Origin of the sequence: Oceanispirochaeta sp. M1, assembly GCF_003346715.1 — a bacterium.
Classification (GTDB): Bacteria; Spirochaetota; Spirochaetia; order DSM-2461; family DSM-2461; genus Oceanispirochaeta.
The window spans coordinates 1-47,015 of record NZ_QQPQ01000038.1 but is presented as its reverse complement, the minus strand read 5'-3'; the positions used below and the strand labels follow the sequence as shown (position 1 = coordinate 47,015).

At 43.3% G+C, this 47,015-nt stretch carries 47 protein-coding genes; 20 read left to right on the top strand and 27 right to left on the bottom strand.

All coding sequences use genetic code 11. From position 1 onward, the window contains the following. Positions 1 to 216 precede the first annotated feature (216 nt). On the top strand, positions 217 to 1,527 hold the full coding sequence (locus tag DV872_RS20785) for an IS1380 family transposase (RefSeq protein ID WP_230391623.1): 1,311 nt from the start codon (positions 217 to 219) through the stop codon (positions 1,525 to 1,527). A 403-nt stretch (positions 1,528 to 1,930) separates the two neighbouring features. Here the strand turns inward: DV872_RS20785 and DV872_RS20780 are convergent, their stop codons facing one another. Continuing rightward, complete coding sequence (locus tag DV872_RS20780) at positions 1,931 to 2,173, bottom strand: type II toxin-antitoxin system Phd/YefM family antitoxin (protein ID WP_114631891.1); 243 nt, start codon at positions 2,171 to 2,173, stop codon at positions 1,931 to 1,933. A gap of 510 nt (positions 2,174 to 2,683) precedes the next feature. Between DV872_RS20780 and DV872_RS20770 the strand changes: the two genes are divergently transcribed. Beyond that, the gene (locus DV872_RS20770) at positions 2,684 to 3,127 is read left to right on the top strand and encodes a hypothetical protein (protein ID WP_147283230.1); all 444 of its coding nucleotides are present in this window, start codon (positions 2,684 to 2,686) and stop codon (positions 3,125 to 3,127) included. Continuing rightward, positions 3,088 to 3,393 (top strand): transposase, encoded by a 306-nt coding sequence (locus tag DV872_RS27310; protein ID WP_158547090.1) that lies wholly within the window; start codon positions 3,088 to 3,090, stop codon positions 3,391 to 3,393. The genes DV872_RS20770 and DV872_RS27310 overlap by 40 nt, the downstream gene beginning before the upstream one ends. Positions 3,394 to 4,104: 711 nt before the next feature. Here the strand turns inward: DV872_RS27310 and DV872_RS20760 are convergent. The 11 genes from DV872_RS20760 to DV872_RS20710 all read right to left on the bottom strand — a co-directional run bounded on the left by DV872_RS20760 (position 4,105) and on the right by DV872_RS20710 (position 17,632). After that, complete coding sequence (locus DV872_RS20760) at positions 4,105 to 5,055, bottom strand: sugar phosphate isomerase/epimerase (RefSeq protein WP_114631887.1); 951 nt, start codon at positions 5,053 to 5,055, stop codon at positions 4,105 to 4,107. Between the two features lie 17 nt (positions 5,056 to 5,072). Further along, positions 5,073 to 6,281 (bottom strand): hypothetical protein, encoded by a 1,209-nt coding sequence (locus DV872_RS20755; RefSeq protein WP_114631886.1) that lies wholly within the window; start codon positions 6,279 to 6,281, stop codon positions 5,073 to 5,075. A gap of 23 nt (positions 6,282 to 6,304) precedes the next feature. Next, the gene (locus DV872_RS20750) at positions 6,305 to 7,252 is read right to left on the bottom strand and encodes an ABC transporter permease (RefSeq protein ID WP_114631885.1); all 948 of its coding nucleotides are present in this window, start codon (positions 7,250 to 7,252) and stop codon (positions 6,305 to 6,307) included. After that, positions 7,249 to 8,754 (bottom strand): sugar ABC transporter ATP-binding protein, encoded by a 1,506-nt coding sequence (locus DV872_RS20745; RefSeq protein WP_114631884.1) that lies wholly within the window; start codon positions 8,752 to 8,754, stop codon positions 7,249 to 7,251. Before DV872_RS20745 ends, DV872_RS20750 begins: the two co-directional genes overlap by 4 nt. 72 nt (positions 8,755 to 8,826) lie before the next feature. Beyond that, on the bottom strand, positions 8,827 to 9,744 hold the full coding sequence (locus DV872_RS20740; RefSeq protein ID WP_114631883.1) for a substrate-binding domain-containing protein: 918 nt from the start codon (positions 9,742 to 9,744) through the stop codon (positions 8,827 to 8,829). 251 nt (positions 9,745 to 9,995) lie between these two features. Beyond that, the gene (gene aroE / locus DV872_RS20735; protein WP_114631882.1) at positions 9,996 to 10,856 is read right to left on the bottom strand and encodes a shikimate dehydrogenase; all 861 of its coding nucleotides are present in this window, start codon (positions 10,854 to 10,856) and stop codon (positions 9,996 to 9,998) included. Between the two features lie 37 nt (positions 10,857 to 10,893). Next, positions 10,894 to 11,835 carry an NAD(P)-dependent oxidoreductase gene (locus DV872_RS20730; protein WP_158547089.1) on the bottom strand — a complete coding sequence of 314 codons (942 nt, stop codon included), beginning with the start codon at positions 11,833 to 11,835 and terminating at the stop codon, positions 10,894 to 10,896. A 261-nt stretch (positions 11,836 to 12,096) separates the two neighbouring features. After that, on the bottom strand, positions 12,097 to 13,089 hold the full coding sequence (locus DV872_RS20725) for a LacI family DNA-binding transcriptional regulator (RefSeq protein ID WP_114631880.1): 993 nt from the start codon (positions 13,087 to 13,089) through the stop codon (positions 12,097 to 12,099). 486 nt (positions 13,090 to 13,575) lie between these two features. Further along, positions 13,576 to 15,684, bottom strand: coding sequence for an ATP-binding protein (locus DV872_RS20720; protein WP_114631879.1), 2,109 nt, complete (start codon positions 15,682 to 15,684; stop codon positions 13,576 to 13,578). Between the two features lie 4 nt (positions 15,685 to 15,688). Next, on the bottom strand, positions 15,689 to 16,465 hold the full coding sequence (locus DV872_RS20715) for an ABC transporter substrate-binding protein (RefSeq protein WP_114631878.1): 777 nt from the start codon (positions 16,463 to 16,465) through the stop codon (positions 15,689 to 15,691). 93 nt (positions 16,466 to 16,558) lie between these two features. Next, positions 16,559 to 17,632: a serine hydrolase gene (locus DV872_RS20710; protein WP_158547088.1), complete on the bottom strand. Its 1,074-nt coding sequence runs from the start codon at positions 17,630 to 17,632 to the stop codon at positions 16,559 to 16,561. A 269-nt stretch (positions 17,633 to 17,901) separates the two neighbouring features. Here DV872_RS20710 and DV872_RS20705 point away from each other — a divergent pair, with 269 nt between their 5' ends. The 8 genes from DV872_RS20705 (at position 17,902) to DV872_RS20675 (ending at position 23,916) form a co-directional block, all read left to right on the top strand. After that, positions 17,902 to 18,243 (top strand): DUF5684 domain-containing protein, encoded by a 342-nt coding sequence (locus DV872_RS20705; protein ID WP_114631876.1) that lies wholly within the window; start codon positions 17,902 to 17,904, stop codon positions 18,241 to 18,243. Positions 18,244 to 18,258: 15 nt separating this feature from the next. Continuing rightward, positions 18,259 to 18,984 carry a hypothetical protein gene (locus DV872_RS20700; protein WP_114631875.1) on the top strand — a complete coding sequence of 242 codons (726 nt, stop codon included), beginning with the start codon at positions 18,259 to 18,261 and terminating at the stop codon, positions 18,982 to 18,984. A 3-nt stretch (positions 18,985 to 18,987) separates the two neighbouring features. Further along, on the top strand, positions 18,988 to 19,158 hold the full coding sequence (locus DV872_RS27305) for an Rpn family recombination-promoting nuclease/putative transposase (protein ID WP_114631894.1): 171 nt from the start codon (positions 18,988 to 18,990) through the stop codon (positions 19,156 to 19,158). Beyond that, the gene (locus DV872_RS27145) at positions 19,146 to 19,277 is read left to right on the top strand and encodes a hypothetical protein (RefSeq protein ID WP_255526148.1); all 132 of its coding nucleotides are present in this window, start codon (positions 19,146 to 19,148) and stop codon (positions 19,275 to 19,277) included. Before DV872_RS27305 ends, DV872_RS27145 begins: the two co-directional genes overlap by 13 nt. A 267-nt stretch (positions 19,278 to 19,544) precedes the next feature. Continuing rightward, on the top strand, positions 19,545 to 20,072 hold the full coding sequence (locus DV872_RS20690; RefSeq protein WP_114631874.1) for a hypothetical protein: 528 nt from the start codon (positions 19,545 to 19,547) through the stop codon (positions 20,070 to 20,072). A 338-nt stretch (positions 20,073 to 20,410) separates the two neighbouring features. After that, positions 20,411 to 21,793, top strand: coding sequence for a diguanylate cyclase (locus DV872_RS20685; RefSeq protein WP_114631873.1), 1,383 nt, complete (start codon positions 20,411 to 20,413; stop codon positions 21,791 to 21,793). 88 nt (positions 21,794 to 21,881) lie between these two features. Beyond that, positions 21,882 to 23,138, top strand: a complete 1,257-nt coding sequence (locus tag DV872_RS20680) for an MFS transporter (protein ID WP_114631872.1) — start codon at positions 21,882 to 21,884, stop codon at positions 23,136 to 23,138. Next, the gene (locus tag DV872_RS20675; protein WP_158547087.1) at positions 23,128 to 23,916 is read left to right on the top strand and encodes a FadR/GntR family transcriptional regulator; all 789 of its coding nucleotides are present in this window, start codon (positions 23,128 to 23,130) and stop codon (positions 23,914 to 23,916) included. Before DV872_RS20680 ends, DV872_RS20675 begins: the two co-directional genes overlap by 11 nt. Here DV872_RS20675 and DV872_RS20670 read toward each other — a convergent pair. The 10 genes from DV872_RS20670 to DV872_RS20625 all read right to left on the bottom strand — a co-directional run bounded on the left by DV872_RS20670 (position 23,913) and on the right by DV872_RS20625 (position 32,474). Beyond that, positions 23,913 to 24,227, bottom strand: coding sequence for a nucleotidyltransferase family protein (locus tag DV872_RS20670; RefSeq protein WP_114631870.1), 315 nt, complete (start codon positions 24,225 to 24,227; stop codon positions 23,913 to 23,915). The genes DV872_RS20675 and DV872_RS20670 overlap by 4 nt on opposite strands. Continuing rightward, the gene (locus tag DV872_RS20665; protein WP_114631869.1) at positions 24,224 to 24,616 is read right to left on the bottom strand and encodes a nucleotidyltransferase substrate binding protein; all 393 of its coding nucleotides are present in this window, start codon (positions 24,614 to 24,616) and stop codon (positions 24,224 to 24,226) included. The genes DV872_RS20670 and DV872_RS20665 overlap by 4 nt, the downstream gene beginning before the upstream one ends. 139 nt (positions 24,617 to 24,755) lie before the next feature. Next, the gene (locus tag DV872_RS20660; RefSeq protein WP_114631868.1) at positions 24,756 to 25,007 is read right to left on the bottom strand and encodes a YbeD family protein; all 252 of its coding nucleotides are present in this window, start codon (positions 25,005 to 25,007) and stop codon (positions 24,756 to 24,758) included. A 13-nt stretch (positions 25,008 to 25,020) separates the two neighbouring features. Then, positions 25,021 to 26,730 (bottom strand): glycoside hydrolase family 66 protein, encoded by a 1,710-nt coding sequence (locus DV872_RS20655; protein WP_114631867.1) that lies wholly within the window; start codon positions 26,728 to 26,730, stop codon positions 25,021 to 25,023. Then, positions 26,727 to 27,551 (bottom strand): carbohydrate ABC transporter permease, encoded by an 825-nt coding sequence (locus DV872_RS20650; RefSeq protein WP_114631866.1) that lies wholly within the window; start codon positions 27,549 to 27,551, stop codon positions 26,727 to 26,729. Before DV872_RS20650 ends, DV872_RS20655 begins: the two co-directional genes overlap by 4 nt. Beyond that, complete coding sequence (locus DV872_RS20645; protein ID WP_114631865.1) at positions 27,541 to 28,413, bottom strand: carbohydrate ABC transporter permease; 873 nt, start codon at positions 28,411 to 28,413, stop codon at positions 27,541 to 27,543. The genes DV872_RS20650 and DV872_RS20645 overlap by 11 nt, the downstream gene beginning before the upstream one ends. A gap of 72 nt (positions 28,414 to 28,485) precedes the next feature. After that, entirely contained in the window at positions 28,486 to 29,748 is a 1,263-nt protein-coding gene (locus DV872_RS20640; protein ID WP_114631864.1) for an ABC transporter substrate-binding protein, read from the bottom strand. Continuing rightward, complete coding sequence (locus DV872_RS20635) at positions 29,738 to 30,850, bottom strand: glycoside hydrolase family 15 protein (protein ID WP_114631863.1); 1,113 nt, start codon at positions 30,848 to 30,850, stop codon at positions 29,738 to 29,740. Before DV872_RS20635 ends, DV872_RS20640 begins: the two co-directional genes overlap by 11 nt. A 59-nt stretch (positions 30,851 to 30,909) precedes the next feature. After that, on the bottom strand, positions 30,910 to 31,899 hold the full coding sequence (locus DV872_RS20630; RefSeq protein ID WP_114631862.1) for a LacI family DNA-binding transcriptional regulator: 990 nt from the start codon (positions 31,897 to 31,899) through the stop codon (positions 30,910 to 30,912). Positions 31,900 to 31,976: 77 nt separating this feature from the next. Continuing rightward, positions 31,977 to 32,474 carry a hypothetical protein gene (locus DV872_RS20625; protein WP_114631861.1) on the bottom strand — a complete coding sequence of 166 codons (498 nt, stop codon included), beginning with the start codon at positions 32,472 to 32,474 and terminating at the stop codon, positions 31,977 to 31,979. 610 nt (positions 32,475 to 33,084) lie between these two features. On the opposite strand from DV872_RS20625, the gene DV872_RS20615 reads away from it, so the two are divergent. After that, the gene (locus DV872_RS20615; RefSeq protein WP_114631859.1) at positions 33,085 to 33,525 is read left to right on the top strand and encodes a hypothetical protein; all 441 of its coding nucleotides are present in this window, start codon (positions 33,085 to 33,087) and stop codon (positions 33,523 to 33,525) included. 77 nt (positions 33,526 to 33,602) lie between these two features. Here the strand turns inward: DV872_RS20615 and DV872_RS20610 are convergent, their stop codons facing one another. After that, on the bottom strand, positions 33,603 to 34,325 hold the full coding sequence (locus tag DV872_RS20610; protein WP_216664426.1) for a FadR/GntR family transcriptional regulator: 723 nt from the start codon (positions 34,323 to 34,325) through the stop codon (positions 33,603 to 33,605). A 160-nt stretch (positions 34,326 to 34,485) separates the two neighbouring features. Between DV872_RS20610 and DV872_RS20605 the strand changes: the two genes are divergently transcribed. From DV872_RS20605 to DV872_RS20570, 8 genes are all read left to right on the top strand, one after another. Beyond that, entirely contained in the window at positions 34,486 to 35,511 is a 1,026-nt protein-coding gene (locus DV872_RS20605) for a sialic acid TRAP transporter substrate-binding protein SiaP (protein ID WP_114631858.1), read from the top strand. A 66-nt stretch (positions 35,512 to 35,577) separates the two neighbouring features. Beyond that, a complete protein-coding gene (locus DV872_RS20600; RefSeq protein ID WP_114631857.1) occupies positions 35,578 to 36,072 on the top strand; it encodes a TRAP transporter small permease in 495 nt (164 codons plus the stop codon). After that, positions 36,069 to 37,364: a TRAP transporter large permease gene (locus DV872_RS20595; protein WP_114631856.1), complete on the top strand. Its 1,296-nt coding sequence runs from the start codon at positions 36,069 to 36,071 to the stop codon at positions 37,362 to 37,364. Before DV872_RS20600 ends, DV872_RS20595 begins: the two co-directional genes overlap by 4 nt. A 17-nt stretch (positions 37,365 to 37,381) precedes the next feature. Next, positions 37,382 to 38,314: a dihydrodipicolinate synthase family protein gene (locus DV872_RS20590; protein WP_114631855.1), complete on the top strand. Its 933-nt coding sequence runs from the start codon at positions 37,382 to 37,384 to the stop codon at positions 38,312 to 38,314. A 5-nt stretch (positions 38,315 to 38,319) separates the two neighbouring features. Continuing rightward, positions 38,320 to 39,420, top strand: a complete 1,101-nt coding sequence (locus tag DV872_RS20585) for a uroporphyrinogen decarboxylase family protein (protein WP_114631854.1) — start codon at positions 38,320 to 38,322, stop codon at positions 39,418 to 39,420. Between the two features lie 21 nt (positions 39,421 to 39,441). Then, positions 39,442 to 40,185 carry an RraA family protein gene (locus DV872_RS20580; protein ID WP_114631853.1) on the top strand — a complete coding sequence of 248 codons (744 nt, stop codon included), beginning with the start codon at positions 39,442 to 39,444 and terminating at the stop codon, positions 40,183 to 40,185. A 1-nt stretch (position 40,186) separates the two neighbouring features. Further along, positions 40,187 to 41,092, top strand: coding sequence for a dihydrodipicolinate synthase family protein (locus DV872_RS20575; RefSeq protein ID WP_114631852.1), 906 nt, complete (start codon positions 40,187 to 40,189; stop codon positions 41,090 to 41,092). Further along, positions 41,089 to 41,910: an HpcH/HpaI aldolase/citrate lyase family protein gene (locus tag DV872_RS20570; protein ID WP_114631851.1), complete on the top strand. Its 822-nt coding sequence runs from the start codon at positions 41,089 to 41,091 to the stop codon at positions 41,908 to 41,910. Before DV872_RS20575 ends, DV872_RS20570 begins: the two co-directional genes overlap by 4 nt. Before the next feature lie 105 nt (positions 41,911 to 42,015). Here the strand turns inward: DV872_RS20570 and DV872_RS20565 are convergent, their stop codons facing one another. The 4 genes from DV872_RS20565 to DV872_RS20550 are packed head-to-tail and all read right to left on the bottom strand — an operon-like array spanning position 42,016 to position 46,865. After that, positions 42,016 to 43,998: a beta-galactosidase trimerization domain-containing protein gene (locus DV872_RS20565; protein ID WP_114631850.1), complete on the bottom strand. Its 1,983-nt coding sequence runs from the start codon at positions 43,996 to 43,998 to the stop codon at positions 42,016 to 42,018. A gap of 13 nt (positions 43,999 to 44,011) precedes the next feature. Further along, complete coding sequence (locus tag DV872_RS20560; protein WP_114631849.1) at positions 44,012 to 45,160, bottom strand: aminotransferase class I/II-fold pyridoxal phosphate-dependent enzyme; 1,149 nt, start codon at positions 45,158 to 45,160, stop codon at positions 44,012 to 44,014. Next, positions 45,157 to 45,990 carry a carbohydrate ABC transporter permease gene (locus DV872_RS20555; protein WP_114631848.1) on the bottom strand — a complete coding sequence of 278 codons (834 nt, stop codon included), beginning with the start codon at positions 45,988 to 45,990 and terminating at the stop codon, positions 45,157 to 45,159. The genes DV872_RS20560 and DV872_RS20555 overlap by 4 nt, the downstream gene beginning before the upstream one ends. Continuing rightward, a complete protein-coding gene (locus DV872_RS20550) occupies positions 45,987 to 46,865 on the bottom strand; it encodes a carbohydrate ABC transporter permease (RefSeq protein WP_114631847.1) in 879 nt (292 codons plus the stop codon). The genes DV872_RS20555 and DV872_RS20550 overlap by 4 nt, the downstream gene beginning before the upstream one ends. Positions 46,866 to 47,015 lie beyond the last annotated feature (150 nt).

The window sequence follows — 47,015 nt, the reverse complement described above, 5'->3', positions numbered from 1 at the left end:
CTGTCCAAACGTTGTAGTATGATGACTCATAGCCGATTTCCTTTTGTTGTATTGTTTTAGTCGACTTAAGAATAAACGGAGATCGGCTTTTATAAAACCCCTTTCAAATTATCTTGGACAGCTGTGATAAAAAATAAAGAAATCCAAGCCATCCTGTTGGTGTATAATGAATTAACCAAAAAACTTCATGCACCCAGGAGGTGAAGCTTGGATTTCATGATAAATACTACCACAGATAAACTGAGCAGCACAGGCGGTATGGCTTTAGTCGGTAAAATTCTTGAACGAATAAAGTTCGGGAAAAGAGTAAAACCAATAGGATTGAAACATCTTCATGTTTTAAAATCCATTGTCGGACTATACACACAAGGCAGAACCAGCTTTGAAGAAATTGATCTATTCCGTGAGGATTCATTTTTTAGAGACAGCTTTGATCTAAAATATGTCCCTGCTAAAGAAACAGTCCGTTTATATCTGGAAAAGATGATTCCTGAAAAATCGTTAGTAAATATGGAAATTGAAAAATCATCTATTGAACTTTTGAAATCAAGCCAACTAACTACCATCGAAATCGAGAACAGGCAATATCTTCCAGTAGATATAGATACCTCTCCTATGGACAATTCCAAGAGTCACAAAGAAGGTGTCAGTCGCACCTACAAACAGTTTGATGGCTATCATCCCATTTTTTGTTATATTGGACGGGAAGGCTACATGGTGAATACAGAGCTTCGTGAAGGAAAACAGCATTGTCAAAAAGGAACACCGGAATTCCTAGAACATACTATGGGGATGATATCTAAACTTGGAATTGAAACTCCTTTATTATTTCGTTTTGATGGAGGTAATGATTCAAAAAACATTCTATCTCTTCTGGAGAGAAGCGGACATTTTTTCATTGTAAAAAGAAACCTTAGGAAAGAACTACCCGAATACTGGATTTCTGTTGCTCAAGCGGAAGGAACAATCATCCATGAGAGTGAATCCAAAACTATCTATACTGGCATTCATACAGGGAAAAAGCCTGCACAGGATGACTCCTTTCCGGCAATAGATGTAATTTTTCAGGTAACCGAAAGGCGCAGAGCCAAAGACGGGACGCACTTGCTTTTCCCAGAAGTAGAGATTGAAACATTCTGGACTAATATGTATGAGACTCCTGAAGCTGTGATTGATCTCTACCATGATCACGGAACCTCAGAACAGTTTCATAGTGAACTGAAATCTGATATGAATGTAGAACGGCTTCCTTCTGGAAAATTTGCCGTGAATGCCATGTTACTTAAACTGGCTATGCTCTCTTTTAATATATTGAGATTTATCGGGCAAACAGCTCTCTCTTCTCCTGACAGTCTCCCGTATAAAACAACATCAAAAAGAAAACGGCTTAGAAAAGTAATTGATGATCTAATCAGGATCGCTATCAAGGTTGTTGAACATGCCAGAAAGACCATTCTCCGTTTATGGGTGAAGGATCCCTGGCTGGATTGTTTCAGGAAAATCTATCAGACATGTTGTAATCTGTAAAATAGTCCAGACCCAGTAGTATCTGTAGGATAGCTATGCCCGAAAAAGACCATTTTTACAGTATTTGAATCATTTCTATGATTTTGTGTCCAAATTAAGAGCAATAATTTAAATGGGTTAAAGATTTTTCATGCCATTCATATAACAAACCATGATATTCAAAGATTTATAGTTCAATTGGCAGTTTTATACGGATTCAGGTTTATATTAACAATAAACCTATTAACAAATAAACTACTTATTATTGAGATGCAAAATCATAGTATTAGACATGTAATCATATCCTCATATTTTTAGATTCGCGGATATGCTTACTTTATTGCTTTTGGAAAATAATCTACTATGAAGATGAAAGCTTTTTTAGCATCTTTTGCTGCCTGCTTCGTGAAAATAAGTTTATACATTACCAATCAAGGTCTTCAGAGAGTTCTGATATGGGAGTAGATATTCCTTCGACTATTGATTCTCTCATCCCCGGTATGGATGTAAGGAAAAGAGTTTCCTGAATGCTTCGCCAATCGTCTTCGCCGATGAGGATAGCCGTCGAATCTTTTCCTGTAATTTCTATGGGTTCATGTGTAGTATTAACTCTCTGAACGATTTTATATAAATTCTTCCTTGCATTAGTTATTTTTATACGACTCATTCCTGCCTCCAAAAATACGTATTTACGTACGTTTAATTCTGGTTTTTAATAAGAAAGAAGTCCAGAGCAAATATGACTCACAGATTCCTTATGTTTATCCTATACCTGATGAATTGTCTCATTGCGTTAGACAATATGAAGTGACCCCCAATCTGCACAACCGTGGATTAGACTTCAACTTGTAAATGGAGGCCACTATGAACAGTGTATTTATGTAGAAATGGATGTCCACAAGGAATCAATCTTAATGGCAGCTTTTGAGGGAACCAGTTCAATCCCATGTTCAGAGGTTCAAATCAGGAATACCCATACACAAGTAACCAGGTATTTCAACCGTATCAAAAATAAAAGCTCTATCATTATCAGCTGCTGTGAGGCAGGACCAACAGGTTTTACCCTCTATCGACAGCTACAAGAAAGGGAGCAATCACCTGCTATGTGATTGCTCCCTCTCTTCTCCCACGGAAACCTGGAGATTGTATCAAGACAGACAGAAAGGATGCCCAATTATTGGCAAAAGCTTTGAGGAATCAGGAAATTACTCCCATCTATGTGCTCACACCATCAAATGAAGCCGCCCGGGATTACCTGAGGATGTACGGTGATATGAAAAATGAGCAAGAAATGCATAAACAACACTTAATGCATTTCTTGCTGAGAGTCGGGAAAATCTACCCAGGAAAGACAACGTGGACCAGAGATCATTCCAGATGGTTGGCCAATCTTGATCTTGATCTTGATCTTGATCTTGATCTTGATCTTGATCAGGATATCCATACATGTATCTTTTATAAATATTTTACTGCCCTCTGTGAATCAGAGGAGAAGGTCACAAGAATCCTTGAAAGATTGAGGAAAAAGCTGCTACTAAAGAATATACAGAAAAAGTCTCCAGATTACGTCGCTTCAAGGGTGTGGCCACCATCACAGCCTTGTCCTTTATTGTTGAGATAGGGGATTTCAGGCGATTCGTAAATGCTAAAAGTTTTATGACCTATATGGGATTAGTTCCCTCAGAATACTCCAGCGGAAGAACCAGAAGAGTCGGGAGTATAACAAAAGCTGGAAACACTAGATTGCGTAGACTGCTGATTGAGGCAAGATGGCACTATAGGATGTATCGTCCAACAAAGAAACTGGCGAAGAAGAGGAGAAGCCAGAAATCGTTGCCTATGCGAATAAGGCTGGAAAGAGACTCAATAGAAAATATACCAAGATGATTTTCCGAGGAATCAGACCGCAGATAACGGTCACCGCGGTTACCAAAGAGCTCTCAGGGTTTATCTGGGGAATGATGGTAGGACAAACGGCAATATAGAGTCTATTGGATTAAATGATGATGAGTAACCAGGGCAGAAGAGCGGTTAGAGAAACGACTGTGATAAAGGAGAATCCTCGACAATCCTTTGAGACAGTGAACAAACTGATTCTCGCCGATAGACAGAGGCAGCTCCCGACGAAACCATTGGCCTGCGGTATCCAATCCGCGTATAACAGTCTGGTCTATCGCCGAGTAAACTGTTTCTCTATCTTATCAACTGTCCTGGTTGTTGGGGAGGGGCGATGAATTAAATTGAAAGCTATTCTTGACAAAAGTCACTTCATAACAGGGATTGGAAGGGCGCCGATGGCAGTCTCTTAGGAGTCGTACCGCAGGCTTACCGAGGAACGATCTCATAAAGGGACGGAACCCCTGCAAAGTCCGGCCCCCGATCAGGGGGGAACGCTCAAGATACTTATAATAATTATTCAGAACCTGGCCTTCTCAAGCAGAGTATCGAACTGTTTGATCTTATCCGTATTCTTAGTAATGGATTAAGATGAACACGCCCAACAGTCGTTGCATCGAGTTGCCAAAAAACATCCTCATCACTATAAGATAAATAGCGAAAATAATTTCCGAAATCCTTAGGAGAATGCTTCCTATTCTACTAAATGACTGTTTCTCTCAAATGTGCTTCCCGGCTCCTTATGGTCTCTATGGTGAACTTGACAAGTGTATCAAGAGATTCCGAATCAGGAGCCCCGAACATGGCGGGATAGGGATCTCCTCCGGGACCGAGGGGTTCGGGTGTAACGAAGCAGTCTTTCTCATTGTAATTGATCAGGTACAATGCCTCAATGATACGATCCAGATCCAGAGAACCTGTTCCCAGGGCTCCTCTCTGACTATCTGCCATATGCAGGTTTACCAGTTGGTTTCCTGCTTCCAGAATGGCCTTGCCGATATGCTGTTCTTCGGCCTGCATGTGAAAGACATCTCCATTGATCCAGGACACACCGGGACAGTTCAATTTAGCAATATACTCTTTAGCCTGCCCGACAGTGTGTATAATTGAAGTTTCTGCCGACCGGATTGGTTCCACAGCGCCTTTGACGCCGGATTGCTCAAATACATCGGATACGATTCTCAGGGTTTCTATACTCCTGTGAATCTCCATATCATCATAGGCGGCATTTCTACCGACAGCAGCTGGCACAACAAGTAGATATGTTCCTCCAATTTCTGCGGTAAATTCGACTTCCCGACGGATATAATCTATAGCGGCCTGTCTTTGGAAAGCCGAGACACTGGACAGATCGTTATCAACAGAAAACATTCCGCAGACGCCGCTTACTTTGATGCCTGCATTGTTAAGCAATTTCCTCGTTTCCTTGAAGGGATATCCGAGATCCGGTCCATAGTGGTTCCCATGCAATTCTATATACTCGACATTATTACGAACCAGCCTATCAAGGGATTTTGCAAGTGATTCAGCACCGAATCCCCAGTTACTCCAGGAGAGTTTCAACTTTGGACGCATCTTGTCAGGATTGCTTTTTTTATAATTCCTGAATTCATAATCGATTTCCTGATTCAATTTTTCATAATTCTGTTTCATACATGCATCCCCGCCTGTCAGTTCACTTTTAGATCGGGATTGCCGGCCCCGAAATGCTTTAAGATGACAAGGTCATCACAATCTGATGAATTGCTGACTTCTACTCCCTCCCGGGCCGCCTGTTCACTGACAAAAAACTCATCATTTGTATGCTGTCCATAGCGGATGAGAGCAGGACTCTCAATATTCCACCCTCCGAAACGGCCGTGTCCCTGAATAACATACATCCCATAGGGAGCACTGTCTTTGATTGTCACAGTCCGGCCGGAATGAATCGTGAGCTCCTTCGCGCTAAATGCTTTGGTTTTATAACAGATCCACTTTTCAATATATCCTTCCATCTCCTGCTGAGGATACACGGGAAGGGGTTCCATAAAATTGTGTTCAGAAAAGAGGGGATCAACATTTAAATCCCAATCAATCACATCGATTAAATAATCAAAATCACCTCTCTTGTCTTCGGGTGTATTCTTCCACAGCAGGGATTCATCGATAATCTGATTGTTTACCAGAGACTGGTACATGGCAAAGACATCCGATGCCATCTGAGGTTCATAGGTGCAGAAACTACCCGGTGCATGAAGAACCCCCGGAGGGACGTTCCACCCCGTGCCCGGTACAAGTTTATAGGCGGTGGACAGGTTTGTAATCCCGTTATCCCCCTTGTTAAAGGCTTTCAAGGCATCCAGGACCTGTTTCCTGGTCGTACCCGGCTTCAATCCGAAAAAAGTATGGGGAAAATCTCCGCCGTGATTGTTCAGCTGGGGTGGAAAGTAATAGGCTTCGGGTTTTCCCATTTCCCCCACCAGAGAGGCATGTTTATCCCGATGGTGTATGTGGTGCGGCAGGGGGCCCAGGTTGTCAAAAAATTTAGAAAACATCGGCCATTTGCCATAGGACTGCCAGAGAGCATTTCCAATCAGCGAACCCTTGAGCTCCTCCACAGCATCTCTGAGGAGAAATTGTTCCGATTCACCCCCTTTTTCAAAGAGGACAAAGCTCAGGCCCTCATTTTCCGAAGTATCGGGGCCGTTGTCTGCGGGGGTAGTGGATGAGAACCAACGCTCATCAATTCCACCACGATGCCCTCCCATGGCGTAATAGTCATCGGGATGGAGCTTGATCCGTCTTCCGGGCACACAGAACGATCGGGGCACCCAGGTCGGTGTCAGCCTCAGAATCCCTTTTCCATCATCAAATGCATTATGAATAGCAGAACGGCTCATATTAAACTCCTTTTTTATGAGATTCAGTCCCGTAGCCTGTCTAGAAGCACGGCCCCAATAATTATAATTCCCTTAACCACAAGCTGAAAATAGGCATTGATACCCAGAAGATTCATCCCGTTGTTTATGACGCCTATCATAAGGGCACCGATAAAAGTCCCCCATATGGCACCTCTGCCTCCCTGGAGACTCGTCCCACCGATAACAACGGCTGCAATAACGTCCAGTTCAAAGCCGGTCCCGGCAATGGGCTCGGCTGAGTTCAACCTGGATGTGATGATAATGGCGCTGATCGCCGCCGTCAGACCCGATATGGCGTAAATGATTGTTTTAAAGAAAGTTACATTAATCCCAGACAAACGGACTGTCTCTTCATTACCGCCGATGGCGTAGGTATAGCGGCCCAGGCGTGTCTGGGTGAGAACTCCCCAGGCCAACAGGACTGTCGCAACAAATATGATGCTGGGGATGGGGATACCCAGGATATACCCCCCGCCGATCTGGCGAAAGTCGGGATCAAAACCGGATATGGGATAGCCCTTGCTGTATATAAGCGTCAGCCCCCGGGCGATACTCATCATACCCAGAGTAACGACAAAGGGCGTGATTTTCCCCAGATTGATAATAAGGCCGTTCACAAGGCCGAAGAGAAATCCTACAAGAAGTGTGATGAATACGACAGGAAACAAACCAAAGCCTGCTTTCAGCATCCCCGCACTTACAACTCCTGATATAGCAAGGAGAGACCCGACAGAGAGATCAATCCCCCCCGTAAGAATGACAAAGGTCATACCAACGGCCATGATGCCGTAGATTGAAGTCTGCCTGAACACGTTGAGGATGTTAATCGGACTGAGAAAGACCGGCGACATGATAGCCAGAATGAGACAGATCAGAAAAAATGCGATTATAATGCCATAGTTTTTCAGGATACTTTTAATGTTCGTACTCCTGTTTTTAAGACTTTTCATGGGGTCACTCCTTTATCATGGAGGCCGAGAGAGTATTCCATCACTTCTTCCTGATCACTTTCGCCTCTTTTGAATTTTTTCACGATACGCCCGTCGTATACGACTTCGATGCGGTCGCTCATGTTCATAATTTCAGTCAGTTCCGAGGATACCAGGATGATTCCCGCTCCTTCTCTGGCCAGTTCCTGTATCAGTTTATAGATCTCTACCTTGGCCCCCACATCAATTCCCCGGGTCGGTTCATCAAAGATATAGAGATGACAATCCCGGATAAACCACTTAGACAGAACGACTTTCTGCTGGTTACCACCAGAGAGATTTTTAGCAAGTTGTCGGATAGTGGGTGTTTTAATGTCAATTTTTTTGATCATATTCTTCACCTTTCCGCTGATAAATGTCCTTTTCAGGATTCCCAGCACCGAATAGAGATCGAGAACTGTCAGTGCCGAATTATCAAAAATAGAGAGGCCCAGTATGAGTCCCTGTTTTTTGCGCTCCTCGGGTATTAATCCTATTCCCAGGCGGACTGCATCCCGGGGATTTCTGATTGAGACTTCACTGCCCTCCAGATAAATCTTTCCGGAATCCTTTTTTCGATGGCCGTAAATGAGTTCCATAATCTCGGTGCGCCCTGCTCCCACCAACCCGGAGAAGCCGACAATCTCACCCTTATGGACAGAGAAGGAAACATCCCGACAGAGACTCTCCCGGGACAAGCCTTCAACCCTCAGAATCTCTTCTTTAATCTCTATTTCAGCCTTAGGATACTGCTCACTGAGCTTACGGCCGACCATATGACTTATGATTTCATTCACGGGAAAGTCTTTTTCTGGTTTTGTTATAATGTTTTTGCCATCTCTTAATACGGTGATTCGATCAGCAACGTGCTGGAGCTCTTCCAGACGATGTGAAATATAGATAATGGAGACTCCCCCGGCCTTTAAATTTGCAATAATCTTAAAGAGTTTATCTACTTCATTTCCTGTCAGGGGAGCCGTCGGTTCATCCATAATCAGAATATCCGACTTGAGGGACAGGGCTTTTACTATCTCGACCAGCTGCTGAATTGCCGGGCCTATTGTATATACCTTGGCTCTGGGATCCAGATCGATATCAAAGGAGGTCAGCAGTTCTTCCACCTGCCGGTACAGAGTCTTCCAGTCAATCAGTCCGTTTTTCTTCAAGGGCTCCCGCCCCAAATAGATATTTTCTGCTATTGAAAGATAACTGATAAGATTCAGCTCCTGATAGATGACGCTGATTCCTGCCTGAAGCATGGTTTTAAGTCCCACATTCTTCACGATCTCACCTCGCACCTCAATATGCCCCTCATCGGCCTTGTACATACCCGAAAGGACCTTCATCAGGGTCGATTTTCCAGCGCCGTTCTCTCCAACAAGAGCCAGGGTTTCGCCCTCTTCGAGTTCAAGATTGACATTATCCAAAGCTTTGACACCGGGAAAAGATTTACTGATTCCGGACATCCGTAACAATGTAGACATGTAATACACCTTTTTATAAAAAGGCCGGAGAACTCAATCACCGGCCCGGGTCAATCAAGTGATGAAATACAGTTATTCAGTAACGGGCAGAGGATTGATATAAACCGTACTCTTTGCCGGTTTTTTCCCGCTTGTAATATTGTCATAAAGGACCTGAAGTGCCAGACCTGCCTGCTGACCTGGAAACTGGTCAATCGTCGCGCTCAGCATACCATCGTTCATATAGGAGAAAGCATCGGTTGTCGCATCAAAGCCGACTGTGATGATGGTGGAAAGATCAAGCCCCGCTGCAGACATGGCTTCAATTGCCCCGATGATCATTTCATCATTGGCACCGAAGACTGCATCAAAATCAGGATAAGCGATTATAAGGTCCTCCATAACATTCTGTCCTTCAGAACGAGAGAATTCAGCCGTCTGGCTGACTATAACCTCGACATCGGATTGACTCATGATTTCATCAAAACCGGCCTTACGGTCAATGGCTGCGGAAGAACCAGGAGTCCCTTCCAGCTCGATGACCTTACCTTTGCCTCCCAGTTTTTCGATTATAAAACGAGCGGCCGAGCGGCCTCCCTCAATATTATCAGCTCCGACATGGATCAGGACTAAATCGCTGTTTGACTGCCGGTCTACTGTAGCGACGGGAATCCCCCCCGCAATGGCTGCTTCTATAGCCGGAACCAGAGAGTCGGTGGTCATGGGAGAGATGAGAATACCGTCGACTTTCTGGGCCATGAAATTTTCCATTCCGGACATCTGTGTTGATGACTGGTTCTGAGAGTCGTGAATAAGCAAAGTCATTCCCAGTTCGGCTGCTTTTGCTTTTGCCTCATCGGCCATAGTTACAAAGAAAGGAAACTGAAGTCCGGGAACGGTCATTCCTATTACAATTTCACCATCATCTTCAGCGTCCTTCTGTCCTCCCGCAAAGATCAGAACAGGGGCAATGAATGCCACGATACAGATAAAAACAAATAATTTTTTCATAAGAATCTCCTTAATGATTCATTTGTGTAACCGACTGAATTTTAATCTGGCCTGACTCACAAGTCAATTTTTATTTACAAATGGATGTTTATTATACCCCTGTGAAAGCAGACAATTTCCATGTCGGTCCAGTTCTTATGAAAATTCAATCTAAAGAGTATAAAGCACCTTCATTATTCATTTTTATATTCATATCATATATATATTTAGATTGAATTAGATGAGATATTAAAAACTATAATTCCTCGTTATCAAATGCTCTCAAAGACCTCCTTCAATACCTTTTTCATGACATCCGTGTCCGGTTTGAAACCGGTCCAGTATTCAAAACCGATCACACCCTGGGCTACAAGCATTCCCAATCCATCGATCACTCTGCAGCCCCTTTTTTTCGCATACCGCAGCAGTTGTGTTTCAGGCGGATTGGGAATAACATCCGCTACAACCATAGCCTCGGTCAAGGAATCCATATTCAAGGGTAAAACAGCCCCGATATCGGGATATAATCCGATACTCGTGGCGTTAATCACAACATCTGTACCCATCGGGATATCATAATCCCCATTCCACTTTACATAATCCGCTGCCGTGCCTGTCTTTTTATTCAGCAGATCCACCAGATCCTCTCCCCGTTCCCTGCTCCGGTTCACAACGGTTATGCGAGTTACTCCTGCCAGCGCCAGCTCCACTCCTATAGCTCTGGCGGCTCCACCGGCTCCGAAAATCACAATATTTTTCCCACCGGGATTCAGAACCTCTCTCAATGAAGATAAGAAGCCCTTCCCGTCGGTATTCTGTCCGACCAGCTCATCCCCTTCCCGCACGATACAATTCACCGCACCCATCAATGCCGCACTCTCCCCCAGTCTGTCCAGATACTGAATGACATCCACTTTGTGGGGTATGGTGCAATTACCTCCCCGAAAATTCATGGCTCGCATCCCCCGGACGGCATCACCCAGATCCTGACTATCCACTTCAATTGTCAAATACCGCCAATCCAGGTTATGATGAGCATAGGCCGCTTCGATCATCAGCTGTGTGGGATTTTCCGAAACCGGTTTCCCGAAAAGAGATGTCAATTCCTGCTTGAAATTCAATTTATCCGCCATTTTTTCATCCTATGTCATTTAATCCATACAACAGCTTTCAACCGGCAGGTTTACTCACAAGATTCCTGACTGTTTCATAAAGAGCTCTCTGCATTCTGACCGGAGGGAGTCCTCTCATCAAAAGGGACAGATCATCCATAAGCATTTCTCCGATCAAATTAAATGCCCAGGGAATGCCTCCTGCTCTGTGAGGAGACAGGATCATATTGTTGATACTTCTGACGGGATGGTCCGCCGTCATGGGTTCCTCGGGAAAGACATCAACAGCCGCAGAGAATTTTCCTCTGGATACAAAGTCTGTCAAAGAATCAAAGTCGACGACCGAAGCCCTGCTGAGGAGCATAAAAAATGCATCGGGCCGTATGAGGGAAAACTTATCTTTATTTAAAAATCCCTGATTGTCTTTTGTCACACCCGCCAGTACAAAAATAAACTGAGAACCCGAGAGAACATCATCGAGAGCTGCGGGAATGCAGTTGTTTTCAAGGATGACACTGTCGGGTATCCAGGGATCATATATTTTAATTCTGCAGTTGAATGGCTGAAGTAGTTTCAGCAAGGCTCTTCCCAGATTACCGAATCCGATGAATCCCACATCACTTCCTGAAAGAAGAACGGAATCTTTGCAGCTGTCTCCCAGATATGTTTCTTTTCCCTGGCGGAATTGTCTGTCTTCCCTCGTGACACCCCGGGCCAGATCGAGGGCGAAACACAAACCCATCTCCGCTACAGGCTTTGAATAGACCACTCCGCAGTTCAGCACATGTATATTCTTTTCAAAACAATAGTCGTAATCTATATTCTGATAGAAATTCCCTTCCACATTGAAAATCACTTTCAAACCGGGAGCCTTCAGAAGCCTTTCCCGGGGCATATCCATCTGCCCGATCAATGCAAAAGCATCAGGTAACTGTTTATCAAGCTCTTTATAATTGACTCTGCCATCCCCCAGATACCTGAAGTCGACGAGTTCATTCATTGCGGACATCCTCTCATCTGAGAAAATATGACTAAGCTTTTGAGGGAACGGACAGGCAATCACTTTGTTTTTCTTTTCCAATTCTTCACCCTTCCTTTATATTGTGCCAGACGGTCCATTTCGCTTCATAAAATAGACATGAGGATGCATTCTTAACCGTCTCTCGGCAAAGGTATCCTTGATAATACGACTCTTCATTTTCAGAACTCTTCTCTCACATGATAACGATTACGCAATCGTTATCATGTGAATCAAAAAAATTTAGGGTGCCGACTCCCTCACGATCAGTTCAGGTTCAAAAACGAAATGAGATCGATCAAGGCTGCCTCCGTCCGCAAGAGTATCAATAATCTCAACAGCCTTGCGGCTCATCTCTTCATAGGGCTGTTTAATGGATGTAATTGTGGGGTAAATCATTGTGGAAAGAGAGATGTCATCCATACCGATTATGGCAACATCTTCGGGAATATGCCGGCCGATCCTCTGATAAGATGCGATCAACCCGGCCGCGATAATATCGCTTTGTGCCCAGACAGCATCCACATCACTGTTCAGCTCCTCAAACAGGTGCACAGCCTTCACGCCTGTTTCAAATGTAAAGGCCCCTTCAAATACATGATTGTCCTCCAGTACTATCCCGTTCTCTTGCAGGGTGTCACGAAAACCATTGAGTCTTTCCCGGACCAAAAGGATTTTCTGAGACCCCGTTACACAGGCGATATGCCTGTGTCCTGCCCGTAGAAAGTGTTCTGCCGCTATTTTTCCGGCTTTATAATTATCCAGGATCAGATTGGGGAGATTTTCATGATTCAGCGCCCGATCAATGATGATGACGGGTGTATCTGTTTTAGAGATGAAATTCAGGACCTGACTTTCATCAGAAACTCTGGATAGAATGATCCCGTTAATATTCCGTCTCAGAAGATTATCAAAGGCTTCGGCGGCTTTCTTCGGGTCATTATGAGTATTGCAGACAATCAGGCTCAGAGATTTATGAGAAGCATATTTTTCAGCATAATTGATAAAATTAACAAAACTGGGGTGACTTATTTCCGGCACAATAAAGCCGATCATATTCCCCTTCTTGATTCTCAATCCCTGAGCCATAAGATTCGGCTTATAATCGACTTTTCTTATGGCCTCTACCACTTTTTTCTTTGTGGGTTCTTCTACCTTCATGGCACCACTTATCACACGTGATACAGTAGAGACAGAGACACCGGCCAGTTTTGCCACATCTTTCATAGACGCCATAAAGGAAATCCCCCTTCATCCATGATAACGATTTCGCAAACATTACCATACACAGGTTCACTTGTCAATATTATTATCCGACCCGGGATACACGAAAAAAAACCATGGAGCTGTTGAATCCCATTGATCAGGGATAATACAGGCCTGTTTTTTTTGAGATGCAGATGAGACTTCATCGTTAATTTAAATGTACGATTGCATATTCTGATCATCCAAATGCATCATATCCGCTTAACAAATGTCACCCGATAGCCTCTAAGATGAGAGTTCACTGCAGTTTTTGAGAATCATAACTGATAAGAAGTGATTCTTCTTTATGGTCTTGAACTAATTGAGTAGATCTTCTGATGAATACAGATCCTATACCCGGTGAATCGCCTTATTGCGTTAGGGATTGGAAGGGCAGCGAAGCTGGTCTTTCCAAAGGAAAGACGGTTACCCCTGCAAAGCCCGGCCCCCGATCAGGGGGGAACGCCCAAAACACTTCTATTTAGGATTCAGAATATCTGAAATCATAAGGGAAATATCATGGATTCTGTAGGGTTTATTAAGTATGCCCAAAAGGCCTATATCCATCATAGATTCCAAATCCCTGTCCAGACCGAAGCCGGTGGCCAGAAGGGCTTTTATCCCGGGATTGATCTTCTTCATGGCCAGAAATGTCTGCTTGCCCGAAAGGCCCGGCATTATCATATCTGTAATCACCAGATCGATGGATTCCCAGTTGTTCTTGTAGTACTCTACAGCCTGTTCTCCATTTTCAAAGACCACAGGGTCATAACCTATCTCCCTGAGAATATCTTTACCGATATCTCTCAACATCTCTTCATCATCCACCAGAAGGATTCTCCCCCCTCTGCCGGCAACGGCTCTGTTATCCCTGAGGGGGACTGTTTCTTCACTGCTTGTTAAAGGGAAAAAGAGTTCGAATGTTGATCCGTACCCGATTTCGCTGTACACATCGATGGCGGCATCATGACTCTGAACTGTACCGTAAACGGCAGAAAGCCCCATTCCGGTCCCCTTTCCCTGTGATTTTGTGGTGAAAAAGGGATCAAAGATACTTTCTATGATTTCGGGGCTTATACCTGTACCGTTATCAGAGATATCCACCTCAATATATTCACCTGGTGTGATCTGTGAGTTCTTCTTTGCGGCGATACTCTCTGAGAAATATATATTCTTTGTAGTGATATTAATTTCGCCTCCATGGGGCATGGCATCCCGGGCATTCAAACCCAGATTGAGGAAGGTATTCTGAAGCTGTGCCCCATCACCCATGATTCTGGAGGATGGGGCATCCAGTTTGACAGAGATCTGAATATTCCGATCGATACTGCAGGTGAGCAGGTTCACAGCATCACTGAGGATCTTATGCAGATCCACCACTTTTAATTCCACATCACCTTTTCGAGCAAAATTCATGAGCTGATTTATCAGTTCACGGGCTCTGTTAATGGTTTTAATGATATTCTCTGTATAAGATTTCTGGACTGGATCATCTTCCATTTTGAGTGCAAGAAGTTCTGTATACCCCAGGATACCTCCCATCATATTATTGAAATCATGAGCTATACCGCCGGCCATCATGCCTATGGCATTCAGCTTCTCAGACTGACGGAGTTGACTTTCCATTCTCTTTCGTTCTGAAATATCAGTGCAGTAACAAAGAAGCAGATTACCCTTAAGCCTGACGGCATCCAGAATAACATTCAATTGACTCCCATCTTTCCGGATCAGGAAGACCTCTTTCTTCAGTTCCTCAGATTCTTTAATAAGCTCTGAAATGCCTTCTGTTTGACTGATCACATCCTTAAAAGGGATAGATTGAAGTTCTTTCCTCGAGTAGCCGGTCAGACCAAGAGCCGCTTCATTGTTGAAGGAGATACCCCCCTTTTCATCTATGATAAAAACAGAAAGTGGAGACTTTTCGATGTAGGTTCGGAACTTATACTCACTCTCAATCAGTTTTTGTTTTTCAAAATCCAGCTTGTCCTTCAGAAAAAGAATAAACCAGAGAATCAACTCCGCAAAAATCAATATGACGATGACAAATTTCAACAGACGGAAAATTATTTCCCAGGTATACTCCGTCAACTGAGCAGTCGTTTCATCATGGGAAAAGTAGATAATTAAAGTTCCGATGATTTCATCATTAAAAATGATATCTGTTGTAATATTTATGAGCTCACAACGCTCTACGGTCTCTTTGTCAGGCTTTTCTGTGAAAGCAATGGAACGCCCCTCAGGATGAGCGAATCCTAAATAGAGTTCATTGTTGCTGTCTATCAGATAAATATAATCAATCTGATTATATATGACAGCCGACTTCATAAGATGAGTAACCGTATCCCTGGCGTAATTGTACAGTGGGATTGCCAGAGATTCCCGCAGAATCAGGACTGTCCTGGAGATAGTTTCCTGGAATTCCTGTTCATTCTGATCCCTGTAATTACTGATCATCAGGGAGGCAGAAAGGAACATAAACAGTACCGAGGCTCCCAGGAGTATGATATTCACCTTTATCCAGAGAGAGAGTTGTGTGTGAAGCTTGTGTTGACGAGTACTCAGAACATCCTCCAGTAGACCTGCCAATCCTTTATCGACTCAATTCATATTCTCCCTTTCTGGAAGATTCATAATACTGATCATACAATCCCTGATTTTTCAACTCTTGCAGGCCCCTGTTAAACAATAGGAGAAGTCTGTCACTCTTCTGATTTTTTCTGGAAAAAGCCAGGCGGAGTTCATTGATATAAAATGGAGTGGTATGATAGGTGATCCTGTCATACTCCTCGTCTGGAAAGTACTTATTAAGCACAGCATAACCCACATCAACATTACTGATAAACACATCAATACGTCCCGACAGCAGCTTTTTGAAATTCTGTTCTTCAGAACCGATCCGTTTGACTGTAATTTCCCCGGCTCTTTCTGCTTCGATAAACTCAACACTATAATTATAACCAATGACGGCTCCAATCTTGATACCCTTTAAATCATCCAGAGTCTCCCATTCAAAGGAATAGTCTTTCAAATGAAAAAAGACTATTCTCCCCTCAAGAATAGGTTCACTGAAGATAAAATCCTTCTCTCTTTCCGGAGTTTTTTGCCATCCGATACTCGCATCCCAATCACCTGTTTTAGCATTTGCCAGGGCACGAGCCCAGGGAAACCAACCATATCTGACATTGATTCCTTCCAGCGCAAAGGCTTCCTTGACAATATGGGATGTGACTCCACCATGTTTCAACTCTTCAAAAAGAAAGGGAGGCCACTCTCCATTGGTGATACGAACAGTTTCCTGTGAATACGAGGGTGAAGGTATCATCAGTAAGAGCAATAATATCCATAATCCTGTCGAATATTTTTTCATAATTCCAACCTCTAGTTTAGGTCATGTCTTTCATCTAAATCAATATTACCAGTATATTAATGCTCAGCCTTCAACAGCCCGGAACCATGAGTATTATTGAATTGATTTAAGAATATAATCATTGAAGTAATCCCGGGGTGCAAAGGAATCTCTCTCATCCAGGGTACTGTTAAATACAACCACAAGGTTTTCTGCAGGATAAATGATCAGGAATTGACCGGCATAACCCTGAGCCATAAAAAGCCCTTCTTCCTGAATCCACCACTGATAGCCGTAATAATTCTGCAGAGTCCCGGCCTTGATCTTCACTGAGGTCGCCTCTGCCAGGTAATCCTCTGAGACAATTTGTGTTCCGTCCCACTTCCCCTTATGGAGTATTAAAAAACCGAATTTGGCCAGATCCGGGGCAGAGATCCTCATCTCTCCCCACCCTATGGAGACATTATTCTGATAGGAGGGCCACTCGACATTTTCGATTCCCAGGGGGGTGAAAAGATTTTCCCGGGCAAAGACCAGAGCGCTCTGCCCCGTGACCCGGGTAATGACTGCCGAGAGCAGATAGGATGCCATATTGCTGTAATCAAAATGTTCTCCGGCCTCGGCTGCAGAAGGGAGACTCAGAATATAGGAGACCCAGTCCGGCTCCTCCATCATCTCTCTGATTCCCTTCCAGCGGTAAAGGTAGGAGTCCCTGCTGTCCAGGCCGCTTGTCATGGTCAGAAGATGGGTGAGGGTGAGGGTGAGCTCTTTGTGTGCATAATCAATTTCTATAACAAGATCCGGAAAAAAGTCTGATACGGGCTGATCCAGGGATTCAATCAATCCCTGATCCAGGGCTATCCCCACCAGAGTGGATACAATACTCTTGGTGCAGGAATGGATGATATGGCGGTCTTCGGGTCCATAGGATAAACCATAATAATCAAGCACAAGATATCCATCCCGGATGATCAGAATACTGTCTATGGCAAGATTTTTGTTCTTTATGGATGTGATCATTTTATCCAGGGTGTCTGGATTCATTCCCCTGGATTCCGGAGAGGCCGAGATCCATCCTTCTGAGGGCCAGTAGTCAGGTTCGGGTAGATTCGATACAGTCCTGATAGACGGCTTGCAGGAGCTCAGAAAAAAGATGAAATATATGGTTAAACAGAATATATACCTCATGCCTTGATTATACCCCTTTTTCACTCCTGTTTTATGCAATTTGACAAAAATAAACATCGGCCATAAGATTGAATGGATAGGCTGTCGAGAGGATGGAGAATGAATACATTCGATTTCTTTTCATTGCCGCAATACTTACACTTCCTGCCTGCTGCGGTAAAATAAAACAAGCCAAAAACATGATTGATATGGTCAATGCCATTTCTGATTTTCAATTAAGGCGGAATCTTGAGATTCTGTTTTTAAATTATATGTTTTAGGAGTTTTGTATGTATGATTCAGTTAATCCCGTTCTGACAGTTTTCTGGTTCATTGTTACCATCATTCTTGTGGTAGCCAACTGGAAAATCTTTACCAAAGCCGGTAAACCGGGGTGGGCCATTCTTGTGCCTATTTACAATATCATTGTTATGGTTCAGATCATACAGAGACCGATGTGGTGGGTGATCATGCTCTTTATTCCCCTGGTAAATGTTGTTTTTGCCATTATGATCATCTACAACCTCTGCCTGAAATTCGGACAGCCCGGCTGGCATGTGGTTCCGGCCCTTCTCCTCAGCTTTATCTACTATCCCTATCTTGCTTTTTCTAATGCAAGCTATCAGGGTTAGGAGTCCTAAGGCGTAATGAAAGCAGGTTTTCTACTCCTATTCTTTTTTCTGACTGCCTCAGCTCTTTATTCTCAATGGATAGAGTTGGATGCACTTCCGGGTCAGAGTCTATGGGCCTCCTCGTCCTTCAGTGAAACTCTGGGAGGACAGGTCCATACTTACGGCCCGGAAGCCCTTTTTGACGGAGATATGGCGACTCCCTGGGTGGAGGGGGCATCAGATGAGGGGATCGGTGAAGATCTGATTATTCTGGCAAACAGAGCCGTTACAGGGATTTCACTGAATAACGGTTTTGCCAGATCCCCCTCCCTGTATGAGAAAAACAACCGCTTAAAGGCAATGAATCTGTCAATTCTCATCGGTTTTACGGCTCCGGGGATGGTAAGCGAAACCGATTCAACTCTCTACCTCCTCAAGGAATTTGATATCGATTCGGGTATTGAAGTAAGCGACACATCAGAAACTCAGTTCTTTGAAATAACCCTGAGCCCTGAAGAGCAGATGGAATTGTGCCGGGAGGTACTGGAATCCTTTACCGGGGAGAATCCCTTCTTTCTAAAGATGATGCGGGAAGAAACCGGTCTCGCCCTTGAAGATTTCAATTCTGATATGGACCTGCTTCTAATGATGGAGATCTATGGATTCCTGGCTCTCAAACTGACAATTCAGGATGTCTACAGAGGCAGCCGCTACAATGACAGCTGCCTGTCCGAGATCTCTTTGCAACTGGAAGATTTTTAAAGAATATTTTCTGTTCTGGAATTTCAATCCTCACCTGATAAACGTATACCGGTACGACTTTTCTCATATCTCTTTCTATTCTACGAACAACTGATCAAACATAGTCAGAAAGGCAAACTCCCGGCAGTGTTTCCGATGGTTCTTTATAATGGTGAAAAGCCTTGGAAGAGGTAAGAAATCTAGTTGCAGCCGTGGTATACTTTGAGAGGCACAGCAAAGAGGATGAACTTAAGAACACAATAAAGAAAATTGAAGAATTATTATCTGGTGAAGATTTTAACGATGTCAAATAATTTCCAGGAGTACCGGACTCAGCGAAGAAGAAATTATTATGATTGACACTCCTACTTAAAGGCTCTTTTGGCTCTTCTCTACTCCTATGATTATCCCCTACCTACGATAGATTATACCATCTTCAAATCTTTTATTAAATTCCAGAAAAGATCCGGTTTAAGGGATATGAAATGAGGATGATTGATGTTTGTACCTTTTCTTTGAAGCAGTAGATTCCTTTTACTTGTACAGCTTATATAGGGATAGTAGAATGGAAGGAGAATACTATGGGAGAAACCCAGGTGACCAAAGACCAGCTGCTTATTATCGATTATGTAAAAGATCATCTCAAGAACTGGATGGAAGAAAAAAGAATCATCCCATTCCCTGATAGAGATACCAGTATTAATCCTCAGCTGCTGGAGCGAATGGTTCGTGTAGAAGAGGGAATCAAGCATCAAAATACGAATCTGGAAAAAATGATGATTCAAATGGATCAAAAATTTGAAATTATCGATAAAAGATTTGCCGAAAATAGAGAAGATATGAATACTCGGTTCAATGATGCCAGAATAGATATGAATACACGTTTTGAAACTATGGACATGAAATTTACTGAACATAGAGAAGATATGAATACTCGATTCAATGATGCCAGGGTAGATATGAACACTCGCTTTACAGCTATGGACAATAGATATACTGATATGAGAGAAGACATGAACAAACGCTTTAACCGCCAGAGTCAGTATCTATTGGTGATATTTGCAGCAATAGTAACCAGCGCTGTGACTGTGATTCTGCAGATCAGTTAATCCTCCCCGCGTCAGGGATCGAAAGGGCAGCTTCGCTGGTCTTTATTGAGTTTTATTAAACTCAATAAAGACGGAACCCCTGCAGAGCCCGGTCCTACCCGAAGGGGAGGGAGACGCCCGTATCAGATAATGAGAACTTGAGCTAACCATGAAGGATTCGGGTTTTACGGGGATCAGAAGGGTGACGGAAAGGCTTCTTTGAGCCGCAGTGAGCAGCAGGATTTTATTGTCAGCTATATAGTTAAACTTCTGAGTAAGTTGTAAATAAATCTGAATCAGTGTTTTTTTATACCCTTTTCAACTTGAGTGATATCTCTTAATCTATTAGTCTTTTTCCTATGTTTACACCCGGTAAAAAACTTAATATTCAACTCTTTTTTTTCTGCCTGCTCCTGGCTGTGATAATTATGATTCTGGGTGAGTCTTTCATCCGTCGTGATGTAGAGCATGAAGATTCTCTTATGAGGGATTCCATGCTGACGACCGGTGCTTTTCTGTCTCAGGAGATTCAAAGAAATATTTCAGCTGGTGTCTACAGTACCGAAACTCTCTACAACTTTCTCTTTTTTCAGGATTTTAATACCGATGATTTTGAAAAATGGGCCAAAGTTATAGTTTCTGAGATGTATGCTGCCACTACTGTACAGCTGGCCCCGGACGGGATAATCAGCCATATCTATCCCCTTAAGGGTAATGAGAATGCTTTGGGTCTTAACCTCTTAGAGGATAGTAGAGGTAATGAAGGTGCCCTGAGAGCTATTGAAAGTAACGAACTGACATTTATAGGACCTGTTAAGCTGATCCAGAGTGGTAAACTGGCTGTCATTGTCCGTAAGCCCGTATTTATGAGTGAAGAGAGCGGCTCCATATTCTGGGGATTCATCATAGCCCTTATGTATCTGGAAGAGATTATACCGGAGAGGGCTATCAGTCTGCATGAACAGAATCTCTTCTTCCGCATTTTAGGGGATAATCCTGACAATGATGAGATTCCGGTAATTTATGAATCCCGGGGTTTCTATGAGGAGGACTGCACCACACTGAAAATTGAGGTTCCCAACGGAACCTGGCTGCTGCAGATGAATCATAAGCCCAGAAAAAATCCCTTCTACCATCTTATTCGAATTTTACTGCTTATATTTTCTGTCATCCTGGCAACTTATGTTTACTTGCAGCAGGACAAAATTCGAAAGAAGGCTGTTGAGATCAATAACTTAAATGACAGGTTGCTGGAAATTTCCTTAAAAGATGAACTTTGCGGCTGCTGGAACCGCAGGGGTGGTTTACAGATAATTGAGCAGCAGATATCCCAGGCCAATCGCTACGGCGAGACCCACTCCATAGTTATGATTGATATAGACTTCTTCAAGGAAGTTAATGATAAGCACGGGCATCAGGGGGGTGACAAACTCCTGCAGCATCTGACAAATCTGCTTACGGATCTGCTCAGAGAACCGGATGCCGTTGTCCGCCTGGGTGGAGATGAGTTTCTTCTGATACTGCCGAAGATCGGGCTGGATGATTGTATAGAGGTGGTCAAAAGGATTCAGCATAAGGTGAACACCACAGCTCTTCTGCTGGAAAAAGAATCCCTTAATTTGAGTCTCTCCATGGGGATTGCCAGCTACAAAAAGGGTGAGAATGTGGAAGACCTGCTCCACCGGGCTGATGGAAAGATGTATGAGGTCAAAGAGAACGGACGCAACGGGTTTAAGTATTAGGCTCAATACAGTATTCGAATATAAATAGAATATGGTTATGTGTGTTCTTTAGAATTGACTTTCTCCGTCACTAGTCATATGATGTCTCATGACTAAAAAAATAAGTAGACTCATGATCTTCAACAGAACCAGCCATTTCTTCCTGCTGGGGCTGATTTTTCCGGTGTTTTCTCTGGCAATTCTTGCCCGGGGAGCAAATCTGATGCAGCTGGGGCTGCTGATGGGTATTTATTCGGCAACAACTCTGTTGATAGAACTGCCCACAGGCAGTCTGGCCGATACGATGGGACGGAAAAGGGTCTATCTTGTATCTCAACTTATCAGGGTGGTCTTCCTCTTGATGCTGCTGTTATCCAGAAGCTTCACAAGTCTGTGTTTAGCCCTGACTCTTATGGGAATATCCCGGGCTCTCTCCTCGGGCTCCCTTGAGGCACACTTCATCGATGAACTCTATAAATCAAAGCCCGGGCTGGATATTCAGCCCTATATGACAAGACTCAATATTGCCATTCCCATGGGCGTGGGTGTCGGTTCTCTGATAGGGGGATTTCTCCCGCAGCTTGCCCGATACTTCAGTCCGGATATTGCTGAGGCGAGACTGTACGATTTAAATATTGCGGTTCTTATTGCTTTCACCCTCCTCCATATTTTCCTCACTCAGATTCTTGTGAAGGAGAAGAAACCCGAAGTCCAGGGTCATCCCCTTGTTGAGGGAATCCGGCAGGTTCCGGCTATGATCACATCCTCTGTGAACTTCGGTATGAAAAGCCCGGTGATCCTGCTGATGCTGGGGGGCGTGCTCTTCTGGGGACTCTCTATTTCAGGACTGGAACAGCTGTGGCAGCCCAGGGTCCGGGAGATCCTCCCCGATCCGACGCAGACTATCATCCTGGGCCTCCTCAGTTTCGGTTACTTTGCCAGTTCTTCCCTGGGCGGTATGTTTACCACCTCCCTCTGCCGGCTTTTCAAGAATAATTATCCCCTTGTGCTTTTTATTGTCCGTCTGTTAATGGGATTAAGCTTTCTGGTTCTGGCCTCCCGGGTCTCCCTTGTCGGATTCACTACCTTCTACTTTCTCACTTTCAGCTTTAACGGCATGGCCAATGGACCCGAAGAAACTGTATTCAATGATGCGATCCCATCCGAGAGGCGGGCCACCCTCCTCTCCTTCAGCTCTCTTTTCCTACAGGTCGGTGGACTCACAGGATCTATTCTTCACGGATATCTTGCAGAGACTTCCTCCATCGGGCTTTCCTGGACTGTGGCGGCTGTTCTTTTAATGATCTCATCAGTTTTCTACATACTCATCCCGGCTAATGCCAGGGAGAGAGTCAATGACCTTTGAAAATATAGGGCAGAAAGAGAACCTGCCGGACCGGGTGGTCCGGATTATCACAGAATCTATCCTTTCGGAAGAGTGGTCTCCGGGGGATCTTATGCCGACGGAGCCTGAGCTGGCGGGGGAATTCGGAGTAAGCCGTTCTGTTATCAGGGATGCGGTTAGAATGCTGATTGCCCGGGGGCTGGTTGTTGTCCGTCACGGTAAAGGGATGTATGTGTCCCAGTCCCAGAACCCTGCGTTCTCTGATGCCGTACTCCTTGCCTTGAGACGGGAAAAAGCCTCAGCCTGGGATACGGAACAGTTCCATGCCCTTGTATTTCCGGAAATCTTCGCCCTGGCTGCTGAAAATTCTACAGAATCAGAGAAAGAGGAGATTGTGGGTCTGGCAGAGGTCTATCTTGGTCACATGTCGTTCTATATACACAGAGAGGAAGATGAAGAGTCTGCTGGAATATTATCCGGAAGCTTCAATGACATGATGATGAAGGTTATCACGGCCTCAAAGAATAAGGTCTTCATTCTCCTTGGGCAGACTTTCCTGGACATCAGAAGCCCCCGATATGTAGAGTGTGATGATGACAGTGATGAAGATGCATTACTGGAACACATAACAGGGGATATTATGGATCTGGCAAGGTCAGTACAGTCTGGTGACCCCGATACAGCCAGGAAGACTTTCAGGAGAGTGTTCTCATTCAATAAGGAGTTTGAAACGATTCTCAGGAAAACTCCTGTCACACAACAGGCCCGGATTAAGACCGGGCATCTGACGGATCGTTAGCATTGTAAAATCAGTACACCCACTCGCTTTATATGTTCAATGATTTTTTTATCTGCAGTATTCATATTAAGAATATCAAAATGATAAGGGAATAAGGATTCCTGATTCAACTTGTAAGAGAGCTCTGCTATATCAGTTCTGCTTAGAGACTCCCCCTGCAGGGCAAGATCAACATCGCTTCCAGGTTGGTAATTACCTTTTGCACGACTTCCAAAAATGTAGGCTGAAGTTATAGAAGAAAAAAGACCGATCTGAATACACAGTTCCTCTAATTCAGAACTGGATAATCCTGTTGTATTATCAATACTCATAACTTGGTAAACGTTCTTTCCAATTCTATAAATCTGGGATAATAAACATCCCGGATCAGTAGATCGACTTCTTCAGCTGTTTTTTCATTATAGGTATGAGCAGTCAGATTTCTATCCTCAAGACCTTTCAACCAGATCTTCCCATCAGATAGTAGTCCTATTTCGAATGTTTTCTTTATCGCATCCCGAGGAGAACGGATATCCTGAAACCCCTGAGACTGAAGATAATCCTTCATCATTTTCCAGGATAATTCAAAGGCCATTTCAAAGAATTGAACTAAACCAGCACGCTGTAATTCATCCAATTGAGATTGATTAATACCTTTTTCCAGAAGCCTGAGAGATTTACTGAAGTTCTCAAGACGCTGCTGCCACCTAATGTCTTCCATATATTCTTCATTGTATTAAAACAAATCCATTTTCACAAGGAAGAAATACGAAATGGATATTAACCAGTTTGACTCAGTACCATGAAAAAAAACAAATTCAAGCATGCTGTATCCTCCAACAACATCCCCTCTACCCGCATTAAATAACCATTGTCACACTTTCTGTGTTTTTCAGTGCATTGAACACAGAATTCCGCTCTGCTTCAGAACTGACAGTCATGCTAAGATTCAGAGAAAGATACTTACCCTTCTTGTTAGAGTCCTCAAGAGTATGTTTTCTCTGAGCCATAATCAGAACAATATCCCTTTCCATGTCTGCTTTATTTAATCCTATAACCCGAAAAGACCATCCACGGGGGTATTTAATATCTTTTTTATCCAACTTATTCATGATTTTGATTTAATCAGAGATGTGAATTTTTTTCCAGAGCCTGTTTCACAACAACGATTGACCAAAGTGGGAGATTCTTCAGTTCCACCTGTACTGCGGGTCCCCGTTCATTACGGATTTTATTTATGGGAAGTATTTCAGCTGTCTGAGAATTAAGCTCAGGTGATGTGTAGAAGATGGAATCCACAACTCCATCCATGGGAATCTGCATTGTGAAATTTTCTACGTTGACAGGAGCTTCCTTCCCCTTATTCCATATTGAATCTGTCTGGCCGCATAAATTGATCAGGGAGATAAGTTTCATTCCAGGACTTTCTCTGACTATGGTCCAGACAGTGCCCGGGCGACCGTCGGCCGAGACAGAAGCTCCCGAGAAAAAATATTCTCTGTTCTCTCCCGCGGTATGAGTCTCTGAAATCTCTACCAGATCAGAATTATAGAAAAAGTCTGTGCAGCGTACCTGAAAATCATAGTAGGTCTTCAGTAAAGACCGTTCATCATCCCTGAGGGGAGAATAATCGTTATAGTAGCCCTGAGTCAGTGCATTTCCTCCTTCTCCCAGAAGCAGATGACTTGCAGAAAGAGAGACTATTATACTCTGCAGTATTAAAGCCGAATAAAGCGCTCTCATTCCACCATGATTCTCTTCGAGTCTGAATGGAGCCAGATAGGCGGCCAGAATGACTGGTTTTCCATACTCACTGGCGGATAAGATTATCTGACGGATATGAGAATATGAATCGTATGGATCCCATACCTCAATATACACCGCATCCTGAGGAGCAGGACCGGTAGCAGAAACCGGCCAGTTTCCCACATTATTGAAAATAAGCTGTGCCTGATCTCCCAATGTATTTCTTGTCTCTTCTATCAGATCCGGAAAATCATTTTCCAATGTTACGCCATGGATCTCAGACTCATTCTGTACAAAGGCTTTTTTTGGAAAACCATAAGTATCCATATGTATTCCGTCAAAACCTACTGTTTTAACAGCATACAGATATTGCTTCATCAGACACTCTCTCCACCGTGATCCGGGACTGATATCCATGATGTAAAAACGGTCGATAAGATTGTATGGGATTCCCTCACAGTCCCGTAGAGCCTGAGAGGGGTTGAGGTGCAGATACTCCTCACCAGCGGCATATACGGCACCATAGCCGAGACTGAACATTCCCCTTTCACTACAACCTTCAATCTCATCCTTTACAAGAGTCAGGTCAATTTCCTTGCCCATGGTATCAAAAAAGACATCTGTATCACCATTGTATTCATGATGTCTGTAGGTCCAGTCATAGTACTGAACATGTGTCATATGGAACTCAGCCAGAAAATCGAGAGAGGCTTCCATTTTCTGCCTGTCCTCAGTTCTGAAGTCACTCAGAAATCCATATCGGATCACTCTTTGCTCAGGGTCTTTCAGATCAAAGGCTGTATTTCCTTCTGCGACCAGTTCTTTATCTTTATAAAGTCTGCAAACCAGGGAAAACCCTCTCCATCCGCCGGGATATGAATCCTCGGGCAGGGTGATGGCAATCTCAAGTGGAAAACCACTGGAGAGTTGAGAGTCCTCTTTTAATAGGCTCATATCCGGAGTCAGTACTTCCAGCTCGAGCTTCATATCCCCCGGCTCATATATCTGCTCAGTGCTGATTCTCACAGTGATATCTTCATCTCTGGAGTACTGACCTTTCAATGTTGCAACTCTTAATGTATGGATCATCCTTTTACAGCTCCTGTTGTGATTCCTCTGATAAAAAATTTCTGAAAGAAAAGAAAAGCCGCCACAGCAGGCATCAGTCCGATAAGTGCGGAAGCAGCCATAACCGGCCAGTCAGCACCATATTGCTGAAAGAATAAGGAAATGGATAAGGGAATAGTTCTCATCTTTCCACTTTGAAGAAAGAATACTGCCTGGGCATAATTATTCCACATCCCGAGTCCTTGAAGGATTATAACAGAAGCTGTCACCGGTTTCAGCAGAGGAAATGTAATACGCCAATAGGCTTCAAATAATGAACATCCGTCAATGACAGCAGATTCTTCCATCTCCAGAGGCATGGCTTTGATAAAGCCGGAGAATAAAAAAACAGAAAAAGGCAATGCATTGACAGCCAGGACAATAATCATTGCCCAGTAGGTGTTAATCCCCCGTAGTTTAATTAAAAGGGTATACAGGGGAACCGTGTTTATAATTCCGGGTATCATCATACACAATAAGAAACACATAAGGATGAAACGGTTCATCTTTCCAGGAGATCTGGCAATTGAATAACCGGCCATTCCCGATAGAAGTATGAGTAATCCCACCGCAGAGAAGGTGATCACACTGGAATTCAGAAAGGCACGGGCCATATTCGATTTATTCCAGGCCCTGACAAAATTGACCAAATGAAAATCGGGAATAAGGGTGATGGCGCTGAGCCCACCCTCAGGTCCTTTCAGAGCGATCAGAATAAGAGCATAAAAAGGGAGAAAAGCCGCCAGAGATATAATTAGAACAATCAGGCTGCGAAGACTTTGTTCCATTCTGTTATACATCATATCCGCCCTCCACTTTGTTGAGTCCCTTCAAAGAAAACAAAACCGGTCCTAGAATGATTAAAAAAAGAATTATTGCAACAGCTGTTGAATAGCCTGTTTTACTCCCATAACACATTCTCATAATGTAGATGCTCAATGATTCAGTTGCATAACCCGGACCGCCGTCTGTCAGGGCCAGAATAATTTCGAAAACCGAGAGAGAACCGATGATATTGGTAATAATATTGATCTTCACTGCCGGAAAGAGTTGAGGCAGAGTGATGTAGCGAAAGACCGGGAGCCTCCCCGCCCCTTCCACAGCCGCTGCCTCATATAGTTCATCCGGAATGGACTGCAGACCGGCAAGATATATAATCATAGTCATTCCGGCAAATTGCCAGACGTTAACCAGGATGACTGTCATGAGAGCAGTTCCTGATCCGAGCATCCAGTTCCCGGGTGTAATTCCGAATCTCTCCAGCCAGATGTAGAATAATCCCCGCTGGGGCTGCAGAAGCAGGTACCACACAGAACCCATGATCATAGGGCTGATCACTGCTGGTAAATACACAAGACTTCTGACAAGATTTCTCCCTTTGAATACAGTATGCAAAAGGAGTGCCAGCAACAGGCCGCAGATATTCAATAGAGGAGCACTTCCAAGTGCAAATAGTACAGTTGTTTTTACATCGTTAAGAGCTCTTCTGTCTGATAAAAAAGATGTGAAGTTTCTCAGTCCTATAAACCGGGGTGTTGAAAATCCGTCCCAGGAAGTCAGACTGAGAGTTAATCCTCGAAACAGAGGAAAAAGAAAGAACAGGCTGAATAAGAGAAAAGCAGGAAGGGCCATATACCTGTGCCACTGATTTGAATCAATTTTCATTTATATTTTTGCTCCATAAATAGGGCTTTAAAAATCCCCGGCCGGGGGGCACCGAACCGGGGAATGACACTATTAGTTGTTGTACGCTGCATTCCAGATTTCAGCATAACCTTCGGCAAACTCATAGGGAGAGTCGTACATGCCTGTCAGTAGTTCCTGAATCAGGCGTCCGGCATCATCCACCGAGAGAGCTGAGGGGGCCTCAGTTGAAAAATTGATATTCACATAGCTTTTTACAGCACGGGAGACATCATCCTTGATAGGAGCCCAATCGGCGTCGACATCAGTAAAGGCCGAGGGCATACCCCGTAGTTCACAGTATTCTTTCTGAACTTCAGGTTTAAAAAGGTAATCAAGAAATGTTTTAACTGCAGCAGTATTCTCAGAGTCTGCAGCAATTGCAAAAACCGAATCTTCTGCACAGAGAACCATCGGTTTATATCCATCCATTACAGGAGGAAATGGACCGAAACCAATATTTATCGTCATATCAGGATTCAGTTTGATAATATCTCCTACGACCCACATACCCTGATTGATAATAGCTGCCTTGCCGGATGCAAAGGCTTCCTTCTGATTATCATAAGTTGCAGTAACTGCATCACTGTTAATCAAGCCTTTATCCTGCAGTTCAAGAAGAGCTGCTGCAAAACTTTCCATAAGTCCACCGGGTACATCAAAGGCAAGATCCCCAAGTTCATTATCAAGAAAGGCCTGTCTGGAACCGGGAATACCCATATCCTGTTTAATAATTCCATGAACCCAGAATTCAATCAGATGACCAAGAGTCCAGGAATCTTTACCTGCCAGAAACAGGGGAACAACATCCGGATAGGCTTCTTTAACAGCTGTCAGATTAGCAACAAACTCATCCCATGTTTCAGCATCTTTCAGACCGAGTTCAGCAAACATGGCCTTGTTATAGAATAGACCGCCCATTGTTACATTGGTGGCAATCTTATACTGATTGCCGGTTTTAAGATCGGTACAGAGATCTTTTACCGACGGGAGTATCCGATCCCAGTACACTTCATTCGAAAGATCCATAAAGATTCCCTGATCGATGAAATCCTGGGTAACAACAGTAGTCAGATCAGGAACTTCCCCTGAGGCCAGTTTGATTTTCATCACATTGCTGGCATCATTCTGATATTCATGTTCAACCAGAATTTCAGGATGCAGTGCCTGAAAATCCTCTATCATATTCTCGGTCCATTCCACTGTTTCCACTCGTCCCGAGAAATAACTGATCTCAGTTTTGTCATTCTGACCCGATGCACTGACAGTTAAAGCCGCAGTAATAAAAAGACATAAAAAAATCCACTTAATTTTCATAACTTAACACTCCCTTTTTTTCCGTGTATAGTTGTGATACCTGATCTACGATCAGGAACATGGCATGAGACCAGGTGAGAGGCGTTGCAACCGTCCCCCATCTTTGTTCCCATTCCTTTACCATAGACGGTTCATTTGTAATATCTGTTGTTTGTTCAGGTAATGAACCGTCTTTTTTTTGCCGACAGACAACCCATTCCATCAGGGTTTCCGCCTCCTCATACCGGCCGGTTTCATAGTAATACCAGGCCATCCAGCAGGAATGGATAATCCACTGCCCGCCTCCGTAATATGTATCTTCTGAATATCGCTTAACACCTCCTTCTTCCAGAAGATCCTCTTCAATTTTCTCCACGGTTTTTTTCATTACCGGGTCATTCACATCCGCCATTCCAAAGGGGAGAGATATCCACAGCAGACTTGCATCTACCAGATCCGATCCTATGAACTTGGGAAAATAGCCATCCTTATGAAGATTGTCATAAACATAAGCCTTAACCTCCTCTGTCAGAGCCGGAAGTTCCGGATCATCCAACCAGGGGGAAACAGCTTTCAGACCTCCATACACACAGGATAGAGTCGCTGGATGAATCTTGTCAGAAAATTCTTCCCAGCAGTCGCTGTTGGGAAGTCTCCACACCATCTTCAGATAGCTGACAATCAACTCAACACCACTCTTCCATGAAGATGGAAGTTCTTCTGCATCCAATGCAGTCATATACTCGGACATACACCAAAGCCAGGTACCGTATCCATCAATCTGAAAATTAGGCCAGTCTGATTCATCCTCATTCCCCTGAGCCGTATACCTGGCACCAAGGAAATCCTGAATATCAAGAGGCCTGGAGGATAAAAGCTTTTCCTGCAGAGCAGCTATTTTTTCACTGCTCTTCAGGATAATCCTGTTACCCCAGCTGATAAACTTTTCAGCCTCTTCCATCTTACCGGCACCTATCATTGCATATGCAATAAATGCACCGTCCCGAAACCAGGAATAGTTGTACTGGCTGAATGAAGATCCGGCGATTATGGCTCCTTCCTCTGTCTGATTCCTGAGAATCTGTTCCAGACTTATCTGCCTTAAAAATTGCCGATTATCCAAATAATTCCCTCCTTAAACACATAATTAGGTAAACGCTTACGTTGCGATTCTAAAAAAAATCAAAGCTCTCTGACTGATTTTCTCTCTGTTATAGAATGTCTCATAATAATACTGTCTGAATGATTTTTACTGAGAAGTACATTCACAGCCTTACTCCCCATCTCTTCAACAGGCTGATGCAATGTGCTGAGAGCTGGAACAGCCATAACTGCATCTAAAGTATCATCATATCCCATAACAGAAATTTCACCGGGTATATTTACTCCCTTCTCATGCAGAAAAGTCAGTGCCCCAAGAGCCATTTCATCACTGGAAGCAAATACAGCGGTCATATCCAGTTTGCGGTTCCACAGTTCAGACATTCCGGCTATACCGCTCTTAAAATGAAAATCACCATAGCTTATATACTCTTCTCTGAAGTCGATACCGAAATCAGCCAAAGCTTCTTTATATCCTTCTATCCTGGGAATTCCGGCAATTCTATCATCAGGGGTCCCTGAAATGAAGCCAATATTTCTGTGTCCCTTGTCTAAAAGGTACTTTGTAGCACTGTAAGAGGCCTGTTTGTCATCTACACGAACAAAAGGAAAGTTAAATGACTGAGAAAATGTTGAGACAAGAACAACCGGAATGGTAAGATCTTTCATGTAACGGCCATACTCTTCAGTTATCCACTCACTGGCAAAAATGATACCTTCAACCCTTTTCTCACTTAAGATTCGAAGGTATTCCAGAGTCCTTTCACCGTTTCTATCAGTATTACAGATAATTACACTGTATCCTTTCTTATGTGCCTCTGTTTCAATTCCATGTATAAGCTGGGATGAATAACGGCTGGATAAAATAGGCAGCAGAACCCCTATTGTCGCGGTCTTGCTGCTTGCGAGTCCCCTGGCCACTGCATTGGGTTTATAACCAAGCTCATCTATGGCTTTCTGAACTTTTATCTTTGTGGCATCAGAAAAACCTGATAGGTTATTAATAATACGCGAAACAGTGGCAGTAGAGACTCCGGCCTTTTTTGCAACATCCGATATTTTAACAGTCATAGATACCTTTTTAGTTTTATTTGAGTAAACGCTTACGTAAGCATATCATCTTTGAAGTAAATGTCAACAAAAAAATATTATACCAGCAGCTCGGGGAGATATTTCAAGTCTGCTGCAGCTGTTGGAACCCCTGTTAATACAGTGGCTGCTGCCTGCACATGATCTTTAATAGAGGGGTCTGCATCTATCTTATCTTTCTGTAGATTCTGAATGTATTGCTGAACGATCACCTTGGCATCATCAACTTTATCTTCAAATATGGAGATCACCGTAGTGGAAAAAATAGACTCCTTGGCACTGCCGTATAGATCCCCGAAGTAGTTGGATTTCACATAACTGTCGATACCCTCTGCTGCAAAGATGGATCTGAGAATCATAAGGTCAGATGGATTAAAGACTTTTAAAAGGTCAACCACAGTCCGGCCACCGGAATGGTTTAAAAAGACTTCATTCATATCAGGGAGATCATCTTCTTTGTTCTGATCGTCCCCCGTTGATGGTGTTTCCCGTCTTTTCAGGACTATGGCCATAACAATTACAATAATTGCAAGCAAGGCATAATGAGAGTAGTTCATATCTATTCCTATTCAAATCTGAGTGAATAATATCACTCCAGTTTTTACGTTGGATGGCCAAAAGGCCTTAATTTTAATTATAGACATTTTCATCGAGTTTGACAGCGGGTAGAAATTGAATCAGGAACTGAATCAGGAACTTCCATTTTGATACAAATGTTCTTTCTGAATAAGTGATATCAAATACGATATCACTTTTCAGCACATTCATAGGACCACAATTGTGATATCACATATGATATCAGGTTGTAATCAGTATATTGACAATTGAAGCCATAGGATTTCCTGGTGTTGGACACATAGGCGGCTGTATGTATGTCGTGGAAATTGATCCGTCGAATCTCCGCAAAGAACGGAGGGCCATGCCGGTTCAACCCACAAAATGTAATCCTCTATTCCGCCGGATTCTTCTCCATTCGGAATTTTGCCGTTTCTGGGATTGTCATGACTCTGATTACCACGGTAATTGTCTCCTTGTATATATATGTAGTGGGGAGGATAACCGGGCTCTACTGAAAAGGCTCTGCACAAGATAATACAAAACTTCATTCTTTTTTTCATATATTCGAATCTATATACAGGAATAGTATATTCGAAAAGGAGTTGAACCATGAAATATCCTGTTGCTGAGAGAGCCCTGAAAAAATGGCAGACTGAACGCCTTGAAAAAATTGATACTGGAGATTCATCGGTTCACTACCGTTTTATTTTTGTGGGTTCAACCTGCAACAACGGCGGAACAGAGTTCAAAGCTCATCTTCATGCAAAGATTTCAGAAGATCATATTATTCAGAAAGCCTGGATTGAAATCCCTGAAGAAGAACAGGAAGGAGCTGCCCTGATGTGCGCCTCCCCCTCTAGTGATCCCGCTAAAGCACAGCCCTTTTTTGAAGGATTTAAGAAGGATGCAAATTTTACAGGCTCTCCACTTGAAGAAATAATACTTGCGGAAGTGCCTTTGAATCATGCCGGCTGCCTCTGTTATCAGCCCATCATAAATCAGAAATGGAAAATGGCACTCAGCACCATGCACTTTGATCTGAACAGCTAAAACGAAGAAACATAAAATACTCCCGAAAGTGATATCACATACAATATCACTTTGTATTGTACTTGCTTTTTTTGATTTTAAGAAAGAAGCTTTTCAACTTTCTCCAGGGTAAGATTTATATGCTGTTCCATGGTCTTCTTAGCCAATAGAGAATCCTTGGAGACTATGGCCTCAAGCATCTTATGATGATCAGCAATACTGGTCTCCAGACTTCCGCGAACATAGCCCGTCTTTGAAAAACTGCGGACTAGAAGAGCATTCAGGTGCTTATAAAGAGTTATCAGGATTTTATTCTCAGTCGCTTCAATGATGGTGCGATGCAGTTCAAAGTCCAGAGTATTATAGGCATCGATATCATTTTCCTCTGCTTTCAGATCCAATTCTTCGATCAACGTGGCGAAATGGGATAGAAATCCTTTTGGAGGATTAGCAGCTATATCGTAAATGCTCTGTGATTCAATGATTCGCCTGGTTTTTGTCAAATCTATCAGCAGATCCCTCTGATTTGAAAAATGAAACACAAAAGAGCCCATCAGGGTCTCCAGGAAATAATCCAGGTTAGTCTCTTTTACATAAACACCCTTACCCTGCTTTGTCTCAACCAGACCTCTAGATTCTAATGAGCGTATGGCCTCTCTGATTGATCGTGTTCCAACTTTTAATTTCTCAGATAGTTCAGCTTGAGAAGGAAGTTTATCCCCGGGTGAAAGATTATTTTCAACAATAATATTTTCCAGAGCATGAGTTACTTCATCTGAGATCTTAATTTTCTTTAGGGGCTCAATTTCTTTTATATGCATCACTTTCCAAATTATAGATAGTTATTATCATTTATTGTACCCCCACATTGACATATGTCAAGACTTAAAACTATTAGTTGACTTGTGTCATAAGTCATAATACAATGTTCTTATCCGGTAAAACCGGTAAATATCTATCGATCCAATTTAAGGAGTCACAATGAAAAAATTATTAAGCCTGATTGTAATCAGTGTATTCGCAATGTCTTTTGCATTTGCAAGTGGACAGTCTGACACAGCTGCTGGAGAAAAAGAGGTTGTGGAAATCAACTTTTCCTCAGTCAGTGTTCCCGGAGATGCTCATACTGAGGCTATGACCGTTTTCAAAGAAGAACTGGAAAAAATTTCTAACGGCACCATGCTTGTCAATGTATATCATTCCGGCCAGCTCTATTCACAGGAAGGTGAACAGGCAGCTGTAAGACAGGGAACTGTTGATATGGTTTATACCAGCGCACCCTGGCTGGCTGAATTTGTCCCCTATCTTTCTATGTTCAGTGCTGTTTATACTTTCCAGGGATATGATCACATGACTAACGTTTTCAACGGCGAAATAGGTGATAAAGTATTTCAGGATGTTGTAGATTCTCAGGGAATCCGTCCCCTTGGTGCTTATTACCTGGGAACAAGACAGCTCAACCTTGTTGAAAAAGTTGGTCCTGTCAGAACTCCTGAAGATATGTCCGGTGTTAAACTGAGAACTCCAGGAAGTCCTTCCTGGATCGCTCTTGGTAAGGCTCTTGGTGGAAATCCTACTCCCATGTCCTTCGGTGAAGTATATATGGGTCTGAAAACCGGTGCTGTTGAAGGTCAGGACAATCCTCTTGGAACAGACAAGAATGCCAAGTTCTACGAAGTTACCAAATATATCGTTCTTACAAACCACGTAGTTGACTCTACATGGCCTACAATCAATGAGAAAAAATGGCAGTCCTTCAGCGATGAGCAGAAGGGATGGGTTCTGGCAGCCGTTGATAAATCCAGAGAATTCTGTGATAAAACCAACCTGGAGACAGAAGCCGGAATCCTTGATTTCTTCAGGGGTGAAGGTATGATCATCATCGAAGATCCCGATGTAGCAGCATTTGCTGAATATGCTAAAAACTCTTACATGACTGAGAGTAAAGATATTTCTGCCGACTGGGACTGGGACCTTTATGACAAGGTTCAGGGAATGGTCAAATAAGATTGATTCTTTTCCCGGTACTAAGCTGAAAGGCTGGTACCGGGATTTATTTATAAAGGTATTTAAATGAAAACAGGATTAAAAAAAGTTGGTAAATTTATTGTAGATACTGTTGAGATCTATATTCCCTTTGCTGCTTTTGTAACACTTTTCAGCGTTTTTCTTATCGGAATTTTTTTCCGGTACTTTCTTAAACCCCTGACCTGGACGCTGGAGCTTTCTTTGATTTGCTTTATATGGACATCCCTTTTAGGCGGTCTTTATGCCAAGAGAGAAGATTCCCATGTAAAATTTACTTTGCTTTATGATGCAGTCAGTCCATTGACTCAGATATGGATGCGAATCTGCGGTCATACCCTTCTGGTTACAGCTTTTATCATAGGTCTGGTTCCCTCATGGAACTATGTCCTTTTTATGGGCTACAAAAAGTCCAACGTTCTTAAGATCCCCATGGATTTAGTATTTTCTCCATTCGTAATATTTCTAGCCTTTATGATCGGACGTTACTCTCTGGATATCTACCGGGATGTACGCAAACTGACCAAGGGAGATCTTTCATGAATTTAGCTCTACTCGTATTTATAATATGTTTTATCCTTATATTCCTTATACGGATACCCATTGCACCAGGTATGCTGATGGCTTCACTCTTTTACTTTGCAATTGCCCAGGGACCGGCTGCCGACCTTAGTATGGCAGCATCTCAGTTCCTTACAAATATGAACTCAAAATTTGTTCTTATTGCTGTTCCCCTATTCGTGTTTATGGCCGAGGTCATGAACAGCGGTAAGGTAACAGATATGATCTTCCGATTTGCCAATGCCATGGTTGGCCGCAAACGAGGAGCCCTTGGTCATGTAAATGTTGTGGCTTCCATAATATTTTCCGGAATGACCGGTTCGGCTCTGGCAGATGCTTCGGGATTGGGAATGATGGAAATCAAAGCCATGAATGACCATGGTTACGAGCGGGGATTCAGTTCTGCAATTACAGCGGCTTCTGCAACAATCGGCCCGATTTTTCCGCCAAGTATTCCAATGATCTTTTATTCTATGCTCTCGGGAGCCTCAATCGGTGCCCTGTTTATGGGAGGAATGGTTCCCGGGATTCTGATCGGTCTGGCTCTGATGGCCTATATCGCTGTAGTTGCCAGGATCAGAGACTACCCCAGGGGTGAAAAACTTGCTCTCCGGGATACCCTTGCCATCACCATCAAATCCTTTCCTGCACTTCTTTCCATTGTTGTTCTTCTGGGAGGAATTTATTCGGGAATCGTTACACCTACCGAGGCCGGTGCCCTGGCCGCTCTATATGCGATACTTATTTCTTTTTTCGTATACAGAGCCATGGGTCCTAAAGATCTGGTTCAGGTGATTTTAAGAACCGTAAAGACCACAGGAACCCTATCTCTGCTGGTTGGGACGGCTTATGCCTTCTCCTACATTGTAGCCATTGAACATATTCCCGCTGCAGTTGCCGGTTGGCTTCTCACGGTAACCCAGAATAAATACGTACTCCTTCTGCTGATCAATATTGTATTTATCATTCTGGGTATGTTTATAGACACGATGTGTATTACCCTCGTATTTATCCCGATTGTACTGCCTCTGGTAAATACTCTTGGAATAGACCTGGTTCACTTCGGTGTTATGATCACACTGAATATGATGATTGGTCTCTCGACGCCGCCCTTCGGAATGCTGTTGTTTGTGGTTTCCGGAATTTCAAAGACCCCTCTAAAAGAAATTATCAAAGAGATTCTGCCCATGCTGCTTGTTCTCTTTGCAGTCCTGTTTATGGTGACCTATATACCCCAGCTTGTTACATTCCTGCCCACCATGGTCGGTATGTAGAATTAAAGGAAAAATTGATGAAAAAAGAAATCGTTAACGGTGTTTACCCCACTATGCTCACACCTTACAATACAGACCAGACCATAGACTATGAGGCTCTTAAGAGACTTATAGAGTGGTATATAGACAGAGGTATAGATGGACTGTTCGCAGTCTGTCAGTCAAGTGATATGTTTGAACTGAGCCGTGATGAACGAGTAGAGCTATGCCGTAATACTGTTAAAATTGCAGATGGCCGCTATCCAGTGATGGCATCGGGTCATGTATCAGATACAATTGAAGGCCAGATCAATGATATGCAGGCTATTGCAGAGACCGGTGCGGATGCACTGGTTCTGGTCAGCAATCGTCTGGCAGCCCCCTGGGAAGATGATAAAGTCTGGTTGAATAACCTGAACAAACTGATGAAAGGTCTGCCTGAAGACCTGCCCCTGGGTTTCTATGAGTGCCCTTATCCCTACAAACGGATACTCTCGGCAGAAGTCGTAAAAGAGCTGATTGCCATGGGTCGTTTTGAGTTTATTAAAGACACCTGCTGTGATCCGGAAATGATAAAGGAACGGGCCGCCCTCTCCAAAGGAACAAAGCTGAAGTTTTTCAATGCCAATGCAGCAACTCTTCTGATGAGCCTGAAAGAGGGATTTTCCGGATACAGCGGTATAATGACTAACTTTCACAGCGATCTGTATTACAAACTCTGTCATGACTGGGAAAAGATGGGCCAGGAAGCCGAAGAGCTGCAGAACTATCTTGGATGTTCCTCCACTATAGAGAATCAGTTCTATCCGGCCAATGCCAGATACAATCTGATAAAAGAGGGAGTGATGACAAACCTTGTGAGCCGTCGCCAGGATGCAAGACTCCGTCAGATGACCGAATCTCAGAAGCTGGAGATTGAACAGTTTTATGCGGTATCTCAACAGATGAGCCTGAAATACAGAGGCGCCTGAAAATTTTGAATACATCAATACAGCTCAGAAATCATATTCCCCTTGCAGGGGCTGCGACACGTGAGCCCTGCACAGGAGATGAATCCTCCTTGAGAGTTTCTCTGGGGTTCACTCCACGCTGGTATAATAAGAGACTGGGCATAGATTTTTCACGTCCATGGCATGAAGATCCTGTCTACCGTTATGAATCTCTGGTCAAAATGCGCTCCCACCTGAGTGAAGTTTTTCCCATGATCCCTTATTTTTCACTTGAGGATAGGGATGGGATTTATCCCGAATGTGCCACCATCTCCAGTGTGTATGGAATTCTTCTGATATCTATGCTTTATGGGATAGAACCTGTCTATATGTCGGACAACTGGCCTGACGGAGATCCCGAAAGCCGGCCCTCCAAAGAGACTCTTGCGGCTCTTGAACCCTTTGACCTTGAGAGTCATCCTGTGATGCAGAATCTTCTCAAGCAGATGGACCGTCTTGAAGAACTCTATGGAGAGATCCGGGGCTATCTGAACTATCAGGGGATTCTGAATATAGCTATGAAGATTCGTGGACAGGAACTGTTTATGGATATGATAGACGATCCGGACTTCGCGCATCATCTTTTTGCTCACATAGCAGACACCATTGGAAGAACTGCAAAAATCATACAGGCTCGTCAGAGACGTTCCGGCTTTGAAGTGAATCTTTTATCTATGAGCAACTGTGTGATGAGCATGATCTCTTCACAGATGTATGAGGAATTTATCCTGCCCCTGGATCAGTCTCTCTCAAAGGGATTTGACCGTTTCGGTGTTCATACCTGTAACTGGGTAGCCGATCCCTATCTCGATTCCCTTAGAAAGATCGATAAAATGGGTTATCTGGATACGGGTCTTCATTCAGATCTGCCGCGTATGAGAGAAATGTTCCCTGATGCACGAAGAGCAGTACTCTTCATGCCTACAGAAATAGAATCCATGCCCATACATGAGCTTGAAAATACCGTACAGAAAGTAGCCGGGGAATACGCACCCTGTGATCTTGTTCTGGCTGATATTGAAAATACAACAGAAGATCAGCGGATCAGAGATTTCATTAAATTGGCTGAAAAATACAGTCTACAGTAAATACATAAAGAGGAATAATAAATGAAAATCAGTTATGAAGATATGCTCAAACTCAAGAGATGGAACACCCCCACCATTTATAACGGATGGGAGATCATCTCTGAAAATGACAGGTCTGGTAACTACTTCAACAGAGAAGAAACCAGAGACTTCATGCCTGCCCAGGGCCCCATGGTCGGTCAGGCAGTCACTGTAAGTTGTGAACCATCAAATAGAAGCCACTCCTTCAGAGAGGGTGTCTGGAAAGAGTACTATACCTGGGTGGCTTCACAGGATGGTCCTAAGATTGTTGTCGTTCAAGACCTGGATAAACCCAACTTCATCGGTGCTTTCTGGGGCGAGGTAAACAGCAATATTCACAGAGCCCTGGGCTGTGTGGGAACAATTACTGACGGAGCCGTCAGAGATGTTGATGAGATGATGAATGCCGGATTCAAGGCTCTTGCATCCCGTATGTGTGTAGGTCATGCCTGGAGTGTTCCCGTGAGCTGGGGAGAGACTGTAAGTGTATTCGGATGCCCCGTTTCTACGGGTGATCTGATTCATGCTGATAAACATGGATTCCTGATTATTCCCGAGGAAGATCAATCCCGCCTGCTGGAATCGGTCATATTTATGGATAACAACGAATGCAACACAGTCATTCCTGCTGCCAGGGGTAAAGCCGGGCGTTCTATTGAAGAAATACTTTCAGACATTACAAAGGCGTCTAAGGAATTTGGAACAGCAGCTAAGAACTTTGCAGGAAAAAAAGGCGAGTGGTAAGATGAATCCGATAAAGGATCTCAGGGGGATTATTACAGTCCTCAACACCCCTTTTACATCGGATGACAAGCTGGATATACAGTCTCTTCTGAAGAATGTCCTTCTGGCAATAGAGAGCGGTGTGGCCGGTTTTCTGGTTCCGGCAATGGCATCAGAGGTAAGTAAACTTTCTGAATCCGAAAAGAATGAAATGGTTATTAGAGTCGTTGAGGCAGCCGATGGCAGAGCTGCTGTTATCGGCGGAACCTCAGCATCATCCAAAGAGGAAATGCTTCGCCTGGCTGAATCCAATCTTAAGGCAGGCTGTCAGGGGATTCTTGCGAATATCCCTTATGAGAATGACGAACAGTATGAAGATGCTGTCCGAAATCTGGACGCTCTTAAACCGGACTTCCTGATGCTTCAGGATTGGGACTTCAGCGGCTGGGGACTCCCTACTTCGTTGATTGAGTCACTGTTCAGGGAGATCCCTTCCTTCAAATGTCTTAAAATTGAAACCGTCCCTGCGGGAGTGAAATACTCAGAGATACTCGATAAAACAGAGGGAAAACTCCATCTGTCCGGCGGCTGGGCAGTATCCCAGATGCTCGAGGGTCTGGAACGTGGTGTCCATGCATTTATGCCTACAGGAATGCACAGAATCTACTGCGGGATCTTCGAATATTTCCACTCTGACAGAAAAAAAGAAGCTCGTGAGCTCTTTGAGAAGCTCCAGCCTGTTCTTGCATTCTCAAACCAGCATCTGGATATTTCTATCCACTTCTTCAAGAGACTTCTATGGAAACAGGGAGTGTACAACACTCCCTCAGTACGAAAACCGATACTTCCATTCGACAATATTCATCTTGCTGAGGCGGATTATCACATTCAAAAAATAATTGAACTTGAAAGGAATCTTAAGGTATGACTGGCAGAGAATTAAAAGAAGCAATGCAGAGAAATGAGCGAGTCTACAGCACTCTGATTACTGTAACAGATCCGAAATGGATCGATACGTTCAAATCTATGGGCCTGGACTTTGTATTTATCGACATGGAGCATATTCCAATAAATCTGAGAGATGTATCTACTCTTTGTCATCAATTCAGTTCAATGGACACAGCCCCGGTAGTTCGTATTCCTGATCCCGATCCCTATAAGGCCTGTGTTGCCCTGGATGCGGGTGCCACAGGGATTCTAGCTCCCTATATTGAAACAGAAGATCAGGTGAGAAACTTGATCGGTGCAGTTAAATACAAACCTCTGAAGGGTCAAAAGCTGGAGCAGTTCCTGATAGGAGAGACCAGGCTTGAGGATAAGTTACTGGATTATCTTAATGATAAGAATCAGGACAATGTTCTTTTTATAAATATTGAGAGCCTTTCTGCAGTGGAGAACCTGGATAAGCTTCTCTCCTTCCCCGAACTGGACGGCATTATCATCGGCCCCCATGATTTATCATGCTCTCTTGATATTCCTGAGGAATATGAGAATCCTCTGTTTCTGGAAACTATTGACCGAATCATTAAGATCGCTGTGAAACACAAAAAATCTGTAGGTTATCACAAGGGTTATGCAGCCGGAGATACTGAGCAGATGATCCAATGGGCCGAACAGGGGATGAATATTCTGATTCATGAAGGAGATCTCATTGCAGCAGGTTCAAAGCTGAATAATGATATTACTCATATGCGAAAGAGACTGAATGATGAGAAACAAATAGATCATGAAACTCTGAGCATATAGCTCCTGGAAGCAGTACTCCCCAAATTTCAGCATAAAATACAATAAAAAAAAGCCGGCTCCCTTTACTGAATAAAGAGGGAGCCGGAATAATCATAATACTAATATTTATTTCTTAAGCTCTATCATCTGATGTCCATGCAGTTCAGGTACTGTAAATATCAGTCTTCCATTTTTGATCTCAGATTTCAGTTCAACATCTTCTGGAACAAGAACAGCACTGCTGACTGCTTCAGAAAGTTTGATACTCAGTTCTGTGTTATACAGAGGGATAACATCCTGAATACTGTCAAACTTAACTCCTCTTCTTTCAGGAATATAATGAAGCATATGCAGAACATAAGAATCTTTGTCCACCAGCTGATTTACCGTTACTACCAGGGAGCTGGGACCATTATGCTCAACAATTTTGTCAGGTATCAACATATCAATGGCATTCTTAACAAGAGTTTTACACCATAGAGGATCCATCTCATGATAAGTTGTAAAAACCGGATGGATAAAATGTATTTTTCTGCCGTTCTTCAGGATTCCGGGATACCCACGCCTGCCGGAAGATGGGCTGTGCTGATGAGAACAGAAGTGTTCCCATGTTCTATTGAAATACGGTTCGTTTACCCAACAAAGCACATCGGTTCCGTCTTCAGCTTTAACGCACTCAGCCTGTTGATACATCACATAATCAACATCTTCAAGATCCTTGAGCATATCCCCTTCGGGTACTATGAAATCCGGGCAGAATGGAGATGTGCCGGTACTGGAAACACCGGGATTGAAATGTACATAATCCTGTGACTCTGAATTACGGCCGGATCTGTAGCTGGAAAGAACTGCCCCGCCTTTACTGACAAAGTCATCAAGCTTCTTACCGGTTTCCATATCATCAATCATGACATTATCCGGCAGAATGACAATCCTGTATTTTGAAAAGTCCTCAGTTTCATCAATTATATTAAACTGATAACCCAGCTCCTGCAGCATACGGGTACAGCCGGAAATATCCGGAGACAATCCGCCGTTCGCAGAACCCTCAAAACGATCAGGTGAAAATACAGCCATTTCAACAACAGGTTCTACTTCCCGACACCAGGGTTCTTTCTTCTCGACCTGTTCATAAACTCCGCCGATGAGCTTATAGCTTGGTTCAGACAACTTTCCCAGAGGATCCAGCTGATCACCTATTGAGCAGGCTGCCCCGAAGGCGAGAGATCTGAAACATTCAAATTCCAGGGATGCTTTGGTTTTTAATGAGTTGAAATCCCCCCAGGAGGTATGAAACTTTCCTGTCTGTCCGATGCATGGAACCCCCAGTGTTCTGGCATATCTTATGGTAATTGGAAAATCCCAATAGCCCCAGCCTCCTCCGGGAAGTGATTCCAGCTCAAGATGTGTAAATCCATCAATGATATCTCTGTGACTTAAGCGGACATGACTATGGTTATAGTAAATACCTGCATCAGGCCTTACTTTTCTTATTTCAGAACTGATAAATTCTGTAAACTCTTTTATAACCAGGCGCATATATTTCCTGCGTCCTTCACTGCTTGTTGGATCTATGCCTTCTCGCACCATCCCCTTTCGACACTCAACACAGGAGCATTCCCGGGAATTGATAATATCCAGAAACAAGCCGTCGGCATCGGGATACATCTCCAGTACTTCCAGAGCCTGCTCGAGTACCAGGTTACGATAAGCTGTATTAAGACATAACTGTCTATAAAATCCTGCCTCATATGGTCCTGTACCGTACTGTCTACCATTTTCATCAAGCACCAACCAACCTGGATTCTCATTGGCCGAGAAATGGTCCCATTGGAGAGGCAGATATACCGGTACTTTAATACCCGCTTCCTTACAGGCCTTGATCTGTTCGCCAAGAAGATCGGATTTCTCCAAATGGGGATGGATTCTCTCTTTAAACTTTTTTGAAGGATAGTACAGCCATCCATGATGACATCGTGAAAAGCATGTTATTGAATCCACATGAGCCTTTTTCAATGTCTGAGCAAATTCCTCAGCATTGAAATCTCTACCTATATGGGGAATATTCTCACTCGTATGAAAATCCAGGTGTATTTGTCTGAGTCTCATTATTTTTCCTTTATTATTTTAGATGTTGGAAGGCCTGATCCAGGTCTTCCATCAGTAATTCTGGTTCTTCCAGGCCCAGATGCAGCCGCACCATGGAGGGATCACCTTTGTTTGTGGCCAATACGGGGAAAACCAGACTTTCATAACCACCCCAGCTGACTCCAATATGAAAATTCTTCAATGATTCAACCATGGCAGTGATATGGGATGGATCTTTATTTTCCATTTTTATTGAGAGCAGACCCGGTCCACCGGTCATCTGTTCTTTGGCAAGTTCATACTGATCATGGGAAGGATGCATTGGATAGAAGACCTTCTCTACAGCTTTATGGTGATCCAGAAAATCAGTAAGCTTTAATGCTGTACTGTGATGTTCAGCCAGCCTGACACGAAGTGTTCTCATCCCTCTCAGGATCAACCATGCCTGGAATGGGTCAGGAACTGTTCCCAGCGGTAAAAACTCCGTATTGAAAATATGATCAATATCCGCACTGCTTCCTGCTACAATTCCACCGATAATATCACTGTGCCCGCCCAGATATTTGGATGCAGAATGGACAACCAGATCAATGCCGAATTCTATTGGATTCTGATACAGAGGTGTTGCCCAGGTATTATCAATTATTGTTTTGAGATCATTATCTTTTGCTATTGCTGCTATTTCCCTAAGATCAAGAACACGGAATGTAATTGAACTGGGACTCTCAAGATAAATCAGTTTTGTATTGGGGCGGATTGAGTTTTTTAGTTCCTCAAGATTACAGCCGTCTATAAAAGAAACTTCCACTCCAAAACGACTTAAATAAGTGCTGCAGATATATTGAGCCCAGCCATAGCTGTCATTGGTGCAGATTATATGATCACCCTGTTTTACAAAGCCCATAATTGATGCAGCAATGGCCGAAACCCCGGCTGACATCAATTTTGCTTTATCGGTCTTTTCCAGAAAAGCTACTTTTTTCTCCACTTCCTGTACGGTAGGATTATTTCCCCTTGTATAAAGATTGCTGTTCAGCTCATCCGCCATAGCAACTTCTATGGATTTTACATCGGGAAATGTAAAAAGCGATGTTTGATATATTGGAGGTGCCATGGGGCTGCTTGTCCCTGCGTAAGGTTCATCCTTAGTAAGAACGGAACCCAGCTCAAGTAGATCATTCATCCCTTAACCCCTCCGTCAGTCAGTCCGGAAACAATATATTTCTGTCCTATGGCAAAGATCAGCATGGTCGGCAGTAGAGCCATCACAAGTCCGGCACTCATTACATCCCAGCTTATTCCAGCTTTAGAGATAAAAGAGTTCAGTGAAACGGGAACTGTCATTTTTTCCGGTGTGGAAATAAAGAGAATGGCAATAAATAGTTCATTCCAGATATTTACGAAGGCAAAGCTGAAGATTGCAGTTAATCCGGGGGCCATCAGGGGCAGTATAATTTTGAAAAGAGATTGAGAAGCCGAACATCCGTCTATTTCAGCAGCCTCTTCCAGGCTGGAGGGTATTCTGTCAAAGAAGCTTTTCGCCATTATGGCACAGAAAGCCAGCACTGTGACCATGTATACAATACTGAGAACCAGCAGACTGTCGATACCTCCGACTTTCACCATCATCATATACAGTGGTGTCATAAGAATAAATGTAGGGACCATCTGAGTAAAATAAAGTAGCATAATAAGGGACTTTTTGATCTTCTTCTGACTGAACCGGGACAAGGCGTAACCACTGAAGATTGAGCAGATCATGGCACCTAATGCACCCAGTGTCGTCACCAGAAAACTGTTTCTGAAATACAATCCGAAATTAGCAAATTCAAACAGTTTTCTGTAACTATCAAATGAAGGAGAGGAAGGGAGATATCTAATTGGAAAAGTATATATCTCCTTTGTATCTTTCAGTGAAGTAACAATGATCCAATAAAGAGGACCCACCGCAAAAATAAAGAATAAAGCAAGAGCTATTACACGCCCTGTTTTTTTCAAATAATCTTTTTTCATAATTCAAGCTCTTTTTTATTTGTCATTGATAAATATGTTGTTGTACAAATCAATAATATGACCATTATCATGACACCGATTGCAGCGCCCTGGCCATAATTGAACTCTTTATAGATCTTATTGATCATATAGGTAGCCAGAATATTAGTTGAGTTTGCAGGCCCTCCGTTTGTCATACCATAGATGATTTCCGGAAAGTTCATTATCCACATCATCCTGAGCAGAGTTGTGCTTATAATGGTTGCACTGATAAAGGGGATTGTTACATTGAACAGCTGTGACCAGGGACCTGCACCGTCCATTCTGGCAGCTTCATACAGTTCTGCTGGAACTGACTGAAGCGCAGCCAGCAGCATAATACCGAAGAAAGGAATTCCGTACCAGACATTTGCAATGATTACGGAGATCATGGCATATCTTGGATCGGATAAAAATCCGATAGGAGTCTTTATAAGATGAAATCTCATTAGAAGATCATTAATCAGTCCGAACTGTCCATTAAACATCCAGGACCAGATAAGTCCGATGGCAAAACCTGAAACGGCCCAGGTATAAAAAACAAGACTAGTATACACTCCTCTGCCTTTGAATGGTTTACGAAGCAGAAGTGCAAGAGAAAATCCTAATACAAACTGAAGTGCCAGAGAGACAAAAACCCAGGTAAATGTATTATAGAGAACCTCCATAAATGGAAAAGCCCTGTCATTGATAATGTCTTTATAGTTCTGGAACCCATTGAAGTGAATATCCATGATATTGAACATATTGTAGTTCTGAAAGGCGATGATAATGCCCTTTAAAACCGGAATGTAAACTAATAATGTGATCAATAAAAGTGTTGGAGCAATATATCCCCATGTCTTTCTCTGATTCATTTTAAATGCTCCTTCTTATTAAAAGGGGCTGTTGCAAAAGTCTAATTAGACTAAAGCGACAGCCCTTTTCTTTTTCAAAACAATTATTCGAAAGTCTTTAAATGTAAAAAGGGGCCGCAAAGCGACCCCATCGTGCTACAATTTGTTTAA

What these genes read in the sequence shown, in the direction of transcription:
- DV872_RS20785 (WP_230391623.1), top strand. Translation starts at nt 217, where the DNA reads ATGATAAATACTACCACAGATAAACTGAGCAGCACAGGCGGTATGGCT.
- DV872_RS20780 (WP_114631891.1), bottom strand. Translation starts at nt 2,173, where the DNA reads ATGAGTCGTATAAAAATAACTAATGCAAGGAAGAATTTATATAAAATC.
- DV872_RS20760 (WP_114631887.1), bottom strand. Translation starts at nt 5,055, where the DNA reads ATGAAACAGAATTATGAAAAATTGAATCAGGAAATCGATTATGAATTC.
- DV872_RS20755 (WP_114631886.1), bottom strand. Translation starts at nt 6,281, where the DNA reads ATGAGCCGTTCTGCTATTCATAATGCATTTGATGATGGAAAAGGGATT.
- DV872_RS20750 (WP_114631885.1), bottom strand. Translation starts at nt 7,252, where the DNA reads ATGAAAAGTCTTAAAAACAGGAGTACGAACATTAAAAGTATCCTGAAA.
- DV872_RS20745 (WP_114631884.1), bottom strand. Translation starts at nt 8,754, where the DNA reads ATGTCTACATTGTTACGGATGTCCGGAATCAGTAAATCTTTTCCCGGT.
- DV872_RS20740 (WP_114631883.1), bottom strand. Translation starts at nt 9,744, where the DNA reads ATGAAAAAATTATTTGTTTTTATCTGTATCGTGGCATTCATTGCCCCT.
- aroE (WP_114631882.1), bottom strand. Translation starts at nt 10,856, where the DNA reads ATGGCGGATAAATTGAATTTCAAGCAGGAATTGACATCTCTTTTCGGG.
- DV872_RS20730 (WP_158547089.1), bottom strand. Translation starts at nt 11,835, where the DNA reads ATGAATGAACTCGTCGACTTCAGGTATCTGGGGGATGGCAGAGTCAAT.
- DV872_RS20725 (WP_114631880.1), bottom strand. Translation starts at nt 13,089, where the DNA reads ATGGCGTCTATGAAAGATGTGGCAAAACTGGCCGGTGTCTCTGTCTCT.
- DV872_RS20715 (WP_114631878.1), bottom strand. Translation starts at nt 16,465, where the DNA reads ATGAAAAAATATTCGACAGGATTATGGATATTATTGCTCTTACTGATG.
- DV872_RS20710 (WP_158547088.1), bottom strand. Translation starts at nt 17,632, where the DNA reads ATGAGGTATATATTCTGTTTAACCATATATTTCATCTTTTTTCTGAGC.
- DV872_RS20705 (WP_114631876.1), top strand. Translation starts at nt 17,902, where the DNA reads ATGTATGATTCAGTTAATCCCGTTCTGACAGTTTTCTGGTTCATTGTT.
- DV872_RS20700 (WP_114631875.1), top strand. Translation starts at nt 18,259, where the DNA reads ATGAAAGCAGGTTTTCTACTCCTATTCTTTTTTCTGACTGCCTCAGCT.
- DV872_RS20690 (WP_114631874.1), top strand. Translation starts at nt 19,545, where the DNA reads ATGGGAGAAACCCAGGTGACCAAAGACCAGCTGCTTATTATCGATTAT.
- DV872_RS20685 (WP_114631873.1), top strand. Translation starts at nt 20,411, where the DNA reads ATGTTTACACCCGGTAAAAAACTTAATATTCAACTCTTTTTTTTCTGC.
- DV872_RS20680 (WP_114631872.1), top strand. Translation starts at nt 21,882, where the DNA reads ATGACTAAAAAAATAAGTAGACTCATGATCTTCAACAGAACCAGCCAT.
- DV872_RS20675 (WP_158547087.1), top strand. Translation starts at nt 23,128, where the DNA reads ATGACCTTTGAAAATATAGGGCAGAAAGAGAACCTGCCGGACCGGGTG.
- DV872_RS20670 (WP_114631870.1), bottom strand. Translation starts at nt 24,227, where the DNA reads ATGAGTATTGATAATACAACAGGATTATCCAGTTCTGAATTAGAGGAA.
- DV872_RS20665 (WP_114631869.1), bottom strand. Translation starts at nt 24,616, where the DNA reads ATGGAAGACATTAGGTGGCAGCAGCGTCTTGAGAACTTCAGTAAATCT.
- DV872_RS20660 (WP_114631868.1), bottom strand. Translation starts at nt 25,007, where the DNA reads ATGAATAAGTTGGATAAAAAAGATATTAAATACCCCCGTGGATGGTCT.
- DV872_RS20655 (WP_114631867.1), bottom strand. Translation starts at nt 26,730, where the DNA reads ATGATCCATACATTAAGAGTTGCAACATTGAAAGGTCAGTACTCCAGA.
- DV872_RS20650 (WP_114631866.1), bottom strand. Translation starts at nt 27,551, where the DNA reads ATGATGTATAACAGAATGGAACAAAGTCTTCGCAGCCTGATTGTTCTA.
- DV872_RS20645 (WP_114631865.1), bottom strand. Translation starts at nt 28,413, where the DNA reads ATGAAAATTGATTCAAATCAGTGGCACAGGTATATGGCCCTTCCTGCT.
- DV872_RS20640 (WP_114631864.1), bottom strand. Translation starts at nt 29,748, where the DNA reads ATGAAAATTAAGTGGATTTTTTTATGTCTTTTTATTACTGCGGCTTTA.
- DV872_RS20630 (WP_114631862.1), bottom strand. Translation starts at nt 31,899, where the DNA reads ATGACTGTTAAAATATCGGATGTTGCAAAAAAGGCCGGAGTCTCTACT.
- DV872_RS20625 (WP_114631861.1), bottom strand. Translation starts at nt 32,474, where the DNA reads ATGAACTACTCTCATTATGCCTTGCTTGCAATTATTGTAATTGTTATG.
- DV872_RS20615 (WP_114631859.1), top strand. Translation starts at nt 33,085, where the DNA reads ATGAAATATCCTGTTGCTGAGAGAGCCCTGAAAAAATGGCAGACTGAA.
- DV872_RS20610 (WP_216664426.1), bottom strand. Translation starts at nt 34,325, where the DNA reads ATGCATATAAAAGAAATTGAGCCCCTAAAGAAAATTAAGATCTCAGAT.
- DV872_RS20605 (WP_114631858.1), top strand. Translation starts at nt 34,486, where the DNA reads ATGAAAAAATTATTAAGCCTGATTGTAATCAGTGTATTCGCAATGTCT.
- DV872_RS20600 (WP_114631857.1), top strand. Translation starts at nt 35,578, where the DNA reads ATGAAAACAGGATTAAAAAAAGTTGGTAAATTTATTGTAGATACTGTT.
- DV872_RS20595 (WP_114631856.1), top strand. Translation starts at nt 36,069, where the DNA reads ATGAATTTAGCTCTACTCGTATTTATAATATGTTTTATCCTTATATTC.
- DV872_RS20590 (WP_114631855.1), top strand. Translation starts at nt 37,382, where the DNA reads ATGAAAAAAGAAATCGTTAACGGTGTTTACCCCACTATGCTCACACCT.
- DV872_RS20580 (WP_114631853.1), top strand. Translation starts at nt 39,442, where the DNA reads ATGAAAATCAGTTATGAAGATATGCTCAAACTCAAGAGATGGAACACC.
- DV872_RS20575 (WP_114631852.1), top strand. Translation starts at nt 40,187, where the DNA reads ATGAATCCGATAAAGGATCTCAGGGGGATTATTACAGTCCTCAACACC.
- DV872_RS20570 (WP_114631851.1), top strand. Translation starts at nt 41,089, where the DNA reads ATGACTGGCAGAGAATTAAAAGAAGCAATGCAGAGAAATGAGCGAGTC.
- DV872_RS20565 (WP_114631850.1), bottom strand. Translation starts at nt 43,998, where the DNA reads ATGAGACTCAGACAAATACACCTGGATTTTCATACGAGTGAGAATATT.
- DV872_RS20560 (WP_114631849.1), bottom strand. Translation starts at nt 45,160, where the DNA reads ATGAATGATCTACTTGAGCTGGGTTCCGTTCTTACTAAGGATGAACCT.
- DV872_RS20555 (WP_114631848.1), bottom strand. Translation starts at nt 45,990, where the DNA reads ATGAAAAAAGATTATTTGAAAAAAACAGGGCGTGTAATAGCTCTTGCT.
- DV872_RS20550 (WP_114631847.1), bottom strand. Translation starts at nt 46,865, where the DNA reads ATGAATCAGAGAAAGACATGGGGATATATTGCTCCAACACTTTTATTG.